The 57,671-nt window shown below is 30.1% G+C and carries 53 protein-coding genes and 1 tRNA gene (1 of these 54 running past the window's edge); 49 read left to right on the forward strand and 5 right to left on the reverse strand.

The window, feature by feature from the left end; genetic code table 11:
- Together HBE96_RS18100 and HBE96_RS18105 are read left to right on the forward strand one after the other, a co-directional pair.
- Nucleotides 1–914, forward strand: a 914-nt coding sequence (locus tag HBE96_RS18100; RefSeq protein WP_169299119.1) for a DDE-type integrase/transposase/recombinase, incomplete at its 5' end; no start/stop codon positions are given.
- An 828-nt stretch (nucleotides 915–1,742) separates the two neighbouring features.
- Nucleotides 1,743–2,180 carry an ACT domain-containing protein gene (locus HBE96_RS18105; protein ID WP_169299120.1) on the forward strand — a complete coding sequence of 146 codons (438 nt, stop codon included), beginning with the start codon at nucleotides 1,743–1,745 and terminating at the stop codon, nucleotides 2,178–2,180.
- Nucleotides 2,181–2,616: 436 nt separating this feature from the next.
- Here HBE96_RS18105 and HBE96_RS18110 read toward each other — a convergent pair whose 3' ends face one another.
- Entirely contained in the window at nucleotides 2,617–2,799 is a 183-nt protein-coding gene (locus HBE96_RS18110) for a GNAT family N-acetyltransferase (protein ID WP_206154994.1), read from the reverse strand.
- 25 nt (nucleotides 2,800–2,824) lie between these two features.
- Nucleotides 2,825–4,228 carry a leucyl aminopeptidase family protein gene (locus tag HBE96_RS18115; RefSeq protein WP_169299121.1) on the reverse strand — a complete coding sequence of 468 codons (1,404 nt, stop codon included), beginning with the start codon at nucleotides 4,226–4,228 and terminating at the stop codon, nucleotides 2,825–2,827.
- 152 nt (nucleotides 4,229–4,380) lie between these two features.
- On the opposite strand from HBE96_RS18115, the gene HBE96_RS18120 reads away from it, so the two are divergent.
- The 29 genes from HBE96_RS18120 to HBE96_RS18260 all read left to right on the forward strand — a co-directional run bounded on the left by HBE96_RS18120 (nucleotide 4,381) and on the right by HBE96_RS18260 (nucleotide 32,590).
- Complete coding sequence (locus tag HBE96_RS18120; protein WP_169299122.1) at nucleotides 4,381–4,887, forward strand: GNAT family N-acetyltransferase; 507 nt, start codon at nucleotides 4,381–4,383, stop codon at nucleotides 4,885–4,887.
- A 72-nt stretch (nucleotides 4,888–4,959) separates the two neighbouring features.
- Nucleotides 4,960–5,688 (forward strand): hypothetical protein, encoded by a 729-nt coding sequence (locus HBE96_RS18125; RefSeq protein ID WP_169299123.1) that lies wholly within the window; start codon nucleotides 4,960–4,962, stop codon nucleotides 5,686–5,688.
- A 321-nt stretch (nucleotides 5,689–6,009) separates the two neighbouring features.
- A complete protein-coding gene (locus tag HBE96_RS18130) occupies nucleotides 6,010–6,270 on the forward strand; it encodes a DUF4321 domain-containing protein (protein WP_169299124.1) in 261 nt (86 codons plus the stop codon).
- A gap of 11 nt (nucleotides 6,271–6,281) precedes the next feature.
- Nucleotides 6,282–6,857: a Maf-like protein gene (locus tag HBE96_RS18135; protein ID WP_169299125.1), complete on the forward strand. Its 576-nt coding sequence runs from the start codon at nucleotides 6,282–6,284 to the stop codon at nucleotides 6,855–6,857.
- Nucleotides 6,858–6,871: 14 nt separating this feature from the next.
- Nucleotides 6,872–7,558: a RadC family protein gene (radC, locus tag HBE96_RS18140; RefSeq protein WP_169299126.1), complete on the forward strand. Its 687-nt coding sequence runs from the start codon at nucleotides 6,872–6,874 to the stop codon at nucleotides 7,556–7,558.
- Nucleotides 7,559–7,593: 35 nt separating this feature from the next.
- Nucleotides 7,594–8,604, forward strand: coding sequence for a rod shape-determining protein (locus tag HBE96_RS18145; protein ID WP_169299127.1), 1,011 nt, complete (start codon nucleotides 7,594–7,596; stop codon nucleotides 8,602–8,604).
- A gap of 12 nt (nucleotides 8,605–8,616) precedes the next feature.
- The gene (gene mreC / locus HBE96_RS18150) at nucleotides 8,617–9,471 is read left to right on the forward strand and encodes a rod shape-determining protein MreC (RefSeq protein ID WP_169299128.1); all 855 of its coding nucleotides are present in this window, start codon (nucleotides 8,617–8,619) and stop codon (nucleotides 9,469–9,471) included.
- Nucleotides 9,472–9,481: 10 nt separating this feature from the next.
- Nucleotides 9,482–9,973: a rod shape-determining protein MreD gene (gene mreD / locus HBE96_RS18155; protein ID WP_169299129.1), complete on the forward strand. Its 492-nt coding sequence runs from the start codon at nucleotides 9,482–9,484 to the stop codon at nucleotides 9,971–9,973.
- A 15-nt stretch (nucleotides 9,974–9,988) separates the two neighbouring features.
- On the forward strand, nucleotides 9,989–12,676 hold the full coding sequence (locus HBE96_RS18160; RefSeq protein WP_169299130.1) for a penicillin-binding transpeptidase domain-containing protein: 2,688 nt from the start codon (nucleotides 9,989–9,991) through the stop codon (nucleotides 12,674–12,676).
- Nucleotides 12,677–12,865: 189 nt separating this feature from the next.
- The gene (locus tag HBE96_RS18165) at nucleotides 12,866–15,538 is read left to right on the forward strand and encodes a penicillin-binding transpeptidase domain-containing protein (protein ID WP_169299131.1); all 2,673 of its coding nucleotides are present in this window, start codon (nucleotides 12,866–12,868) and stop codon (nucleotides 15,536–15,538) included.
- A gap of 169 nt (nucleotides 15,539–15,707) precedes the next feature.
- Nucleotides 15,708–16,340, forward strand: coding sequence for a septum site-determining protein MinC (minC, locus tag HBE96_RS18170; protein ID WP_169299132.1), 633 nt, complete (start codon nucleotides 15,708–15,710; stop codon nucleotides 16,338–16,340).
- A 346-nt stretch (nucleotides 16,341–16,686) separates the two neighbouring features.
- Nucleotides 16,687–17,484, forward strand: a complete 798-nt coding sequence (minD, locus tag HBE96_RS18175; RefSeq protein ID WP_169299133.1) for a septum site-determining protein MinD — start codon at nucleotides 16,687–16,689, stop codon at nucleotides 17,482–17,484.
- Nucleotides 17,485–17,496: 12 nt separating this feature from the next.
- Entirely contained in the window at nucleotides 17,497–17,766 is a 270-nt protein-coding gene (gene minE / locus HBE96_RS18180) for a cell division topological specificity factor MinE (protein WP_169299134.1), read from the forward strand.
- An 87-nt stretch (nucleotides 17,767–17,853) separates the two neighbouring features.
- A complete protein-coding gene (rodA, locus tag HBE96_RS18185) occupies nucleotides 17,854–18,975 on the forward strand; it encodes a rod shape-determining protein RodA (protein ID WP_169299135.1) in 1,122 nt (373 codons plus the stop codon).
- Between the two features lie 12 nt (nucleotides 18,976–18,987).
- A complete protein-coding gene (mgsA, locus tag HBE96_RS18190) occupies nucleotides 18,988–19,362 on the forward strand; it encodes a methylglyoxal synthase (RefSeq protein ID WP_169299136.1) in 375 nt (124 codons plus the stop codon).
- Between the two features lie 447 nt (nucleotides 19,363–19,809).
- Nucleotides 19,810–20,598, forward strand: a complete 789-nt coding sequence (locus HBE96_RS18195) for a M23 family metallopeptidase (RefSeq protein WP_169299137.1) — start codon at nucleotides 19,810–19,812, stop codon at nucleotides 20,596–20,598.
- A gap of 17 nt (nucleotides 20,599–20,615) precedes the next feature.
- A complete protein-coding gene (locus tag HBE96_RS18200; RefSeq protein WP_169299138.1) occupies nucleotides 20,616–21,461 on the forward strand; it encodes a site-2 protease family protein in 846 nt (281 codons plus the stop codon).
- 221 nt (nucleotides 21,462–21,682) lie between these two features.
- Entirely contained in the window at nucleotides 21,683–23,542 is a 1,860-nt protein-coding gene (locus HBE96_RS18205; protein ID WP_169299139.1) for a TIGR03960 family B12-binding radical SAM protein, read from the forward strand.
- Nucleotides 23,517–24,227 (forward strand): TIGR03936 family radical SAM-associated protein, encoded by a 711-nt coding sequence (locus HBE96_RS18210; RefSeq protein WP_169299140.1) that lies wholly within the window; start codon nucleotides 23,517–23,519, stop codon nucleotides 24,225–24,227. Before HBE96_RS18205 ends, HBE96_RS18210 begins: the two co-directional genes overlap by 26 nt.
- Nucleotides 24,228–24,651: 424 nt before the next feature.
- Nucleotides 24,652–26,091: an Rne/Rng family ribonuclease gene (locus HBE96_RS18215; protein WP_169299141.1), complete on the forward strand. Its 1,440-nt coding sequence runs from the start codon at nucleotides 24,652–24,654 to the stop codon at nucleotides 26,089–26,091.
- Nucleotides 26,092–26,220: 129 nt separating this feature from the next.
- Entirely contained in the window at nucleotides 26,221–26,535 is a 315-nt protein-coding gene (gene rplU / locus HBE96_RS18220) for a 50S ribosomal protein L21 (protein WP_169299142.1), read from the forward strand.
- A 6-nt stretch (nucleotides 26,536–26,541) separates the two neighbouring features.
- Nucleotides 26,542–26,871, forward strand: coding sequence for a ribosomal-processing cysteine protease Prp (locus HBE96_RS18225; protein WP_169299143.1), 330 nt, complete (start codon nucleotides 26,542–26,544; stop codon nucleotides 26,869–26,871).
- A gap of 4 nt (nucleotides 26,872–26,875) precedes the next feature.
- Entirely contained in the window at nucleotides 26,876–27,178 is a 303-nt protein-coding gene (gene rpmA, locus HBE96_RS18230; protein ID WP_169299144.1) for a 50S ribosomal protein L27, read from the forward strand.
- Nucleotides 27,179–27,827: 649 nt separating this feature from the next.
- Nucleotides 27,828–29,102 carry a GTPase ObgE gene (gene obgE / locus HBE96_RS18235; RefSeq protein ID WP_169299145.1) on the forward strand — a complete coding sequence of 425 codons (1,275 nt, stop codon included), beginning with the start codon at nucleotides 27,828–27,830 and terminating at the stop codon, nucleotides 29,100–29,102.
- A 15-nt stretch (nucleotides 29,103–29,117) separates the two neighbouring features.
- Entirely contained in the window at nucleotides 29,118–29,408 is a 291-nt protein-coding gene (yhbY, locus tag HBE96_RS18240) for a ribosome assembly RNA-binding protein YhbY (RefSeq protein WP_169299146.1), read from the forward strand.
- 328 nt (nucleotides 29,409–29,736) lie between these two features.
- The gene (gene nadD / locus HBE96_RS18245; protein WP_169299147.1) at nucleotides 29,737–30,339 is read left to right on the forward strand and encodes a nicotinate-nucleotide adenylyltransferase; all 603 of its coding nucleotides are present in this window, start codon (nucleotides 29,737–29,739) and stop codon (nucleotides 30,337–30,339) included.
- A gap of 143 nt (nucleotides 30,340–30,482) precedes the next feature.
- Nucleotides 30,483–31,058, forward strand: a complete 576-nt coding sequence (yqeK, locus tag HBE96_RS18250) for a bis(5'-nucleosyl)-tetraphosphatase (symmetrical) YqeK (RefSeq protein WP_169299148.1) — start codon at nucleotides 30,483–30,485, stop codon at nucleotides 31,056–31,058.
- A 134-nt stretch (nucleotides 31,059–31,192) separates the two neighbouring features.
- The gene (locus HBE96_RS18255) at nucleotides 31,193–31,573 is read left to right on the forward strand and encodes a RidA family protein (protein ID WP_169299149.1); all 381 of its coding nucleotides are present in this window, start codon (nucleotides 31,193–31,195) and stop codon (nucleotides 31,571–31,573) included.
- A gap of 114 nt (nucleotides 31,574–31,687) precedes the next feature.
- Nucleotides 31,688–32,590, forward strand: a complete 903-nt coding sequence (locus tag HBE96_RS18260; protein WP_169299150.1) for an RluA family pseudouridine synthase — start codon at nucleotides 31,688–31,690, stop codon at nucleotides 32,588–32,590.
- Between the two features lie 30 nt (nucleotides 32,591–32,620).
- Here HBE96_RS18260 and HBE96_RS18265 read toward each other — a convergent pair whose 3' ends face one another.
- Complete coding sequence (locus HBE96_RS18265) at nucleotides 32,621–33,847, reverse strand: D-alanyl-D-alanine carboxypeptidase family protein (protein WP_169299151.1); 1,227 nt, start codon at nucleotides 33,845–33,847, stop codon at nucleotides 32,621–32,623.
- Nucleotides 33,848–33,973: 126 nt separating this feature from the next.
- Here HBE96_RS18265 and HBE96_RS18270 point away from each other — a divergent pair, with 126 nt between their 5' ends.
- From HBE96_RS18270 to HBE96_RS18350, 17 genes are all read left to right on the forward strand, one after another.
- Nucleotides 33,974–34,567: a helix-hairpin-helix domain-containing protein gene (locus tag HBE96_RS18270; protein ID WP_169299152.1), complete on the forward strand. Its 594-nt coding sequence runs from the start codon at nucleotides 33,974–33,976 to the stop codon at nucleotides 34,565–34,567.
- 626 nt (nucleotides 34,568–35,193) lie between these two features.
- Complete coding sequence (gene selD, locus HBE96_RS18275) at nucleotides 35,194–36,228, forward strand: selenide, water dikinase SelD (RefSeq protein ID WP_169299153.1); 1,035 nt, start codon at nucleotides 35,194–35,196, stop codon at nucleotides 36,226–36,228.
- Between the two features lie 26 nt (nucleotides 36,229–36,254).
- On the forward strand, nucleotides 36,255–37,637 hold the full coding sequence (selA, locus tag HBE96_RS18280; protein ID WP_169299154.1) for an L-seryl-tRNA(Sec) selenium transferase: 1,383 nt from the start codon (nucleotides 36,255–36,257) through the stop codon (nucleotides 37,635–37,637).
- Nucleotides 37,638–37,672: 35 nt separating this feature from the next.
- The gene (selB, locus tag HBE96_RS18285; RefSeq protein WP_169299155.1) at nucleotides 37,673–39,577 is read left to right on the forward strand and encodes a selenocysteine-specific translation elongation factor; all 1,905 of its coding nucleotides are present in this window, start codon (nucleotides 37,673–37,675) and stop codon (nucleotides 39,575–39,577) included.
- Between the two features lie 415 nt (nucleotides 39,578–39,992).
- Nucleotides 39,993–40,089: transfer RNA gene (locus tag HBE96_RS18290), tRNA-Sec, on the forward strand.
- Nucleotides 40,090–40,690: 601 nt separating this feature from the next.
- Nucleotides 40,691–42,736: a KUP/HAK/KT family potassium transporter gene (locus HBE96_RS18295; protein WP_169299156.1), complete on the forward strand. Its 2,046-nt coding sequence runs from the start codon at nucleotides 40,691–40,693 to the stop codon at nucleotides 42,734–42,736.
- 211 nt (nucleotides 42,737–42,947) lie between these two features.
- Nucleotides 42,948–43,556: an SMI1/KNR4 family protein gene (locus HBE96_RS18300; protein WP_169299157.1), complete on the forward strand. Its 609-nt coding sequence runs from the start codon at nucleotides 42,948–42,950 to the stop codon at nucleotides 43,554–43,556.
- A 93-nt stretch (nucleotides 43,557–43,649) separates the two neighbouring features.
- Entirely contained in the window at nucleotides 43,650–44,012 is a 363-nt protein-coding gene (locus HBE96_RS18305; protein ID WP_169299158.1) for a hypothetical protein, read from the forward strand.
- Between the two features lie 394 nt (nucleotides 44,013–44,406).
- Nucleotides 44,407–44,514: a 4Fe-4S dicluster domain-containing protein gene (locus tag HBE96_RS18310; RefSeq protein ID WP_425350765.1), complete on the forward strand. Its 108-nt coding sequence runs from the start codon at nucleotides 44,407–44,409 to the stop codon at nucleotides 44,512–44,514.
- Between the two features lie 59 nt (nucleotides 44,515–44,573).
- Complete coding sequence (locus HBE96_RS18315; protein ID WP_169299159.1) at nucleotides 44,574–45,179, forward strand: sugar O-acetyltransferase; 606 nt, start codon at nucleotides 44,574–44,576, stop codon at nucleotides 45,177–45,179.
- A gap of 164 nt (nucleotides 45,180–45,343) precedes the next feature.
- The gene (locus HBE96_RS18320) at nucleotides 45,344–45,832 is read left to right on the forward strand and encodes an immunity protein YezG family protein (RefSeq protein ID WP_169299160.1); all 489 of its coding nucleotides are present in this window, start codon (nucleotides 45,344–45,346) and stop codon (nucleotides 45,830–45,832) included.
- A gap of 161 nt (nucleotides 45,833–45,993) precedes the next feature.
- Nucleotides 45,994–46,851 carry an AAA family ATPase gene (locus tag HBE96_RS18325; protein WP_169299161.1) on the forward strand — a complete coding sequence of 286 codons (858 nt, stop codon included), beginning with the start codon at nucleotides 45,994–45,996 and terminating at the stop codon, nucleotides 46,849–46,851.
- A 141-nt stretch (nucleotides 46,852–46,992) separates the two neighbouring features.
- The gene (locus HBE96_RS18330; protein ID WP_169299162.1) at nucleotides 46,993–49,668 is read left to right on the forward strand and encodes a winged helix-turn-helix domain-containing protein; all 2,676 of its coding nucleotides are present in this window, start codon (nucleotides 46,993–46,995) and stop codon (nucleotides 49,666–49,668) included.
- A gap of 139 nt (nucleotides 49,669–49,807) precedes the next feature.
- Nucleotides 49,808–51,169, forward strand: a complete 1,362-nt coding sequence (locus tag HBE96_RS18335) for an MATE family efflux transporter (protein WP_169299163.1) — start codon at nucleotides 49,808–49,810, stop codon at nucleotides 51,167–51,169.
- Nucleotides 51,170–51,205: 36 nt separating this feature from the next.
- The gene (locus HBE96_RS18340; RefSeq protein ID WP_169299164.1) at nucleotides 51,206–51,967 is read left to right on the forward strand and encodes a MerR family transcriptional regulator; all 762 of its coding nucleotides are present in this window, start codon (nucleotides 51,206–51,208) and stop codon (nucleotides 51,965–51,967) included.
- A 106-nt stretch (nucleotides 51,968–52,073) separates the two neighbouring features.
- On the forward strand, nucleotides 52,074–53,252 hold the full coding sequence (locus HBE96_RS18345; protein ID WP_169299165.1) for a M28 family metallopeptidase: 1,179 nt from the start codon (nucleotides 52,074–52,076) through the stop codon (nucleotides 53,250–53,252).
- 139 nt (nucleotides 53,253–53,391) lie between these two features.
- Nucleotides 53,392–54,228: a MerR family transcriptional regulator gene (locus tag HBE96_RS18350; RefSeq protein WP_169299166.1), complete on the forward strand. Its 837-nt coding sequence runs from the start codon at nucleotides 53,392–53,394 to the stop codon at nucleotides 54,226–54,228.
- Between the two features lie 373 nt (nucleotides 54,229–54,601).
- Here HBE96_RS18350 and HBE96_RS18355 read toward each other — a convergent pair whose 3' ends face one another.
- Complete coding sequence (locus HBE96_RS18355) at nucleotides 54,602–55,300, reverse strand: FadR/GntR family transcriptional regulator (RefSeq protein WP_169299167.1); 699 nt, start codon at nucleotides 55,298–55,300, stop codon at nucleotides 54,602–54,604.
- A 124-nt stretch (nucleotides 55,301–55,424) separates the two neighbouring features.
- The gene (locus HBE96_RS18360; RefSeq protein WP_169299168.1) at nucleotides 55,425–56,627 is read right to left on the reverse strand and encodes an MFS transporter; all 1,203 of its coding nucleotides are present in this window, start codon (nucleotides 56,625–56,627) and stop codon (nucleotides 55,425–55,427) included.
- Between the two features lie 250 nt (nucleotides 56,628–56,877).
- On the opposite strand from HBE96_RS18360, the gene HBE96_RS18365 reads away from it, so the two are divergent.
- Nucleotides 56,878–57,671, forward strand: partial view of an MATE family efflux transporter gene (locus HBE96_RS18365; RefSeq protein WP_169299169.1) — the 5' portion only. The gene runs 592 nt beyond the window's last position; the window shows 794 of its 1,386 coding nt (coding positions 1–794); its start codon is at nucleotides 56,878–56,880; the stop codon falls past the right edge of the window.

A 57,671-nucleotide genomic window follows, 5' to 3' on the forward strand; every position in this document is an offset into this window, starting at 1 on the left:
CTAAAGATTTAGAAACTGTTGATAAATATAAATACAAACTCCACTACATCTATCGTGAATTTACTATAGATTTTTTTAAGATGGACTTACATGAACTTTCTTCTAGAGCGATTAACTTTAAGTATAGGAAGTTCAATGCTCACATTATGGGACTTTGCCTTACTTATCACGTAAATCTTAAATTATCTACTAGACAAACAGCTCATGCTATGGAAGAAGTACATGGAATAAAGATTTCACATACCATGGTAGCAAAGTATGCTATGACTGCTGCCGCAGTTATAAAGCCTTTTGTTGATACCTTTGACTATAAACCTTCTAATATTCTTTCTGCTGATGAAACATATATCAAAGTTAAAGGTATAAGACACTACGTTTGGATTATCATGGATGCTTGTAAAAAGTCCATATTAGGCTATCAAGTATCTGATACTAGAGCTGTAGGTCCTTGTATTCTAACTATGCGTATGGCTTTTGAAAAGTTCAAAACCTTTCCAGGTAAAGCCTTGAAGTTCATTGCAGATGGATATAGTGCATATCCTCTTGCCAGCCAACAATGTAAAATACAAAATGGCTGGGACTTTGATGTTACACAAGTTATAGGCCTTACTAATGATGATGCTGTATCTGAAGAGTTCCGCTGGGTAAAGCAAATAGTAGAGCGTCTTAATCGCACCTTCAAATCTTCTTACCGTGTTACATGTGGTTATGGAAGTGAAAATGGTGCTCTTTACGGCGTTTCTCTTTGGGTTGCCTATTATAATTTTCTACGTCCACATCCTTATAACTACTGGAGACCACTAAACGAGTTAGAGATTTTAAGCAATGCTGGCAATATGCCAGCCAAATGGCAATTACTTATTTATCTTGGTCAAGAAACCATTCTAAAAATGCAAGAAAATCCAGTGGCTTAAATGCTATTTGTTTTTAGATTTTGAGCCAGAGGCAAATACCCAGCCACCCTACGGGCTTGCCCTTGATGGCGTTACAAATAAATGCTAAAATGCTGTGAACAAGACGGTGAAATCTATCTGTTTTTGAGTTTCTTCGCCGTCGGTGATAACTTCAGTGCATTTATTTGTCATGCAGTCAAGGGTGGCGATTATAGCAACCTAATCTTATCTTTGAAAAAATAAGCAACCTCATGAGCTCTTACAAGCATATTTTTTGAGCGTTATTTTTTCATAGCAAACTTTACACTATCAAATCGAATATTACAATATTTAGTATAACATACATTTTGAGAAAATAGAATAATTGTAATTTCAAAATGATAAATATATTACTGATTTATCATTTTGAAACTACATCTTCATATCATTATGATAAAAGTGGAAAGAGAAAGTTGAGAATTATAGCTTTAAAGTGTTGGCATAAAAAATGCTCATATATTATGTGAATACAGATTTTAAATTTATTTTAATGTCCCTAAACCTAATTTAAACCCTATTAAAAAAAGCACTATAGAGAAAGTATATTTCTCTAGGTGTTTTTTTATAAAATTAGTTGCTTTAAATTATAAAATATTTTCAAATGTGTTATTATAAAAGTATGTTTCTATAGTATTTTGCAGGATAATGATGTTTTAATTAAAACTCAATAAAAAGTAATTTTAAAATAATTGATAATGATAAAATTTATAGATTGAAATTGCCCAATAATTATGATAGTATTAATAACAATATTTATTACGTTATAGGAACACAAATGTATTCTTTGTACAAACAGAAATGAGGGGTTTTATGAATAATAAGCATTTAATAATTGACACAAAAATTCTTCCAGAGGTATTTATAAAAGTTGTAAAATTAAAGGAATTATTAAGAAACGGAAGAGTAAAGGATATTTCTGAAGGGGTAAAGGAGGTAGGAATAAGTAGAAGTACTTACTATAAATACAAAGATTGTGTATTTACTTTGTCTGAGGGAATAACAGGACACAAAGTTACATTAGGACTGGTTCTTGCGCACGAAGCAGGTACTTTATCCAAAATACTTGATAAAATAGCTTTAAGAAGAGGAAATATACTTACAATCAATCAAGATATTCCTATAAATAATGTAGCAAGTGTTACTATAACTTTTGATGCATCTAAATTAGAAATTGAAGTTAATGATTTACTTGAAGAACTTAGATCAATTAATGGTGTTGTAAAAATAGATTTAGTAGCAGTAGAATAGATAGAAATTAAAAAATGTGGCACAACTGTGAGTAACCGAAGAAACGTTAAGCTGTATTTCAGCTGATATATGTTGTGCAGAAACACTCGCTTCATTTAAGAAGTTCTAATGCCTGAGATATTAAAAAATGCCTACCTCCTCAAATGTGACCTCCTGTCACTTTCGGAGCTTTTGCCGTCCTGGCAAAAATCACGTCATTTTTCAATATCTCAAGCATAAGAACTTCTAAAATTTGCTCGAATGTTCCTGCACAACATATATCAGCCTTCATACAGCTTAACGTTTCTTCTTACTTCAGTTTACATATATACTATTATCTTAAAAACGTAGCTTTCATAATAATTATTTTTTATTTAAGGTTTTAATATAATGTTGAAATATGACCTTAAAAAATTATAGGTGGAATTATAAACCCATAATTCGTGATATATGAATATTATGAATCAGTCCACTCTTCTCTTAAAATTGCCATAACAATCTTATCATGAAAATTTCCTTCCCTATAAAATGCTTGTTTCATAATTCCTTCTGTTTTAAATTTTGCTTTTTTATATGCCTTGATTGCGCCTATATTTTTTTCAGAAGCAGTAAGCATAATTCTATTTAATGCGGACTCCACCTAAAAAGTTGTGTCGCAATATGCTTTATTTATCATCTTTCATTATATACTCTATAAGAGTTCTTGCAGGTAAAGCATTAGAACCTTTGTCATAAGGGGCTGTAGCTTTTGAACTGTAAGCACAACCTGCTATATCAATATGAGCAAAGTTTATGTCCTCACAAAAACTTTGTAAAAACATACCACCTATTATAGCTCCACATTTGCCCGATGAATTTTTAATGTCTGCTGCTTCTGATTTTAATTCATTCATGTATTCTATATTGTTAGGTAGCCTCCAAAAATTCTCACCTACGCGTTTTCCGCAGTTTATGATATCGGAGGCAAGTTCATTAGAATTACTTAAAAGTCCTATATTAATATCTCCAAGGAAATTAGAACAAGAACCTGTAAGTGTAGCTATGTCTATTATAGTTGTAGATCCAAGTTCCTTTGCGTAGGATATAGCATCGCATAAAATAAGTCTTCCTTCAGCATCTGTACTTGTTACTTCAACAGTTTTCCCACTGTATGTAGTTATTACATCACCAGGTTTATACGCACAGCCTGAAGGCATATTTTCTACTACGGGAATTAAAGCTAGTATATTCTTTTTAGGTTTCAATGCAGATATACATTTCATTACAGCTAAAACTGATGCGGCACCTGCCATGTCTGATATCATATCTGCCATTCCTTTTGAAGATTTTAAGGAAATACCACCACTGTCAAAAGTAACACCTTTTCCAATTAAGGATAGAATTTTCTTATCTTTGGGGTTTCCAAAATACTGCATGACAATAAGCCGTGGATTAAGGACACTTCCTTTACCTACGCTGCATATGCAATTCATACCTAATTGCTTTAACATATATTTGTCCAGTATTTCAATGTCTAAATTTTCGTGCTTAGCAATATTTTCGGATTGCTGGGCAAGGTATTTTGGAGTTATATAGTTGCCTGGCATGTTAACCAGCTGACGTGAAAAGTTAATATTTCGACCTATCGTTAAACCTTTGTTTATAGAATCCGTGGATTTTGAAATTATATTTATGTTTTTAAGTTTAATTTTATTTTCTACCTTTTTTACTCCATTATATTTATATAAAGAAATTTCAAGACTTTCGGCTATAGTATAGTTAAAATCCGTTGTAAAGGTAGGTAATACATCTAATTCAGTTAATGAATTTTTTAATTTTAATATAGCATGACCTAAAGTTTTGAAAAGTTTTACTGAATTGAATTCTTCTGTAGTACCTAGTCCAAGCACAAAAATATTTTTATATTTACATTTCCCTAAAGTATTAATGCACTCCAGTTCTTTATCCTCCCCTGTGTTTTCAGAAAATTGTAATATAGATTTGATGTTTTCTGGATAGTTCATTTCAAAATTTTTAAATTTAAAAATCAGTAAATTAGAATAAGTCTTATTGTCCGATACACTTATCATAAAACATTCCCCCCTAGAAAAATATATAAATATGATATCATATTTTTATAGTAAATGTTTACATGTTTTATAAAATAAAAGGAATTTAAAATCTAATGTAGAATTTCTAAATTAAACAGAGTTTTTTAAATGTAAATTAAAGAGGTGAATTTATGTTAGATATTGAAGTGAAATTTCATGATATAGAAATATCCAATATAAATAAAGAAGATTTAGAACAGGTACAAAAGTGGATGGAACTTCAAAAAAGTTTTTTACGTGAAGAAACTGATGCAGATGATTTAAAGGAAAGATTTTTAGAAAGTTATATTAGCGAGTGTGAATTTTTCTTGAAGATAAATAAAAACTCCAAGTTAATAGGTATTTTAAAAGGAAGATTAGAATTTAAAAATCCAAGTGAAGCCTGGATATGGTTTTTCTACCTTGATGATAATTATAGAAATACAGAACTTACTAATGCAACTGCAAGAAATATTATGAAGTATTTTTATAGTGAGTATGGAGTTAATATATTTTTAACTAGAATAATAAAAGATGATATAGAGAGTATAAATTTTTGGAAAGGCTTAGAATTTAAAAGTATAAGAATTGTAAAAAACTTTTATAAAATTCATGATGAGTATAAGGATATGATAATTATGAAAAAAGTTGGAATATAGTTCTTTTATAGGAATAAATTTTCCTGCACCTAAATATTAATAATGTAGAACATTTAATTTAGGGGTGAGAAAATGAAATACACACGATATGATTTAAAAAAGAAAAAGGATAGTAAAACTTTCATTCTGCTTATATTTTTGATACTTGTTTTAGCTTTTTTATTTGCAACTATAATTTTTCAGGTTTTTACAACAGATTATAATAGTGGAAAAGATTCAAAGAATGAAATGAGTACTGTGCAAAACACTTCAAATCAAAAAAATCAGAAGAACACAATAGGTAAAGAAAATTCTCAGGAAATTAAGTTTATAGTTGTACAGGGAGGAATATACCAGAACAAGGATAATGTTGAAACAGAAAAAAACTTATTAAATCCTTATGGTACTCCGTTTACTGTAACTGAGGATAATAAAACTAGAGTATTACTTGGTATATATGCTGAGGATCAAGGTGAAAAAATTGTAAAATCGCTTAACGATCAGAAAGTTGATAATTCTAAAATGGTATTTACGATAAATAAAACAGATGTATGTGATGCAGAAATAGCTGAATTAGTAAGCGCGGACATACAAATACTAAACAAACTTTCAGAAAAGGATGTTAAAGCTATACAAACAGCAGATTTGAAAAAGTGGTGTTTAACCCTTAAAAATGTAAGCAACAGTAGTAAAAATGCAGATGTATTAAACCAATTTAAAAATTATGTAAATAAAATGCCAAAAGAAATTTCTAAAGATAAAGCAGGGGAAAATTACAGTTATTTATATGAAGTATTAAAAAAAGTAGGAAGCAAAAAATAATAATTTAGAAAAACAGATTTTAAAAAGTTATTTTTAGCTTATTGTAAAATATAAATGTATACAGATAAAAGCTATGAAACCAAGGTGCTAAAATGCATGGAGTTTCATAGCTTTTAAAATTGAAAGTAGGATTCCATCATTAAATATTATATATTGTTATTTTAAGACAACCTATTTGTATATTTGTGATAAAATTATAAAATCTATTATATTTTGATCTATTATATTAAAATTTTTTTAAACAATACTATGATGGACTTGTTTATGCTTTTATTAAATGATAAACTATACTAGATATGTGATTAAGGTAGGGGATTTATTTTGAGAGGGGCTGAAAAAAGTATAAGTTTTTTGTGGTTTATAATATTCCTAGGAGCGGTATGTGGAAGCCTTATAGGCGATATACTAGGGAATAATTTAAGCTTTTTGAGTTTTTTGAGAAATTCTTATACTATAGGAACGTCTACACCAATTTCATTAAATCTTAAAGTTATGATTGTAACTTTAGGACTAAACTTTAATATTAATATTATGACTATAATTGGCATAATTATGGCTATAATATTATATAAAAGACATTAGGAAGGTATATAATGGATATTATTTTAGCATCAGCTTCCATTAGAAGACAGGAACTGATAAAAAGATTAACAAATGATTTTACAGTACTCGTAAGCGATTTTGATGAAAGTACTGTTGAATTTAAAAATGATTGTGCGGCCTATGTTATGGACATAGCACAGGGAAAAGCCCAGTGGGTTAAAAATAAAGTTAAAAATCAAGCTTTAATTATAGGTTGTGATACCATTGTGTCTTTCAATGGAAAAGTACTAGGAAAACCTAAAAGCGATGAAGATGCTTTTAATACACTTAAGATGTTAAGCGGAAATATTCATGAAGTATATTCTGGATTAACATTACTAGATAGCTTCTCGGGAAACATAAAAAAAGACTTTGTCTGTACAAGAGTGAAATTTTCACCTTTATCAGATGAAGAAATTAAAAAGTACATAGAAACAGGAGAACATAAGGATAAAGCGGGTTCCTATGGCATTCAAGGTTATGGAGGAATTTTTGTTGAAGAAATTCACGGTTGCTATTATAATGTTGTAGGACTTCCTTTAAATAAATTGTCAAAAATGTTAAAAGGGATGGGGGTAAATCTATAGAGGGAGTTTAATTAATGGAACAAACATTGAAGATTATGGATTTACCTGAAAATGAAAGGCCTAGAGAAAGACTATTAAGATATGGTTCGCAAAGTCTATCAAATGCTGAACTTTTAGCTATAATATTAGGATCTGGTACTAGAAAAGAAAATGTACTAACTTTAAGCAGCAGAGTTATAAAAGAAACTGGAGGCTTAAATGGTCTTTTAAAATCAACAGTAGAGGATTTTATGAATCTTAGTGGGATTGGAGAAGCAAAAGCAGCACAACTTATGGCGTTATTAGAACTTTCTAAAAGATTTAAATCCTTTAGAGATGGAGAACAGTATAAGATATCTAAACCTAAAGATGCAGCAGAACTTGTTATGGAAGAAATGAAAAACTTTAAACAGGAGCATTTAAAGGTTATTATGTTAAATACAAAAAATGTTGTGATGTTTATTAAAGATGTGTCCGTTGGAAGCTTGAATTCATCTATAGTTCATCCAAGGGAAGTGTTTTGTGATGCTATAAGAAAAAATAGTGCTTTTATAATTGTGTGTCATAATCATCCATCAGGAGATCCACATCCTAGCAATGAGGATATAAGTGTAACAAATAGATTAAAGGAATGTGGTAAACTTTTGGGCATAGAGCTTTTAGACCATTTAATTATAGGTAATGGAAAGTACATTAGCTTAAAAGAAAAAGGAATAGTGTAAAGTTTGAAGTGTAAAGGTTGAAAGGAGAAAATAAAATGGGATTTTTTGGAATATCTAGAGATATGGGAATTGATTTAGGAACAGCTAATACTTTAATATATGTTAAGGGAAAAGGTATTGTACTTAGTGAGCCATCAGTTGTGGCAATAAATAGTGATGTTAAGAAGGTTCTTGCTGTTGGTGAAGAAGCAAAGCAAATGATAGGAAGAACTCCAGGAAATATAGTAGCAATAAGACCATTAAAAGATGGTGTAATAGCTGACTACGATGTTACTCAAACTATGCTTAAAAAGTTCATAGAAAAAGTAAGTCCTAAGTCTGCATTTACAAGCCCAAGAATAGTTATATGTTTTCCATCAGGAGTTACTGAAGTTGAAAAAAGAGCTATAGACGAAGCAACAAAGCAGGCAGGTGCTAGAGAAGTATTACTTATGGAAGAACCTATGGCAGCTGCTATAGGAGCAGGACTTCCAGTAAATGAACCAACAGGAAGCATGATAGTAGATATCGGAGGAGGTACTACTGAAGTTGCAATAATATCTCTTGGTGGTATTGTTACAAGCAAGTCTTTAAGAGTAGCTGGAGATGAATTAGATCACGCTATTATAAATTATATTAAGAAAGAATATAGTCTTATGATAGGAGAAAGAACAGCAGAAAATGTTAAGATAAACTTAGGTTCAGCTTTTGATATTGGAGAAGATGAAACTATGGAGATAAAAGGAAGAGATTTAATATCAGGTCTTCCTAAAGTTGTAAACATTACTGAAAGTGAAGTAAGAGAAGCTTTAAAAGAGCCAGTATCTCAAATAATAGATTCTATTAAAACTACTTTAGAAAAAACACCACCTGAACTTGCTTCCGATGTTATGGATAAAGGAATTATGCTTGCAGGAGGCGGTGCAATGCTTAAAGGATTGGATCAGCTTATAAATAAAGAAACCCATATGCCTGTTCATATAGCAGAATCTCCTCTTGATTGTGTTGCACTTGGTGCAGGAAAAGCATTAGATACTATTGACAAAATAATAGCTAGCAGAAAATAGTATATAAAGAATATGAAGATTTTTAGAAATAAACTGGCGGTAACTATTGTAGTACTGTCAGTTACATTTTTAGTTTTAATTTCACAAAGTATCAAGAGAGATAAAATGTTTTTCTTAGGCAATGGGATAGGCTTTACCTTTAATCCAATACAAGGTGGTATTTATGGTTTTAATAGTAAGATTAAACAATCCATAGGGTTTATTTTTAATTTTTCAAATGTAAAAAGAGAAAATGAAGATTTGAAAAAGAAAAATAGTGAGCTTGAAAAAAAGCTTATTGAGTATAATTCAATTAAAAGCGAGAATACAGAATTTAAAAAGATGCTTAATTTTAAAGAGCAGAATTCAGATTATAACTACATAGGTTGTGACATAATAGGAAAGAGCGGAAATGGAATATTAGATCAATTTATCATAAATAAAGGCAGTAAAGATGGTATAGAAAAGCAGCGTATAGCTATAACAGGTGAAGGATTAGTAGGTCAGGTAACTTCTGTAGGAAGCAACTGGGCTATAATTCAGACATTAGGTAATGAAAATCTTGCAGTAAGTGGAATACTAGAAAGTACCAACGATAATGGAATAGTTAGAGGATATAAGGATAACAATAATGAATTGTTTGCTAAATTATATTATCTTCCTCAGGCTTCTAAGGTAAAGGTTGGAGATGCAGTAGTAACATCTGGTTCTACAGCTGAAGATGTAGGTAATTATCCTAAAGGTATTAGAATAGGAACTGTAACAGAGGTAGAAGATGATAAGGGTAAAGTAATGAAAAATGCTGTTATTAAGCCATATGTGGATTTTAACAAAATTGAGAAGGTTTCTATAGTTATACCTAAAAACAAAATAGATGTGAAACAATAAGGTGATATAAATGAAAAAAATATTAGTGCTATTTCTTTTATCAATTTTATTTTTCATGTTAGATAATGTAGTTATGCCATTTTTAGCTATCAAAACCATATATCCCAGCTTACTTTTAGTGTTCTGTATATGTTATTCTATTGTAAACGGGAAATGGGAAGGTTTATGGCTGGGAGTTTTTTGTGGTATGCTCCAGGATGTATATTTTATAAATGCATTTGGAATAAATACATTACTTAATATGATTATGTGTTTAATAGCAGGAGTCATAGGAGAAAATATATTTAAGAAAAAAAGTATGATTCCTATAGGTTCATGTTTTCTTTTGAGTCTATTAAAGGGTTTAATAGTGTTTTTAACATTGTATTTAAACAAAATATATACTGGGGTTAGTGATGTACTTTTTATAAGTCTTTACAATATGGTTGTAAGTATTATAATGTACAAGAAAATTTATAGGCTCTGTGGAAAGGAATATATGCAGAGAAGATGGAGATTCTAGAGGAATGGTGATTTTATGGTAGGTAAAAAAGAAAAAAAGTTTACTCGTTATACTGTTTTAATAGTGATTATGGTGATTGTATTTACTGCTATTTCCTCAAAGTTAGTTATTCTTCAAATCCTTGATGGTGAAACCTACGCAGAAAAGGCAAACAACAAGTCCATAAGGGAAATACCTGAGGCAGCACCAAGAGGAAATATTTTAGATAAAAATGGTTCTGTATTAGCTTCAAGTAATATAGCTTATATTTTAGTTTACAATCAAACAGATGAAAGTGATAAACACTTTTTTGATACTATGAGTAAGGTATTTGATCTTCTTGATAAGAATGGTGAAACTCAAAAAGATGATTTTGAACTTAAAATAAATCCATTTAGTTTTCAATTCAGAGGTGATGATGAGGAAACTAAAAGAGCACTTGAAATAAAATTTAAAACCGATAGAGGATTTGCAGATGAAATAAAAAATAAGTTATATAAGGGCAAAAAAGGTGAGCTTACAAAGGCGGAAAAGGCAAAAGTTGATGAAGAGCTTCTTAAGATAACACCAGAAGAAACTTTTAAAAAGCTTGTTAAACAGTATAAAATTGATGATAAAAAATATACAATAGATCAGCAAAGAAGATTTATGATAATAAAAGATACATTAAAAATGAACAGTTTTTCAGGCTATAAGCCAGCTGTAGTCGCAAACAATATAAAGAAGGATACTGCATTCAAATTTTATCAATTGTTAAATGATTTTCCTGGAATAGATGTAACTACCCAACCTATGAGAAGTTATCCAAATGGAGAGGTAGCATCTTCTGTTTTAGGATATATATCCAAGATAGGTGCAGGGGATGATAAGTATGCAGAAAAAGGATATGATACTAGTACGGATTATGTAGGTCAATCTGGAATTGAAGCTGCTTTTGAGGATAGACTTAAGGGATCTAAAGGTGGAGAGATTGTAAAACTTAACAAGCAAGGAAGAATACTTGAACGACTTGGGAAAAGAGATCCTTATCCTGGTCAAACAGTTCAGCTTACAATAGATAAGGATGTACAGGCAGCTACAGAAAAGGCGTTAGATGACAGAATGAACTATTTAAGAGCAAATCCTTCTGAACAATTAGGTTCTTATACGGCGAATGCTACTAGAGGAGCAGCGGTGGCTATAGATGTAAATACAGGCGCCGTAATAGCACTAGCAAGCAGGCCAGGTTTTGATCCAAATGCTTTTGCAGCGCCAGGGGGACTATCTTCGGATCTATATAATAAATACTATCCAGATGTAACTGAAGAAGGAAAAGAATACATTGAAAGAATGGGTATTTCAGGAGAAAGTGAAGAAGATACATTAAATAAATTATTTCCTGTGGATAGGAGTGTAAAAGGTAAAACAGTAAGACAGGATGCTAAAGATATATTACCGAAACCATTATTTAATTATGCTACTCAATCAAGATCTATGCCGGGATCTACTTTCAAAATGATGACAGCAATTGCAGGTCTTGAAAGTGGAGTAATAACTCCGGATTTTGGTGTTGATGATGAAATGTACTTTGATAAAGGTGGCGGACTGTCTGGAAGAGTATATTTTAGAAATGATGGCCCAAATGGATGGGTAGATTTAGCAAAAGCTATAGAAAAATCAAGTAACCCATATTTCATGACTGTAGGTAAAATGCTTAGAAATCAATATGGTGATGATATTCTTGCTAAGTATGCATGGAAATTTGGTTTGGGAGCTGATCCTACTTCAGATTCTAAAAAATCTACAGGAATAGAAATACCAGAAGCATTTGGACAAGTATATAACCTCTGGTCTTTAAAGAATAGTTATTCTCAAACTTATTTATGGACAACTATGGAAAAGCTAAAAGCTGGCTCAGATGATAGAGGAAATAAGTTTACACCTATAGATTTATATGATAGAGATAGCGATTCAAGTAAGATTAAGAGCATAAAAGGTGATATAAAGAAGCAGATACAAAGTTCAATAAAAGATGGAGAGAAGGCTTTTAATAAGGATACTTATAAAAGTTTAATTAGCAGTTTAATACAGACAGATCCTCAATATAAGGATAAAAATATAAGTGAAAAAGAAATAAAGTCTATGATAAGTGCTATTTATTATGTAACAGTTTCTGATGCTAATAGTCAGATTAGAGCAGGATTCAGTATGTATGATGCTTCTATAGGACAAGGTATAGATGCATTTACTCCGGTTCAAATAGCAAACTATATTGCAACTATTGCTAATGGTGGAACAAGATATAGTGTACATCTTGTAGATAAATTTTTAGATGCAAATGGAAAGTTAATTGAACAAGTAAAGCCTGAAGTTGCAGAAAAAACAGGGGTTAAACCTGAAACTTTAGAAGCAGTTAAAGCTGGAATGAATGCAGTTAATGAAAAAGGTACTGCAGCACAAGCATTTCAAGGTTTCACTATACCAACAGCAGGAAAAACAGGTACAGCAACTATAGCTAATGATCAGGGGGATTTTGGAAGAACAGATACAGCAGTTTATGTTGGATTTGCACCTTCAGATAAACCTCAAATAGCTGTCTGTGTTATGTTGTATGATGGTGGTCACGGTAGTGGAGCAGCTTATGTTGCAAGAAGTATGTATGAATCATACTTTAAAATAAACACTAACACCAAGTCAAATACTAACAGTGACTCAAATAATACAGCTGCATCAGACAACAATTAAAATAATTATTGGATAATTAGATAAGATATATGTAAGTGGAAGTGCTTACGTATATCTTTTTTTATTATTTTAAATAGAAGGAATTTTTTAATTATTATTGAATTATTATACATATTATGTTATTTATTATATGTATACGTTTTTATATAAATATTATAGTTTTACAAAATTTAAAGGAAGGATGATTTAATGTCTGAGGGAAAAGAAAAAAGGTTTACTAGATATACTGCTTTAATAGTAATTATGTTAATTATATTTGCGTCTATTTCTGCAAGATTGTTTGTCCTTCAAATTCTTGATGGACCGGTGTATAAAGAAAAATCAAATAATAAGTCCATAATAGAAATACCTGATGCTGCACCGAGAGGAAAGATTTTAGATAAAAATGGTTCAGTACTAGCTTCAAATGATCAAACTTATATTTTAGTTTATAATCAAACAGATGAAAGTGATAAATACTTTTTTGATACTATGAGTAAAGTATTTGATCTTCTTGATAAAAATGGGGAAACTCAAAAAGATGATTTTGAACTTAAACTAAATCCATTTAGTTTTCAATTTAGAGGTGATGATGAGGAAACTAAAAGGACACTTGAAATAAAATTTAAAACCGATAGAGGACTTGCATATGAAATAAAAAAGAATTTGTATAAAGGTAAAAAGGGAGAGCTTACAAAGGCAGAAAAGGCAAAAATTGATGAAGAGCTTCTTAAAATAACGCCAGAAGAAACTTTTAAGAAGCTTGTTAAGCAATATGAAATTGATGATAAAAAATATTCTATAGATCAGCAGAGAAGGTTTATGATAATAAAAGATACATTAAAAATGAATAGTTTTTCAGGATATAAACCAGTAATAGTTGCAAACAATATAAAGAAGGAAACTGCATTTAAGTTTTTTGAACTTTTAAATGAGTTTCATGGGATATATGTAACTACACAACCTATGAGAACTTATCCTAATGGAGAAGTGGCATCTTCAATTTTGGGGTATGTATCAAAAATAGGTTCCAATAATGATAAGTATACAGAAAAAGATTATGATGTTAATACAGATTGCATAGGGAAATCTGGAATTGAAGCTGCTTTTGAAGATAGACTTAAGGGGTCTAAAGGTGGAAAAATTGCTAAACTTAACAAACAGGGAAGAATACTTGAAGAGCTTGGCAAAAGAGATCCTTATCCAGGCCAAACAGTTCAGCTTACTATAGATAAAGATGTGCAGGCAGCTACAGAAAAAGCATTAGATGATAGAATGAAATATTTAAGAGAACATCCTAATGCACAGGAAGGCTCTAATACATCTAATGCTACAAGAGGAGCAGCTGTGGCTATAGATGTAAATACTGGTGCTGTAATAGCTCTAGCAAGCAGACCAGGATTTGATCCTAATGCTTTTGCAGCTCCAGGTGGGTTATCTTCGGAGTTATATAAAAAATATTATCCTGATATAAATGAATTTGGAAGAGAATATATTCAAAGAATGGGTCTTATGAGTTATTTTTCAGAACAAAGTGAAGATGATGTATTAAATAAGTTATTTCCTATAGATAAAAGTGTAAAAGGTAAAACAGTAAGACAGGATATTCATGATGTGTGCCCTAAACCTCTATTCAATTATGCTACTCAATCAAGAGTACCTCCAGGATCTACTTTTAAACCTATGACAGCAATTGCAGGACTTGAAAGTAAAGTAATAACTCCAGATTTTGGTGTAGATGATCAAGGGTTCTATGATATAGGAGGAGGAAATATTATACCATTTAAGTTAGATGGAGCTAATCGTTGGGTTGATCTAACACGAGCTATAGAAAGATCCAGTAATCCATACTTTATGGAGGTAGGTAAACTTTTAAGAAAGTATTTCGATGATGATCAGTTAGCTAAATATGCATGGAAATTTGGTTTAGGGGCTGATCCTAAGTCTAATGTAAAGCCAGCTACAGGTATAGAAATATCTGAAGCCTTTGGCCAGGTATTTAATAGCTGGTCACAAAAAAATCAGTATGCTCAAACATATTTATGGAAAGCTATGCAGGAATTAAAATGTGGAGAAGATGATAAAGGAAGAAAATTCACATCTATAGATTTATATGATAGAAGTGGAGATTCAGATAAAGTTAAGAATTTAAAAAGTGATATAAAGAAACAAATACAAAGTGCAATAAAGGATGGAGATAAAGCTTTTAATAAAGAAAATTATAAGAGTTTAATTAACAGGTTAATACAGTTAGATACAGAGTATAATGGAAAAGAAATAAGTGAAAAAGAAATAAATTCTATAATAAACTATATTTATTATAGGACAGTTTCTGACGCTTATAGTCAAACTAAAGTAGGAGCACCATTGTATTTTGCATCTATTGGTCAGGGCATGGATGAATTTACTCCAGTTCAACTTGCAAATTATATTGCAACTATTGCAAATGGAGGAACAAGGTATAGTGTACATCTTGTAGATAAATTTTTAGATGCTGATGGAAAGTTAATTGAACAGGTTAAACCTGAAGTTATAGGAAAAACAGGAGTTAGCGCGGAAAATATAGAGGCAGTTAAAGCTGGAATGGCTGCAGTTAATGAAAGAGGTACTGCATCACAGGTTTTTAATGGATTTAGTATAAAAACAGCAGGAAAAACAGGTACAGCAAGTTTGAATGATCAAGAAACTTTTGGAAGAACTGACTTTGCTGTATATGTTGGATTTGCACCTTTACAAAATCCTAAAATTGCTGTATGCGTTATGATATTTGATGGCGGTCAGGGAGCCGGATCTGCTTATGCAGCAAGGGATATTTATGAGGCGTATTTTAATAAGTTAAATAATAGTAGTACGGTAGTAAGTAAAGCTAATGAAAATAATTAAAATGATTATTTTTAAGTTTTGAAAGTTGAATTTGTAATTAAAAGATATATATAAGCAAAAAATGCTTGTATATATCTTTTTTTTAAAATAAAATTGATTTAGAAGGATTTGAAATTTCAATGTTGAAATATTACATTAAGGTGACTTGGGAGAGTTGTGGAGGTCTAATATGGTGGAGAACAATGTTATAATTAAGGGTAATAGAGATGGAATAAATGCTATTATTAATATGAATAAGTTTAAAGATTTTGACGAAATGCTCGAAAATTTAACGGAGAGGTTGTCGAAAGGTAAAGTTTTTTATAAAGGAAGTACTTTGAAAATAACCACTGAACTTAAATATATAACTGAAAAAGATTTTAGAAAACTGAAAGATGTTTTATTTGAACAATTTTTAATAAAAGATTGTATTTTGGAAGACAAAGAAGAAAAGACCAATAAGGTTTTTTCGGGAATTTATGAAGGACGTACAAAATTCTTAAGAAGAACTATAAGAAGTGGTCAGATTATAAATTACCCGGGAAATGTAGTTATAATTGGAGATGTAAATGCAGGTTCTGAAATATATGCAGGCGGAAATATAATAGTTTTAGGTTCTCTAAAAGGATATGCTCATGCAGGTTTTGGAGGAAATGATAAAGCGGTTGTAGCAGCATTTTATCTTCAACCTGAAATACTTCAAATTGCAAACGTAATGACCAGGTCACCTGAAGATAGTACTAAACCTCAATATCCAGAGGTTGCTAAGGTAAAAGGAGGGACTATAATTGTAGAACCATATTTACCTAATAAGTTCATATAAGAATCTTATATTAAATTTTATTGAAGCAAAGCTTTAAAAAAGTTGAAAGTTTAAACATCAAAGAATTATAATCTTAATATTTTATATTTGTACTTTGTTATTTAATCATAATGCAACGTAGGTCTCAACTAGAAAGATGTCCACTGTCAGCTATGTTAAATGGTAAAATAAGCAAATCTTTAGTTTGGTATCTATATTTGAGTATTATAAATTACAGATGTTGTAATATATTGTGGATAATTGTAAAGATGTTTAGTATAATTAATTTGTCAGTGTTTTATTAAAAGTAATTGATAAATAAAAGTAAGTATTTGCCTAATAAATTTATTTAATGGAGGTAGTGTAAATGGGAGAAGCTATTGTAGTAACATCAGGCAAAGGTGGAGTAGGAAAAACCACCACTACAGCTAATATTGGAACTGGACTTGCATCACTAGGTAAAAGTGTTGTAGTAGTTGATGGAGATACAGGTCTTAGAAATCTTGATGTTTTGATGGGACTTGAAAATAGAATAGTTTTTACTTTATTAGATGTAGTAGAGGATAAATGTAGATTAAAGCAGGCTCTTATTAAAGACAAGAGACTACCTAACTTATATCTTTTGCCTACAGCTCAAACTAGAGATAAAGATGATATAAAAACAGAACAAATGGTGAAGTTAATATCTGAACTAAAAAAGGAATTTGATTATGTTATTATAGATTGCCCTGCTGGAATTGAACAGGGATTTGAAAATGCTATAGTTGGTGCTGATAGAGCGCTAATTGTGGTAAATCCAGAAGTTACGTCTGTAAGAGATTCAGATAGAGTTATTGGGAAATTAGATGCTAAAGGATTGGATAATCATCAACTAATAGTAAATAGAATAAATTTTGATATGGTTAAAAATGGCAACATGCTAGATGTAAATGATATACTAGATAGTTTAGCCATAGAACTTATTGGTATAGTTCCTGATGATAGACATATAACTGTCTGCACCAATAAAGGAGAACCTATTGTTTTAGATAATAAAGCTAATGCAGGACAAGCATTTAGAAATATAGCTAAAAGAATAGAAGGTGAAAAGGTACCCTTTATGGATTTAAGTGCTAATCAAGAAGGATTATTTTCAGGAATAAAAAAATTATTTGGTATTAAGTAGGAGGTAGGTTAGATGGATTTGTTTAAGTTTTTTTCCCAAAAATCCTCCTCAAAGGATGTAGCTAAAGAAAGATTGAAGCTTATTTTAATACATGATAGATCTAATATGTCACCAGAATTACTGAATTCAATTAAGGAAGATATACTTAAAGTATTGTCTAAATATGTTGAAATTGATGATGGTGATGTAGATGTAAAAATGACTAAAATGGATCAGGTAGAAGGTGATTCGCCTGCGCTAATTGCAAGTATACCAATAAAAAGAATGAAAATAGATAAATAAGTTACTTATATGTAAATTAATTAAAATGAGCGTAGCTTTTTTCCCCGCATGTGGTATAATCATATTGATATTGGAGGGATAAAAAATATGCTAGGAAAGATTACCATAGAGAAAAAGCTTTTAAAAGAATTAGATTTCATATCAATTATCACAGTAATACTTATATCGATATTTGGCTGCTTAAATATATATAGTGCTAGTCGTTTGACAGTTGGAAGTCATTATTTACAAAAACAACTAATGGGTTTAGTACTAGGATTAATATTAACTTATATAATTTTATTGTTTGATTATTCTATTCTTGAAAATTATGCTAGTATAATTTATTGGTTTGGAATATTTTTGTTGGTGTTAAATGTTATTCCTATGTTTAAATCAACTGTTAATGGAGCAGCGTCTTGGATACAAATTTTTGGATTTCAGTTTCAGCCTTCAGAATTTGCCAAAATAGGGCTGATTATAATGCTAGCAAAGCAACTTCAGGTTATGGAAGGAAACATAAATAATTTGAAAAACTTTTTCAAATTAACAGTTTATGCTGTAATTCCTATGCTTTTAATAGTAAAACAGCCTGATATGGGTATGACTATGTTATGTTTCTTTATTGTGCTTGGAATATATTTTGCAGCAGGATTAAATTTAAAAGTAATAGGTGGTGGACTTGCAGGCTTAGTAGTACTTATTGCAGGTATTTGGAATTCACCATTAATGCAAGAGTACTGGAAGGCTAGATTGACATCATTTATAAGTTCACAATCAGATGATTTAGGAATAGGATTTCAGGTTGGACAATCATTAGTAGGAATAGGTTCAGGTGGACTTTGGGGAAAAGGATTTTTAAAAGGAACTCAAGTAGCAGGAGGATATATTCCAGAACAGCATACAGATTTCATATTTTCAGCATTAGGTGAAGAATGGGGACTTATTGGTGCTTTAGTACTTTTACTTCTATATGGTATATTGATATATAAATTTATAAGTACGGGTAAAAATTCAAAGGATATATTTGGATCAATGCTCTGTGTGGGATTTGTATCTTCGTTAATGTTTTCTATATACCAAAATATAGGAATGACAATACAAATGGCACCTGTATCAGGTATTGCACTACAATTTATGAGCTATGGCTGTAGTTCCATGGTAACAAGTTTTATTGGGGTAGCAATTATTTTAAATGTAGGAATGAGAAGAAAGAAAATTAACTTTTAGGGGGATTTGACAATGAGAATTGCATTTATTGCACATGACAAAAAGAAAGATGATATAGTAGAATTTGTGAGAAGATATAAAGATGTATTTAAAGATCATGAATTATTTGCTACGGGAACAACAGGAAGAATTATAACTGAAATTGTAGGATTAAAGGTTCACAGATTTCTTTCTGGACCTTTAGGGGGAGACCAACAAATAGGAGCAAAAGTTGCTGAAGGAAATATGGATTTTATAATTTTTTTAAGAGATCCTCTTACAGCACAACCTCATGAACCTGATGTTTCAGCATTACTTAGAATATGTGATGTTCACTGTATTCCACTTGCTACAAATATAGGTTCAGCAGAAATTTTTGCAAAAGCTCTTAAAGCTCATGAATCTTAAAAGTAAAAATAGTAAAAACCTTAACTGTGTGAGTTAAGGTTTTTTATTTTTTGAGAGGACAAAGTCAGAGGACATTTGACAGAGGACATTTGACAGAGGACAGAGGACAATGAAGGTGAGTTTTCTTCCTTACGTCAGAAAACTAATTTATTTTTACGCTTGTTTTGCTAATGCAAACAAGCTCCAAATTTATATAGATCAGCAATATTTCGCTTTAGCGAAATGAGTCATCGGAAATTTAGTTAAAGATTTTTCGTAGTGAAGCGAAGAAAAATCCTCATTCACTGTCCTATGTCAATTGTCCTCTGTCCTCTAAAAAAGCTCGGTTATTTGTAAATATAGAAATTATGTTTATAGCTATCATAAAAGAATAAACATAAAAGTATATATATATTAAGTGCTTTAGTGTAGTGCTTAATATATTTAAAATTGGGGGACCGTTTTACTATGGGAAGTTATAACTCTGAATATGAAAATTATTATAATTCTTTAAGGAAGAAAAGCCGAGCTACATATTTACCTAGTTATAATAATAGCTTTACAGCTGATAAAAAGGAGAACAACTTAGAAAATTATTGGACAAGGAGGATCATTAGAGATCTAGTAGGAGTTTTTATACTTTTTGTTTTTGTTATAGTATGTAAAGCGGTACATAATACTAAAACAATGTCAGTATACAATTATTCTAAGGAAGTATTAAATGAAAATTACGACTATAAGGTTTTTTTTAGTAGAACTAAGAAGCTGGATTTGAGAAAACTTCAAGATGATATAATTAACAGCATTGGAGATGTTAGAAGTAAGGTTACAGGAACAGACAGTATACAGAGCAAGATAAAAAAGCAGTTTATTATGCCCATACAGGGAACAGAAACTTCTACTTTTGGATATAGAGAAGATCCTATAACTAAAAAAAATAAATTTCATTCAGGAATAGATTTAGATGCCAAACTAAATACGGATGTGAAAGCTTGTTATGATGGAAAGGTTAAGGAATGCGGTGAAGATGCTGAGAATGGGAAATACATTTTAATTGATCATGGAAATGGAGTAGAAACTAAATATTGTCACTTAAACGAATTACTTGTAAAGAAAGAAGATGTGGTCAAAAAAAGTAAGGTTATAGCCAAAACTGGAAATACAGGCAAATCTACTGGGCCACATCTTCATTTTGAGCTTTTATATATGGGACAAAATGAAAATCCTAATGAGTATTTTGGTAAAGTGGGGAATTAATGTGTAGGGGTAGTAGTGTGATTAGAGTAAGTAAGTATTTTATCCCTTATATTCTATTTTTAATTATTATAGGATATAAGGGAAAACTTATGTATGCCTTTTTTATTGTAATAATTCATGAGAGTGTTCATTATTTAACTGCGAAACATTATAAATTTACGGGTTTTGGTGTGGAATTAATAGCTTTTGGAGCTTCACTTAAGTTTAAGGAATTGGATGATGCAACTCCCAGAGAAGATTTGATTATATCTTTATCTGGACCGGTATCTAATTTGATATTAGCTGTGATTTTCTATTTTATAAACAAACAATTTAACTCCAATGAAACTTATATGTTGTTTGCAGGAAATCTAGCCATAGGACTTTTTAATCTAATACCAGCATTTCCGTTAGATGGAGGCAGAATATTAAGGGATATATTATATTTCAAACATTCTTATAGAAAAGCAAATAAACTCATGATAAATATAAGTATTGTTATAGGTGCTTTTCTTATGTTCATTTATATATTGTTGTTTTTAAAAGGAATTAATAATTTTAATATCGGTATTATAGGATTATTTATAATAATATCATCGTTTAAAGAAAAGGAAAGGATATCATATATAATTATGGGAGATATTATAAAAAAGAAGTATAAGTTTATAAATAAAGGTTATATAGAAAATAAGAATATATGTGTATACTATAAAAAGGACCTATTAGGCGTTATGGGGTTGTTTGACAAAAATAAATATAATATGTTCACTGTTTTGGATAATGATATGAAAGTTGTTGATATAATTTATGAGGAAGATATAATAGAAGGACTTAAATTATATGGCAATATAACTTTAGAAGAATTTATGAAAATTCATGAATAAGGCATATTTAGAAATATAACAAGTCAGTATATTAGAATATTTTGTGCAATTATACCCCTTTGATAGAACAACTATCAGTAGAATTCGTTTTTTATCAAGCGCAAAATAAACTAATATCTTGATTTGTTATTTTTTTCAAATGCCTAAATATAAATTTATGTTTTAAATTTATATTTTGTTATGTTAGAATATCAAGTGATAACACAAGAGGAGGATTATTAATGAATAGAATTTCTGATGATATATTATTTAAGGTTGAAAAGCCCGCTCGTTATATAGGAGGAGAACTTAATTCCTATAATAAAGATAAAAATGAAGTAGATATTAGATTTGCATTCTGCTTTCCTGATGTATATGAAGTTGGTATGTCTCATCTTGGTATGAGAATTCTTTACTATACACTTAATGAAAGAAAAGATACATTTTGTGAAAGAGTATTTGCACCTTGGGTAGACATGGAAAAACTTATGAGGGAAAATAATATACCTCTATATGCACTAGAGACTAAGGACCCTATAAAGGATTTTGATTTTATAGGATTTACTCTTCAATATGAAATGAGTTATACAAATATATTAAATATGATTGATTTAGCAGGTATTCCTATTAGAGCCTCAGAAAGAGGAGAAGAAGATCCTATAATTATGTGCGGAGGTCCATGTGCATACAATCCAGAACCCCTTTATGATATAGCAGATTTCTTTGCTATGGGCGAAGGTGAAGAACAAATGGATGAGATCATGGATTTGTATAAAAAGTATAAGGGTAAGAAGCAGAAAAAGGAATTTTTAAGAGAACTTTCACATATAGAAGGCATCTATGTACCATCCCTTTACAGTGTAGAATATAAAGAAGATGGAACTATTAAAGAATTTAAACCTTTGTATGATGATGTACCAGAAAAGGTAAAGAAGAGAATAATAAAGAATTTTAATGATGTTGAATATCCAGATAAATTTATTGTTCCATATACAGATATAGTTCATGATAGAATAATGCTTGAAACTTTCAGAGGATGCAGCAGGGGTTGTAGATTCTGTCAGGCTGGCATGATATATAGACCTATAAGAGAAAAAACAACAGATAAGTTAATGGAGCTTGCAGAAAAACTTATAAAATTTACAGGTTATTCAGAGCTTTCACTAACATCTTTAAGTATATGTGACTATTCGAACATACAAGGCTTAATACATAAGCTTGTAGAAAAATATGAAAAGGATAGAGTAGGAGTATCACTTCCATCTCTTAGAATAGATTCATTTTTTGTAGATATGATAAATCAAATACAAAAAGTTAGAAAAACAGGTTTAACTTTTGCACCAGAAGCTGGAACTCAGAGAATGAGGGATGTTATAAATAAGGGTGTAACAGAACAAAATCTAATGGAATCATCAAGAAGTGCTTTTGAATCAGGCTGGTCTACTATAAAACTATACTTTATGTTAGGACTTCCTTATGAAACTATGGAAGATGTAAAAGGTATTGCTGATTTATCACAAAAGGTAGTAGATCAATATTTTGGTGTACCAAAGGAAAAGAGAAAGAAAGGCTTAAGAGTAACAGTAAGTACTGCAATATTTGTACCTAAGCCATTTACTCCATTCCAATGGTCTCCGCAGATAACAATGGAAGATGTAAGAGAAGAAATAGGTGTTTTAAGATCGGAAATAAAGAGCAGAAACATTGTGTATAATTGGCATGAAAGCCCTGTTAGCTATTTAGAGGCTATATTCGCAAGAGGAGATAGAAGAGTTTGTGACGTGTTAATTAAAGCTTTTGAAAAGGGTGCTAAATTTGATGGATGGTCAGAATACTTTAACTTTGATACATGGATGGAAGCATTTGAAGAATGTAATGTAGATGGTGATTTTTATGCTTACAGACAGAGAGAATATGATGAAGTATTTCCTTGGGACTTTATAGATGTTGGAGTAAATAAGGAATTCTTAATAAGAGAAAATGAAAAGGCTAAAAAAGAAGAAGTAACTCCAGACTGCAGACAGGGATGCTATAATTGTGGAGTAAATGTTAATTTAGAAGGGAAGTGCTTTGATAATGCATTATTTAATAAAGTTCAGTAAGGAAAGTAATATAAAATTCATAGGACATTTGGATTTTATGAGAACTATTCAAAGAATGGTTAAAAGATCAGAGCTTTCTGCAGAATATTCTAAAGGATTTAATCCACATGTAAATATGTCTATAGCACAACCTTTAGCTGTTGGTGTGTATTCTTCTGGAGATTATATGGATTTGATGCTGGAAGAAACAGCTGAAAATGTAATAGTAGAAAAATTAAATGAAGTTGCTCCAAGTGGAATAAAGGTTTTTGAAGCTGTAAAAATAGAGGATATTGAAAACAAAAAAATATTTAAATCAATGGCAGTTATAGATGCAGCAAAATATACAATTCGTATAAAGTATAAAAATGTAGAGTCATTAAATGAACAAATGGAAAAATTATTAAATTCAAAAGAGTGGAATACTATAAAGAAAAGCAAAAGCGGAGAAGCAGAAGTAGATATAAAAACTATGATTAAAGAGTTTAATTATAAAGTAGAAGATAATGTTTTAATTATAGAAACTCTTATAGCCTGTGGAAGTAGACAAAATCTATCTGCAGAGCTTCTAGCAAAATATATTCAGCAAAATACTAAAGATGCTAATATGGAAGCTTTTGTAGATATAAAAAGAGAAGAAATGTATGCTGAATCAGAAGGAAAATTAGTACCATTGTATCAATTTGCAAAAGAAAGAGAAGCTTAATTTTTTGAGAGGACATTTGACAGAGGACAGAGGACAGTGAAGGTTAGTTTTCTTCCTTACGTCAGAAAACTAATTTATTTGATGATTACCTAGATTCTTTAGGCTTGTTTTGCTAATGCAAAATATCGTTTAAGTAGAAAAACTAAAGCTTAAGCAGGCATCTAAAATCTGTGATTTTAAGATGACTGCTTATACAGAGTGCTCATTTGGAGTGAATTGCTTACTCAGAGAGTACTCTTAAGAAACAAGAGAGCAGGAGTTTCTTTTAAATTAAAGATTTTTCGCAGCGAAGCGGAGAAAAATCATCCTTCACTGTCCTCTGTCAATTGTCCTCTGTCCTCTCAAAAAAGTTGCTTCGTATTATGCTTGTTGTATGTAAATATAATGATTAATTTTTTCACTCAAATGAAAAGGTGGTGTTAATTTGAAGGATATATTTATTGAGAGGCAGGACAATCTTTTAAGGATAGCTATAAAGCAGAATAATATTTTAAAGGAATGTTTTATAGAAGAGGAAAATGGAGAACCTTATCCAGGGGAAATATACAAAGGCGTTGTAAAGAATGTTGTACCTGCGATAAAGTGTGCTTTTATAGATATTGGTCATAAGAAAAATGTATATATATATTTAGATAATAAATTTAAAAATACAAAACTAAAAAAAGGCCAGGAACTTTTGGTTCAGGTACTGAAAGAGGACCTTGGAAATAAGGGTGCTAAAGTTACTAATGTTATAAGTATTCCAGGTAAGTATTGTGTATTAATGACCATGAATGATGAATTGACTTTTTCAAGAAAAATAGAAGATGAATCATTAAAAGAAAGTATAAGAAAGCAGTTAGAAAGACCTGATGATGTAGGGATAATGGTAAGAACAGAAGGGGCTAATGCTTCAGTAAGTCTTATAAATGAAGAAATAGCTAAACTTTATAGTATATATAATAATATAAAAAATAATGCAAGATATTTTAATAAGGTTGGGCTTTTGTTTGACAATGGAGGAATTTTAGGCAGAGTTTTAAGAGATAAATTAAATAGTAATAACTGCAAAATATATGTTAATACGGAAGAAGACTATAATTATATAAGTGGATTTTTAATGGATTCTTTGTATGGAAAGATATCGTTAAAACTTTATGAGGAAAATAGAACTCTATTTGATTACTATGGTATTGAAAGAGAAATATTAAGTCTTAGAAACAACAGAGTTTATTTAAACTGTGGAGGATATATTGTCATTGACAGAACAGAGGCTATGTACGTTATAGACGTGAATTCTGGAAAGAATGTAAAGGGAACTTCCATAGGAAAAACAGCATATATTACTAATTTCCAGGCAGCAGAAGAAATTGCAAGGCAAGTAGAGCTTAGAAATTTAAGCGGCATTATAGTTATAGATTTTATAGACATGGATAATGAAGAAAATAGGAAAAAAATAATGAATAAGCTTCATGAAGGCTTTAAAGATGATAAAAATAAGACAGTGATTTATCCATTTACTGAGCTTAATTTAGTACAGATAGCTAGAAAAAGATCAGGAAAATCTATATATGACTATATAGAGGAAAGCTGCAGCGCCTGTGGTGGAAGAGGAAAAAGAATAAGATTTTCACATATATGTATGCTTATAAGAAATGAAATTTTAAAAATAGAAGAGCAAAGAGATATAAAGGATATACATATAGAAATAGATGAAAATTACAGTGATGATATAAAAGGTGATGTAATAACATTTGTAAAAAATATAAATGCTCTAGATAAAAGTGTATATGTTACATATGTAAAAGATGAACACTTTAAAGTAGAACCATTAATTTTTGCAAATCAAATAGAAAATCTAGAGATGTTTAAAATTTATGAATAAAAAACTTTACAAATAGAAATACATGTGTTAGAATGGCATTTGTAGACCGCTCTGAGAAGGTTATTAAATCATAATATTAGTTTATTATGTACCTTAGATGGCGAGACTGGATTGAGGAGGTGTATTTTAATGTATGCAGTTGTAGTTACTGGAGGAAAACAGTATAAAGTTTCTGAAGGAGACGTTATATACGTTGAAAAATTAGATGCTGAAGTTGAATCAACAGTTGAACTTTACAACATTCTTGTTGTAAATAAAGAAAACGGAGAAACAGTTTTCGGAAAACCATCAGTTGATGGAGCTAAGGTTACAGCTAAAGTTGTAGCTCAAGGAAAAGCTAAAAAGGTTCTTGTTTTCAAGTATAAGAGAAAGAAAGATTACAGAAAGAAACAAGGACATAGACAGCCTTATACTAAGCTTCAAATTGAAAAAATTAATGCTTAATTAATCATGATTAGCATAAATTTTTTAAGAAAAGCAAATAACTTAGTTTCTATGAAAGCTAGTGGTCATGCAGGGTTTGACGAATATGGAAAAGACATAGTTTGCAGTGCAGTTTCTGCATTAAGTGTAGCCATACTAAATGGTATAACTGATGTAATGCATTTTGAACCTGCTTTTCATATAGATGAAGATGGATTTTTAAGCATAAGTATTGAAAATTTACATATAGAACAAATTGAAGCATGTCAGGTATTAATGGAAACTTTATTGTTAGGTTTGCAAAATATTGAAATTAACTATGGTAAATATATAAATGTAAAAGTAGAGGAGGTGTAGTAGAATGATACTAATAAACCTTCAGTTATTTGCTCATAAAAAAGGAGTAGGTAGCTCAAGAAACGGTAGAGACAGTGAATCTAAAAGACTTGGAACTAAATGTGCTGACGGACAGTTTGTTCTTGCAGGAAACATATTAGTTAGACAAAGAGGAACAAAGATTCATCCAGGAAATAACGTAGGCAAAGGCGGAGATGATACTCTTTTTGCTAAAGTTGACGGAGTTGTTAAATACGAAAGAGTTGGAAAAGACAAGAAAAAAGCTAGTGTATATCCTGTAGATGTTGAAGAAATAGTAGCAGAATAGTTTAAAAGTAAGGCACCCTTTGCTAGGGTGCTTTTTTAAAACTTTAATTGACTAATAAATGGTTAAAATTAAAATAAATAAAAGTAGTTTATTGACGAAAATACATAAAAACATAGTAATTAAAGTAATACTATGAATTTATCCCATCGCTACCATTGCTAACACCCATATCTTCTATCAAAGTGGGTGATAGCTACTTTACGCACCTGGATAAGTTCTTCTAAGTTTCATATGAAGAAAAGTCATTCTTATAAGAAAACTCCATTTGAAACTAAGAATCACTTGATACATAGTATATAATAATTTCTTATTGATGATTACAATAGTTATAGATATCTAACTTGAAAATGTTAATTTTGTTATAAAATCAAAATTAAATTTTAGTATTCATAGAAATAATATAAGGTTTAATTTTGATGTTGTATATCTATAATATAAATACAAAAATTTTGAAATAAAATTTTTAATATAGACATAATGAAAAGTGTAATTTAGTTAATAATATATTTAGTAAGTTTGATAACAATAGCATTAAAGATGTTTATATATATATTTAGTTATAGACTATAAAAAGTCTGTTAAAATTTGATGGAAAATGAGTTTTACAATGAAAAGTAGTTACACTTAATAGAAAAAGGAGATGAAGTTAATGTTTATAGATACAGCGAGAATATTTATTAAATCTGGAGATGGCGGCGACGGTGCAAACACTTTTAGAAGAGAAAAGTATATAGCTTTTGGAGGTCCAGACGGTGGTGATGGAGGTCGAGGAGGAGATGTAGTTTTAGTAGCAGATCCTAATATGACTACTCTTTTAGATTTTACATACAAAAAGAAGTATAAGGCTGAACCTGGAGGAAATGGAACTGGATCTAAATGTTTTGGTAAAGATGGAGAAACTCTATATATTAAGGTTCCTATAGGAACTGTAATAAGAGATTCAGAAACAAATAAAATAATGGCAGATTTATCACATAAAGAAGATAAATTTGTAATTGCTAAAGGCGGTAGAGGTGGCAGAGGAAATGTTAGATTTACTACCCCTACAAGACAGGCTCCTGATTTTGCTGAACCAGGAATGCCAGGAGAAGAAAGATGGATATTGCTAGAGCTTAAGGTTCTTGCAGATGTTGGTCTTTTGGGATTTCCTAATGTAGGAAAATCAACTTTACTTTCAGTAGTATCAAAGGCAAGACCTAAGATTGCAAATTATCATTTTACAACTTTAAACCCTAACCTTGGAGTAGTTAATATACCTGGCATAACTAGTTTTGTAATGGCAGATATTCCTGGTATAATAGAAGGTGCTTCAGAAGGAGTAGGCCTCGGAATAAAATTTTTAAGACATATAGAAAGAACAAGAGTTTTAATACATGTAGTAGATATATCTGGAATAGAAGGAAGAGATCCTTTTGAAGATTTTATGAAAATAAATGAGGAACTTAAGAAGTACAGCGTAAAACTTTGGGATAGACCTCAGATAATAGCTGCAAATAAAGTTGATATGCTATATGATGATGAAGTATTTGAAAACTTTGAGAAGAAAGTTAAAGAACTCGGTTTCGAAAAAGTATTTAAAATATCAGCTGCAACGAGTAAAGGTGTAGAAGAGCTTATGAAAGAAGCTGCAAGAGTATTAAGTACTATACCAGTTACAGATATTGAAATAAGCGAAGATGAAAAATTTGTACCAGAAGAGAAGAAATTTACTTACAATATAAGAAAAGAAGATAATGTATATATTGTTGAAGGAAGCTTCGTAGATAGATTGCTTGCCAGTGTAAATGTAAATGATCCTGATGAATTAAGATATTTCCATAAAGTATTAAACAATAAGGGAGTACTTCAGGAATTAAGAGAAATGGGTATAGAAGATGGAAATATGGTAAGACTTAATGATTTTGAATTTGAATATTTATTATAATTTTGGAGGTTAGGCATGATTACAAGTAAACAAAGAAGTTATTTAAGATCCTTAGCAAATAATATGGCTCCTATATTTCAGGTGGGAAAGGATGGTATAGAAGATAACTTCTTAAAACAGGTAAAAGATGCTTTAGAAGCAAGAGAACTTATAAAGATAGCTGTATTAAATAATAGCGGTTATGATGCTAGAGAAGCTTCAGATATAATTTGTGAAGAATTAGGCTGTGAAGGAATTCAATCTATAGGAAGTAAATTAGTATTATATAAAAGATCAAGTAAGAAACCTAAAATAGAACTTCCTTAAGTAATTAAAGTAAAGTTAATTGAAAAATTTGATTCAAGTGGAGTTTTAACTTCATTTGAATCTTAGGTATCTTCAAAAAAATAATAAGTCCATCTACTAGTCTATTTTGAGTCATGCGGCGTCGGCAGAACCCTTAGATAGTTCAACTATCTGCGGAACCTGCCTCCTTGCCTGACACAAAATATCCTTCGCATCTGGACTTATTATTTTCTTTCAGATGCCTTAAATAAAATTTATCCATGACTGATGTATTTTGTTGAAGTTAGAGTATGCGGTTACTGGATAATTTTTATTGCAATTTACACAATATGTTTAGGAGAAGGTAAATATGATAAAAAAGGCTATTTTCGGAGGAACTTTTGATCCTATTCATAATGGACATTTACATATAGCTTATGAAGCGTTATATAAGTTAAATTTAGATAAAATTATATTTATGCCCTCAGGTAATCCACCACATAAGTTAGAAAAAAGAGTAACAGATGCATTTCTGAGATATGAAATGGTGAAAACGGCTGTAAGGAATGAAGAAAAGTTTGAGGTAAGTAGCTATGAAGTAACAAAAGATAACTTAAGCTATACTTATAAAACTCTTGAGTATTTTACTAACTTAGAAAAAGAAACTAAGTGGTATTTTATAACTGGTGTTGATTGCCTTATGGATATTGAAAACTGGAGAAATTATCCTGAAATACTTAGACTATGTACTTTTGTAGTTTTTAATAGACCGGGTTATAGCATAGAAAAAGTATTAGAGAAGAAAATTTCGCTGGAAAATAGGTATAATAGTAAGATTGTTTTTTTAGACATACCTTTACTTGAGATTTCTTCAACAAGTATAAGAAAAGATGTAAAAGAAGGAAGAAAAGTAAGCCATTTAATGCCTGAAAATGTGTGTTGTATTATAGAGCAACTTAAATTATATCAATAAATCTTATTTAATGGGAGCTACATTAGGTAGCTGTACAATCAATGATTTAGTATATAATTTAATTTTCGTAGTTTAAAAATGTTAAGTCAAAATTTTGTATGTACGAAAGTTGAGTACATAATAGTTATTTGGAGTGATACGGGATGTGGAATGAACAGGAGATTAAAAATTACTTAAAGGATAACCTTAAAATTAAAAGATATGAACACAGCTTGAGTGTAAGAGATACTGCCGTAGAATTAGCAGAATTGTATAATGAAAATGTAGAAAAAGCAAGAATGGCAGGTCTTGTTCATGATTGTGCAAAAAATATGAGTAATGAAAAAATTTTAGATATAGCTAAAAATCATAATTTAGAGATTAATGAAGTATGCAAAGAAAGTCCTCAACTACTTCATGGAGCAGTTGGTGCTGTAATAGCTAGAGAAAAGATGGGAATTGAAGATAAAGATATATTAAATGCTGTTGCTTATCATACTACTGGAAGAAAAAACATGACTAAATTAGAAAAAATAATATATATAGCTGACTATGTAGAACCTTTAAGAGACTTTCCGGGAGTAGATTTATTAAGAAAAGCTGCTTACAAAGATTTAGATAATGCTTTACTAATGTCTTTTAATAATACTATAAAATTTATCCTTGAAAGAGGACAACTTATTCATTTAGATACAATAGAAGGCAGAAATTTTGTAATTTCACAATTAAAAAGTAGATAATTTATCAGATTATTAAATTACATAAATAAATAAGCAAAAAAACTACAAGTTTGATATAATAGTATTGTTTCAAGAAACTTAAAAAAATTGACAGTAATGGTTTACTGTCTAAATTACAGGAGGGTTTTAATATTATGGAAAAACAAATAATAAACACACCAAAGGCACCAGGAGCTGTAGGACCTTATTCACAAGCAGTTAAGGTTGGAAAATTATTATTTACATCAGGACAAATTCCACTAGATCCTGCAACTGGAAAATTAGTTGATGGAGATATTAAAAAAGCTACTGAAAGATCTTTAGAAAATATAAAAGCTTTACTTGAAGAAGCAGGCACATCTTTTGATAAAGTTGTAAAGACAACTGTATTTGTAAAGGATATGGGGGATTTTGGTGCTGTTAACGAAGTTTACGCAAAATACTTTACAAAAGACATGCCAGCAAGATCTTGTGTGCAAGTAGCACTTCCAAAAGATGCTTTAGTTGAAATAGAAGTAATTGCTTTAGTAGACTAATTAAATCTACATATTTAGTAATAAAAGAGTGAACTTTTAGGTTCACTCTTTGTGTATAGAAAAAAGTTTTATGATAACTATAAGATTAGATTTTAATATTAAAAGGAGCAGTATATGGAGAAAAATAAGCTTATTTTTATAGTAAAAGGGAATGAAGAGGGTATGAAGCTTAGAGCATATCTTAAAGATGTTCAAAAACTTTCAAGCAGGCTTATTAAAGGAGCCGCACTGGGAGGAAGAATAAGTGTAAATGATAATACAGTTAAACTTAACTATGTTATTAAGCTTGATGATAAAATATCCTTTGATGTGGAGAAAAAGGAAAGTCAAAATATAGAGCCGGAAAAAATAGATATAGATGTAGTTTATGAAGATAGTGATCTTATAGTAGTAAATAAACAGCCTGGAATAGTTGTACATCCAACAAAGAGTTACCCAAATGGAACGTTATCCAATGGGCTTTTATACTATTTTAGAGAAAAAGGTGAAAACTGCATAGTAAGATTAGTCAGCAGATTAGATATGGATACTTCAGGTCTTATTATAATAGCAAAAAATCAATTTGCACATATGTCTCTGGCCAGGGATATGCATGAAGAAGATTTTGAAAAGAGTTATTTAGCTGTCGTACATGGAAACTTAAAAGAAAAAGAAGGAGTAATAAATCTCCCTATTTATAGAACTGATGATGGAAATATAAGAAGAGTTGTAGATGAAAGAGGACAGGAGAGTATAACTTGCTTTAATGTTGTAGAAAGTTTTAATAAAGGAGATTTAGTGAAACTTACATTAAAGACTGGAAGAACACATCAAATAAGAGTTCATATGACTCATATAGGACATCCATTATATGGGGATAGCCTTTATGGAAAAAGCGATGATAAAGAATACATAGAAAGACAGGCATTACATGCCTATAAATTAAGCTTTCCTCATCCTAGAACCAGAGAGATTTTAAGATTGGAGATAGGACTTCCTAAAGATTTACAGGAATTAATAGAGAAAATAAAAAGTTGATGACCTTATCTTAATAAAGTCATCAACTTTTTATTGCTGTTTATTAAATAATTTATATTTTTTTAATGCATAAGCTATACCGCCGATTATTATCAATGCAGCAGGGATTAAGTATTCCATTTTTAAATTCATGCCTTTAAATGGTTTTGACTGAAGTACCTGTTTTAACTCATGGCTAGTACCACTTGTAAGTTTTAAAGTACCTAAGTTTTGGTTGTTCTTAATTACGGTTCCTTCTGCAATTACATCTCCTGTTTTAAAAAATTTAGTACTTAAATTTTCGTCTTTCATATTAAATTTTACTGGAGAAGTATCTTCTTTCAATTTAACATAATAAAAATCTGAAGCTGCTAAAAGAGGTATTGTTAAGCCATTGTTATTATATGTAGTAACAAGATCACCTTTTTTATACAAACGTACAGTTTCAAAAGTACTAAAACCATAATTGAACAAATTAACTGCATCAGGAAAAAAAGTTTTATTTTTATCATGTACCAATGCAACTATAAGTCTTTGTCCATTTCTTGTAGCATAAGATACATATGAATGTAATGATTGAGTAGTATAACCAGTTTTACCACCTTTACATCCATCATAATAAAGTTGTGAAGATTTTTGTATTAATTTGTTTTCATTCCATAAAGGTCTTTTTACAGCAGACTTGTTTGTAGGAGGTATCTCATAGAAGCTGGTACTGGCAATTTGCGTATACTCAGATTTGTTAGATAATTCCCTCATTATAAGAGCTAAATCTCTTGCAGAAGTTTTGTGCCTTTCATCATATAATCCACTGGGATTAACGAAATTTGTGTCTTTACAGCCTAATTCTAAAGCTCTTTTATTCATCTGTACTGCAAAGTTATCTATTGACCCACCTATATGTTCTGCTAGTGCTTCAGCACAATCATTTCCAGATTGAAGCATTAAACCATATAACAGATCTCTAACTTTTAATTCTTCACCTTCAAACAAATATATTTTACTTCCATCTACTGCAGGTGGATTTTTTCCGACCTTTACTACATCATCTAATTTACATTTTTCTAAAGTTAAAAGTGCAGTCATAAGTTTTGTTGTAGAAGCAGGTGGATAAGCGGCATCTTCATTTTTGCCGTATAAAACATATCCAGTTGTTGCATCCATAAGAACTACGCTATCAGCAGAAACAGTGGGAGGATCAGCTTTTGCTTGCACTTCGAACTGAGCATTTGAAAGTAAAAATATAAAACCCATCATAAAAATTAATAATTTTTTCATTTTAGCCTCCTCTAACATCGTTAATCATAATTATATCAAAAAAGTTCTATTTTTGCGACAGAATTTTTGAAACCTGTCAATAATCTAAATAATAGACAAGAAAACACGCTTTATTGGAGGTTTATAATGAATAAAAAAAAGAAAATTATAGGTTCTATAATTATTTTGATCATATTTGCAGTATTTTTAACAGCAGGATACGTTATTTCAAAGCCAGCTAAGGATTTAAATGCTAAAGAGGTTTTTAATGAAACAACAGTTGTAGAAAGTAAAGATACTAAAACTAAAGAAATTACTGTTTATATTAATGGAGAAGTTAAAAACCCAGGAGTTTATAAATTAAAAGATGGAAGTAGGGCACAGGATTTACTGAATAGTGCAGGAGGCTTTAGTGAGACTGCAGATAAATGCAAATTAAATCTTGCAAAAAAACTAAAGGATGAAGATTATATATATGTAGACAGGAAAAATGATAAAAATATATCAGCTTCAGGCAGCATAGGAAATTCTAGCATATCACAAGATGGAAAAGTAGATATAAACAGTGCATCAAAGGAACAATTAAAGACTGTACCTGGAATAGGGGATACAACAGCACAGAAGATAATAGATTATAGAGAAAAGAATGGTTCATTTAAGTCTATTGAGGATTTAAAAAAGGTTGGAAGAATAGGGGATAAGACTTTAGAAAAAATTAAGGACAAAATAGAGGTTAGGTAATGTTAAAGTGCAGTTGTAATATAAGCATAATGTGACGCAAAGGTGCAGTAGTAGTTTGGATTTTAACTTTTACTCCATGATATATGGTAATTGTTTCATCACTGCTAAATGTTTTAATTATTCTAAAGCTCGAAATTTTTGAACTAAGAATAATACTAAAACAATTTAGCTAATGTGATGAAACACTTACCATATATCACTACATAAAAGTTAAAATCCAAACTAGTAACTTCAAGCGTACGCACATAATTAAATTGTCATAAGTTATTTTCTATTTTGCATAAATATTTCGAAAGAGATTGATCATAATGTATTATAAGCAATTTTTAATATTAAAATTACAATAGTTACTACACAATTTTTTAGGTGGAGGGATCTTTGAATATATGGTGTATAAAAGCTTTTGAGTGAATTTTAGGCATTAGAGCTCCTTAATAAACGGTCAGCTTTTATACACCATATATTCAATGCGGACTCCACCTAAAAAGTTGCGTCGCAATATTTTTACATTGTGGATTGTAGATGTTAATGTAATAACTATACTTATAGCTAAAAGTGAAGTATTATATATATGTAGTTAAGATGTGTAACTATGATATGAAATTATGAGTTAGTGAGGTGGTAGCATGTCAGTGAAAAGGCTTACAGAATTATCAAAAACATCGGGATGAGCAGCTAAGATAGGACCGGAGGTCTTAAGTAATATTTTAGGAAAACTGCCCAAGATGGAAAATGAAAATTTGATAGTTGGTATAGAAACTTCTGATGATGCAGCAGTTTATAAATTAAATGATGAAATGGCAGTAATACAAACACTGGATTTTTTTACTCCTGTAGTAGATGATCCTTACACCTTTGGACAAATTGCCGCAGCTAATTCTTTAAGTGATATATATGCTATGGGGGGAAAACCAACAGTAGCTTTAAATATAGTATGTTTTCCTACCTGCTTATCTATAGATATTTTAGGAGAAATACTTAAAGGAGGAGCAGATAAAGTATTAGAAGCAGGAGCAGTAGTAATAGGTGGTCATACAGTGGAAGACAGCGAGCCTAAGTATGGTCTGTCTGTTATGGGGCTAGTTCACCCGGATAAAATTTTAAAAAATTATGGTTCAAAGGTAGGAGATGTAGTTATAATAACAAAACCTTTAGGGCTTGGTATTATAAATACTGCAATAAAAGGTGAAGTAGCATGTAAAGAAGCCTATAATAAGGCAGTTAAGGTTATGACAACTTTAAATAAATACGCAGGTGAAATTGTAGTTAAGTACAATTTAAGTGCATGTACAGATGTAACAGGCTTTGGTATTATGGGGCATGGTTATGAAATGGCTTCTGCTTCAAAGGTTACCTTAAAGATATATTCAGGTAAAGTACCTTATATAGAAGAAGCTAGGGAATATGCACAGATGGGTTTAGTGCCGGCTGGATCCTATAATAATAGAAATTACCTGGAGGGAAAATACCAATTTAAAAATATAGATGAATGGATGAAGGATATATTGTTTGATCCTCAAACTTCAGGGGGACTTTTAATTACATGCTCAAAGGTAGAAGGTGATAAAATTATGAAACAACTTCTTTCTTTGGAAATGCCGTCAGCTATAATTGGGGAAGTTATAGAGCAGCAGGGGGAAAACTATATAATAGTTGAATAGTAGAATATGCTAAGGGGTGATATTAATTGATAAAGAAAGACTTGCTAAGGAAATTACCTAAAATTGATGAGCTTTTAAAAGAAGATATAGTAAAAGATAGTTTAAAAGATACAATGAGGACATTAGTTATAGATTCTTTGAGAGCTTCTATAGATCAATATAGAGAATACATATTAGAAGATGAAATACAGGATTTCAAAAAGGAAGATATACTATCAAGATTTCAGGAAATTTTGGAGACTAAAAAGGAACCTAATCTTAAAGGTGTAATAAATGCGGTAGGAGTAGTTATTCATACTAATTTAGGAAGATCAATACTTCCTGAAGAAGCTGTGAAAAATGTTATAGAAGTTACACAAAACTATAATAATTTAGAATATGACTTAAAAAAAGGTGAAAGAGGTTCTAGATATAGTCATATAGAAGAACTTATTAAAAAAGTAACTGGTGCAGAGGCTGCATTAGTTGTAAATAATAATGCAGCAGCTGTAATGCTGGTTTTAAACACATTGTGTAAGGATAAGGAGGCTATAGTTTCTCGTGGTCAACTTGTAGAAATAGGAGGATCTTTTAGAGTACCAGATGTAATGGTTTTTAGTGGAGCTGAACTTGTGGAGGTAGGAACTACAAATAGAACCCATTTATATGATTATGAGAACAATATAAATGAAAATACAGGGGTTCTGCTTAAGGTTCATACATCAAACTTTAAAATTCTTGGATTTACGGATGATGTTCCTTTAGAGGAGCTAGTAGCACTTGGAAAAGAGAAATCTATACCTGTAATTGAAGATATAGGTAGTGGAAGTTTAATTGATTTTTCAAAGTACAATTTTACATATGAACCTACAGTACAGGAAAGCATAAAAAAAGGCGTAGATGTAGTTACATTTAGCGGAGATAAAATGCTTGGAGGTCCTCAAGTTGGAATAATTGTGGGTAAAAAAGAATTTGTAGATAAAATGAAAAAAAACCAGCTTACCAGGGCGCTTAGAATAGACAAAATGATCTTAGCTGCTCTGGAGGGTACTATGAAGTATTATTTAGATGAAAAAGAAGCAGTAAAAAAAATACCTACACTTCATATGATGTTAAGTAGTAAAGATGAGCACAAGAAAAGAGCATATAAGTTAAAAAGAAAGCTTAAAAACAAAGTCGGAGATTTTAATTTTGTTGTGGGAGAGGATTATTCTATGGTAGGTGGAGGTTCTATGCCTATAGAAAGAATTCCAACCTATGTTATAAAAGTTAAGAGCAATAAATATAAACCGGAAGAGTTAGAAGTAAAATTGAGAAAAAACAAAATTCCAATAATAGTAAGAGTGGCTAATGATGAAGTTATTATGGATGTAAGAACTATGTTTGATAGGGATTTTGATATGGTTGCTGAAACTTTTGCTGGGCTTTAAAACGTTGATATGTAAATGAGAAAGGATGTGAGGTTATGAAGCATATTATAATAGGAACATCAGGACATATAGATCATGGTAAAACTACACTTATAAAGGCTTTAACAGGAAGAGAAACAGATACTTTAAGGGAAGAAAAAGAAAGAGGCATATCCATAAATCTAGGATTTACGTTTTTTGATTTGCCTTCAGGTAGAAGAGCTGGAATTGTAGATGTTCCAGGTCATGAAAAGTTTATAAAAAATATGTTAGCTGGTGCAAGCGGTATAGATATAGTAATGATGGTAATTGCAGCAGACGAAGGTATAATGCCTCAAACCAGAGAACATTTTGAAATACTGCAGCTTCTTAATATAAAAAAAGGATTAATTGTACTTACAAAATCAGATTTAGTAGATGATGAATGGCTTTCAATGATTAAAGAGGATATAAGAAGTGAATTTAAAGGCACATTTTTAGAAAATGCACCTATACACTCAGTTTCTTCAAAAACAGGAATGGGATTAGATGCATTAATAAAGGATATAGATAAACTTACAGAAGAAATCGATGCTAGGGATATTCAGGGGCATTTCAGACTTCCTGTGGATAGAGTATTTTCAGTAAGTGGTTTTGGTACTATAGTAACGGGAACTATAATTAGTGGAATAATTAAAGAAGGAGAAAATATAGAAATTTATCCGTCTAAAGAAGTATGCAAAATAAGGGGAATTCAGGTACATGATAAACCTGTGAATGAGGCAGAAGCAGGACAAAGATGTGCTTTAAACATAGCTAATATTAAGACTATTGATATTAAAAGGGGAGATGTAGTTGCAGCTCACAACTTAATGGAACCAGCTCTTATGATAGATTGTAAACTTCATTATTTAAAGAGTGCATTAAAACCTCTGGAAAATAGGCAGAGAGTAAGAGTTTATCATGGTACCAGTGAGGTAATATGCAGAGTTGTAATATTAGATAAAGAAGAGGTAAAACCAGGGGAAGAAGCCTATGTTCAATTGAGATTAGAAAAGCCTTTAACAGTTCAAAGAAATGATAGGTTTGTAATAAGAAGTTATTCTCCTATGTATACTATAGGGGGAGGTTCTATAATAGAGCCTTTAGCTAAAAAGGCAAAAAGATTTGATGAAAAATATATAGAAGAGTTAAAGGTAAAAGAAAGCGGTAAAACTGAGAATATAATTGAAAACAAGGTTAAAGAGTTAAGTGATCAGTATCCTAAAGCTTCGGATATACTTAAAGCTTTAGGAAAAAATGAAGAAAAAATCCAGGAAAAGCTTAAGTTACTTGTGGATGAAAATAAAATAGTAAAATTTGATACAGGTGATAAATCTGTATACGTGCATAAAGAATATATAGATAAAAAAGTAAACATAATGTGTGATTTGTTAGAAAGGTTTCATAAAGAAAATCCTTTAAAATGGGGAATATCCAGGGAAGAAATAAAAAATAAAGTGTTTAAAGGTATAAAACAGAAAATATATGATGAAATGCTGAATTTGTTTGAAAAAGATGAGAAGATTAATATACATGGAAGCTTTATTTCTTTAGAAGGTTTCATTATAAAATATACTAAAGAACAGAAGAATATAAGAGAAAATATTATAAAAGTATTTAAGGACTCTAAATTTTCTCCTCCTAAGTACAGTGAAATAGAAGAGAAACAACAGGATAAGAAAAACTTCAAAATGATATTTAGTTCTTTACTAGAGGAAGGTGTTATAGTTAAAGTATCTGAAGACTGCATATTCTTGCAGGAAGATTATAATAAAGTTAAAGAGTTTACAGTTAATTTTATAAATAAAAATGGAAGTTTAACTTTGGCTCAGCTTAGAGATGAGCTTAATACCAGTAGGAAATATGCTGTGGCTTTAATAGAACATTTTGATAGTATAAAATTAACTAAAAGGGTAGAAGATAAAAGGGTATTATATTAAAACTTATATATCTATAAGGCACATTCAATAAAATAACTAGTCAGTATGTTAGCCTATTTTGCATCATACTGCGTCAGCAGAACCCTTTGATAGAACAACTATCAGCGGAACCTGCTTCCTTGTCTGATACAAAATAGACTAACATCTTTGACTAGTTATTTTATTGAATGTGCCTAAGTTAAATTGTTAATTTGAAGTTTAATTATTAAATTAAGTATATTCTGAAAAAATGTATTTACAAAAGTTGACATAGAGTGATTATTATTTTATAATAAGTAAGAGTAATAGATTGCAGCGATGTGTATTACATTTTGTAATACATTATAATGTTAGCTAAACTCATCAATAGTGCATCAGTTTTTATCCGTAACTTATAATATAGTTATGAGAGATGCTGTTATATTGGATAAATTAAGGGAGTAGATAGGTTCTGGTGTTCCTGGCGGTCTTCAAAACCGTTCCGTCGTGCTAAGACCACGATAGGTGGGTTCGATTCCCACATATTCCCGCCAATGAATGTTACAGGCTTTGAGAGGATTTTAAAAGTCCTTTCAAGGCTTTTTTATTATATATGAATTTTCTATTTTTGGCTTTTGCTTAAATCAGTTTTATTCTCCTCAGGAGATTATGGTACCTTACCTAGTCTATATTCTGATTTTATAAATTGTGGGTTAGCGGGTGAAAAACAATTTACTGAATCTTTGTTGTAGTAATGTTACAAATATACTATAATTTTATGTATGCAGTTGAAATTTGTAAGATAAGGTGTAATAAAATGTAAAATAGGAGAGATACAAATGAAAACAATATGTACTTAACTAATATCAAATCTTTTTAAAAAGTATTTTAAGGCATCTGAAAGAAAATAATAAGTCCAGATGCGAAGGATATTTTGCGTCAGGCAAGGAGGCAGGTTCCGCAGATAGTTGAACTATCTAAGGGTTCTGCCGACGCCGCATGACATAAAATAGACTAGTAGATGGACTTATTATTGTTTTGAAGATGCCTAAGCAATCATACAACAAAAAACTTGAAAAATCATAGTAACTGTATAGTTGCAAAAAGTGGCGCAAGCCGTAAGTATTGATAAACTGATTTATATTGGAGGAGATTATGAAAAACTTTATAAAAGATAAACAGAAACAGATACCTTTACGCTTTGAATATGTTTTGATAGCACTGGGTATTGTGTATGGTGATATTGGTACATCACCAATATATGTAATGAAAGCAATTGTCTCTGGAAATGGTGGACTTGCCACACTAGATAATAATTTTATTATTGGTGCGCTTTCTTTAATTATTTGGACAGTGACTCTATTAACAACTGTGAAATATGTTATGGTTGCTATGCAGGCAGATAACCATGGAGAAGGTGGTATATTTTCCTTATATTCACTGGTAATGAAACGTGCAAAATGGCTTGTAATTCCTGCAATCATTGGAGGTGCAGCATTATTAGCAGATGGCGTTCTTACTCCTGCTGTTACAGTTACTTCAGCAATTGAAGGCTTGCGTGGTATTCCATTGCTTTCAAATTTTATAGGAGAAGGACAAGGAACAATTATATTAATCACTGTTTTTATTATTAGTTCTTTATTTCTTTTACAACGTGCAGGAACCAGTTTGATTGGAAAAGCATTTGGACCTATAATGGCTCTTTGGTTTGCATTCCTTGGAGTTATTGGTATATTATCGATTAGATTTAATCCACATGTACTTTTAGCCCTAAATCCTTTCCGAGGTATCCAATTGCTTTTTAGTTCCTATAATAAAGCTGGTTTTATGATATTAGGTAGTGTTTTTCTAGCAACTACAGGAGCAGAAGCTTTGTATTCTGATATGGGTCACGTTGGTAAGCTAAACATCTACGGTAGTTGGCCTTATGTTAAAATCTGTTTAATTCTTAATTATTTAGGACAAGGGGCTTGGTTGATGCAAGCGCGATTACATCCACAGGGTTACCCTGTAACTGACTTAAATCCATTTTTTGCCGTGATGCCAGGCTCTTTACAACTTTTTGCAGTGATTTTAAGTACATTGGCTGCGATTATTGCTTCACAAGCACTTATTACTGGTTCCTTTACTCTCGTTTCAGAAGCAATACATTTAGGTTTGATGCCTCACTTGCAAATTCAATATCCCTCTAAAATGAAAGGGCAAATATATATTCCAAAGGTCAATAATATCCTTTGGATCTCATGCATTGGTGTAATATTGTTCTTTAAATCCTCAGGAAGAATGGAATCTGCTTATGGATTAGCAATTACAGCAACAATGCTCATGACCACACTTTTGCTTTTCCAATATTTACGTAGTAAAAGTGTACCAAGTATTTTTTCTGTTCCTTTTCTTGTATTTTTTGGTGCATTAGAGACTTCTTTTTTATTGTCCAGTGCAACAAAATTTATGCATGGTGGGTATGTAGCTGTTCTACTGGCTCTAGCTTTATTTACTGTAATGATTACTTGGCATAAAGGATACCAAATTGAGCAAAGGCAATCTAAACTTTTCCCAGCCAAGCGTTTTGTGGAGCAATTAAGGCAATTAAGAGGAGATATTACTCTTCCTTATACTGCCTGCAATCTCGTATATTTAACAAGCAACGGAAATATGAATCATCTTGAAAGAGATGTGTTGTATTCCATTTTAGACAAACGTCCAAAACGAGCACAAATTTATTGGTTCATTCATATAGAAGTTGCAGATAAACCTTACACAAGGGAATATAGGATTCAAAATTTTGGCACAGATTTCTGCTTCAAAGTTCAACTAAAATTGGGATTTAAAGTGGATCAGCAAATTAACGTCTATATGAGACAGATTATTCATGATCTCATGAAAAGTGGCGAAATAAAGCCACAATCTCAAGTCTACTCTTTGTATGATGAAAAAAATGTAGGTGATTTTAAGTTTGTTCTCATCCGAAAAACTTTAGCTCCTGACAGTGACATTTCAGGAATTGACCGTGCATTTATGAGATTAAAATACAATATTAATAATTATACAGGATCACCAGTTCGTTGGTTTGGACTAGAAAACTCAAGTACCATTGAAGAATCTGTTCCTTTGTTCATGAAACGTAAAGAAACACATATGTTAACACGAATGGACAGTAAAGTCATATACCATGATATTAGAGAGAAAAAAAATGCCTAGGATTTCATTGGTGTTGAATAAACAAGGTAGCATGTACTTTGATTTTTTAAAAAATATAAGGAACTTATTTAGTGTTTTAGAATAACATTGTCCCCATGAGACGTAAACAAATTGTTAACAATTTATTTGGGTAACAGAGATTGAAAGCCAGTTGATAATTTCTGTTGCTAATATTATAATATTAAAAAAAATAGATATTAGAGGTAATATTATGATAAAAAAAGAACATAAAGACTTTATAGAAAATTGTTTTAAAACATTAGAGAAGAATAATACCGAGAAATTTTATATATCTTCAAATTTCTATAGAGAAATTCCAGAAGAGATGATAGATGATGATAAAAATAAATGGAAGTTAATAGAATCAAATGTTTCAGAAGAAGATATAGCTAGATTAGAAGAATATTTTCAAGTAAAGTTACCAGAACTATATAAAGCATTCATATCTTCATATTTCTATTTATTTGACAAGTTAGAAGGCCTAGTTGATAATTTTAATGGTTATGATGACTATGATATGGAAGTAGATATTATTAATCAAACACCTGATGAACCATTAGATGAAATATATCATGTATTTAATGAATGTAAGGAACTTTTAAAATTTGGATATATTCCAATAGGGGATTTAGATGATATTGGACCTATATGTTTTGATGTATTGAATAATTATAGGTTAGTACTACTTGATCATGAAGAATATTATCAATGTGAGAGTAGAGACGAACTTGAAGAAATAGCTATGGTGGTATTTAGTAATTTTAAAAATTTCTTAGAATGTTTCTTCTGTGGATTAAAATATGTATGTGAAGATATTTAAATAAAAGAAGACTATTGTATAATTCATAGTATATAGCTGAAAATTGTAATTTAAAGAGAAACAAGAATAATTCCGTTCATAAGAGGTGTAAACATGAAATTCATATGTAAACAATGTAATATTGAATTAACGAAGCATTTGATAAAACTACAGAATCTAAACTTGTTAAATGAGAATGATGGTGAGGATTATATTCCTTCTGGATTTTATATTATTGGAGATGGAAGCTATGATAGTAATTCTAAAGGTAAAATAATTATTAATTTAAATGACTTAATTAATTCAAAACATCATTCAGATATATCTCGGTTAAATGGATGTTGTGGTCTTGATGGGGTAGATGGCATAAACACTGTTTGTGTTAATAATCACGAAATTGGTACTGAAAACTCAGATTGTTGGATGGCTCATTATATTTTACTTGAACCAGATATGGTAGGATGGATTGAAGATTAGCAACAAAAACTGTGCTAGTTTTTGTAAGATGGTTGATCATTTACGGAGATTGGAAGTTAGCTGATAATCTCTGTTGTTAATTTTTAAAACCATAGTATTATAAATTAATTTATATATATAACATTCTGTATTGATTGTGTTATAAAATGTATTATAATTAAGTTAATAAATGAGCAAAATAAAAACAGGGTGTTGGTAGCACCTTGTAGTATACAATTCTAGTTGCTTAGGCAACTGATAAAGCTTAAACTTATAAAAAAGTAGCCATTACCGTTTGCGCAGGTGGGCTACTTTTTTATATTACTATAGTAACAAATGTTGTTATATATATACATTAATTAAAAAAGTTGTATAATTAAAATGGATAGGGTAGGGATATATTAAAGGAAGTAATTTGAATAGGGCAGCTGCCTGTATTGTATGTGGTCAGTGTGAGAGTGTTTGTCCACAGCACATCAAGATTATTGATGAGTTGAAGAAGGCTGCCGAAGTATTTGAATAAACTGTAATTTTAATATAGAAATATCAGTACCTAAATCTAATATTTTAAGGAAGTGAACTATGATGGAAGAAGAAAAAATTTTTGCAGGTAAGTTGTTTGATGCTCGTACAAAAGAACTGAGAGATATTAAGCATAAGGCACATGTTCTTTGCCAAAAATTTAATACACTTGATGAGTATGATGAAAACCGCTTATCAATAATTAAAGAGTTTATTGGGAAAATAGGTGAAAAGTACTATTTTCAAGGTCCCATACGGTTTAATTATGGAAGTCATACTTTTATTGGTGAAAGTTTCTTTGCTAATTTTAATCTTACGGTTATGGATGATGCAAGAATTTATATAGGTGATAATGTAATGTTTGGTCCAAATGTATCGTTAATGGCTACCAATCATCCACTTATAGCTGAAGAACGAATAGCTATGAAATATCCAGATGGTCATGTTTCAGTATCTGAATATGCCGAAGAGATTCATATAGGAAATAATGTTTGGATTGCTGCAAATGTTGTAGTTACCGGTGGTGTTCATATTGGTGATAATGCTGTTATTGGGGCAGGCAGTGTAGTAACAAAGGATATTCCTGCTAACTATGTTGCGTATGGTGTTCCTTGTAAACCTGTGCGAATGATTACTGAAAAAGATTCAAAGTTAGATTTACTGTAATTATTAAAGTAAAATTATTATAAACTCAGGTGATTTTTAGAAAAGTAATATAGCTTTAAATCAGTCCGTTGAAGAATTGATAAATTTTCTTTCTTATGGGATACTTATGAGATAAAATAAGTATCCTTTTTAAATTCCTTAGACATAGCAAAGGAGATAGATAAATGATTCTTAAAAATAATGATATAAATAAAATATATAATATGATTGAAAATAAGTTAGAGGAAATAATACCAGTAGAGTGGGAAAAAATTATTCTTTATGCAGAGGTAACAGAAGATTTAGTAATATCATATTTTTATTTTTATGAAAGTAATAAAAGGGAGCCAGTTTATAGTTTAGATATAGATGAGGAATATAATTTAGATGATGAAGAAGTAGAAGAGCTATCAGATGAATTGGATGAATGTTTAAGAGAATTGTGGAAAGTTTTTTTATTAGAAAAGCAGAAACAATGGACTAATATTACTATGTATATCAATAATAAAAGAGAATTTAATATTGATTATGACTACAATGACATAAGAAATGAGGACCCTTATAAACAGCATATAATATGGAGATATGAAAAACTAGGATTATATCCAGTAAAAGAGAGAGAAAGAGATGTTAGAATAATAGAAGACTACATAAACGTTAAAAGGTCAAATTAATTTTATCAACAAAAAAATGTGACAGTTGAGTTAATTAATAAAAAAACTTTTACCTGTATTTAAACTTCAGTGGTTGTGAAACTTTAAAAAAAGTAATTTATTGTATATAATATAAATAATAAAACGCATTGAATTTAATGAAATGATGGAGAGTATCTTATATGGTTTATTTGAATGTTTTTACATTTCCAAGTGATGATATGGAATTTGACTTTTTAATAGAGGAAAGAAGAACGTGCTATGACTCCTTTTATCCATTTAAGATATTATCGAGACATGGTTTTGAAAGAATTGATTTTGAACCAATTACTATTTTATATGGTGGAAATGGTTCAGGAAAATCTACAGCATTAAATGTAATAGCAGAAAAAACAGGAATAAGTAGAGATTCCATCTATAATAAATCTAACTTTTATTCTCACTATGTGAATATGTGTGAGATGCAGCTTGAAGATGATTATATTCCTGAAAACAGCAGAATTATAACAAGTGATGATGTATTTGATTATATGTTGAATATTCGTAATCTTAACGAAGGAATTGACCAAAAACGTGAAAAACTTTTTGAAGAGTATTTGGAGGCAAAATATTCTCATTTTCAAATAAGATCTATTGAAGATTATGATCAGCTAAAAAAAGTAAATACGACTAGAAGCGTAACTCAGTCATGTTTTGTGAGAAATGAATTGATGGATAATGTAAGGGAATATTCAAATGGAGAAAGTGCATTTAAATACTTTATTGAAAAAATAGATGAAAATGGATTATATATATTGGATGAGCCTGAAAATAGTCTTTCTCCAAAACGTCAGCTGGAATTAGTGAGACTTATTGAGGATTCTGCACGATATTTAGGATGTCAGTTTATTATATCAACACATTCACCATTTCTGCTTGCAATTGGTGGAGCAAAAATATATGATCTTGATGAAAATCCAGTTGATGTGAAAAAATGGACAGAGTTAGAAAATGTGCGTACATATTACGAGTTTTTTAAAAGACATGAAAATGAGTTTTAATGTTATTTAAAGTTGAGATATATGAGCATCAATAGTTTGACAAATAACTATTGATGCTATTTTGATGGAATAAATAAAAAATAGTATAGAGTTTTAAATACAAACCCTATAGAATGAAACTTTTAAAGGATGTTATGAATAATGGATAAAGTTTTTATTAAAAGTAAGATAAATATACCAAAAGTAAAGGACAAAATAGTAAAAAGAGAAGATTTATTTAACAGGCTAAATGAAGCCATAAACTATAAGCTTATATTAATTACTGCTCCAGCTGGTTTTGGTAAGAGCACATTGATAGCTTCATGGTTAAATTTTAACATTAAGAAAAAATATTCTACTGCATGGTTATCTCTTTCTAAAAGGGATAGTGAGCCTATAGTGTTTTGGAAATACATTGTTTATGCACTTGATAAAATAAAAGAAGGAATTATGAAAAATTCTGTTTTAACATTTAATTCTTTTCAATTTAAAAGCGGTTTTGACACAGAAATATTAGCAGTAATATTAAATGATCTTGATGAATTAAAAGAAGATTTGTTTTTAGTTATAGATGATTTATATTTGATTAGTAATAAGGCAATATATGATCAGTTGAAATTTTTTATAAGAAATATGCCGCCGAATATTCATATAGTAATTATAAGCAGAGTAGTTCCTGACATAGGCATAAGTAAGCTTCGAGCTACAGATAACATGCTTCAGCTATCTCAGGAAGATTTAAGCTTTACTAAAAAAGAAACAGAAACCTTTTTTAAAGAAGTTATGAGTGTAGATATATCTGATAACGCTGTAAATATTTTAGAAGAACGTACTGAAGGATGGGCAGCGGGACTTCAAATGGCTGGCCTTTCCTTGAAAAATACTAAAAATGAAAAAAATTTCTTGAATAGTTTTAAGGGTGATCATAGATATGTGCTGGATTATTTAATGGAAGAAGTATTTTCACTTTTGGATAAAGAAACTCAAGACTTTCTTATGAAGACTTCAATATTAGAAGAAATGAGTTATGATTTGTGTAATAGAGTTGCACAGATAAAAAATAGTCAGGAACTTTTAGAAAAAATAGATACAGAAAATTTATTTATGATACCTTTAGATGAAAATAAGGAATGGTATAGATATCATCATTTGTTTAAAGATTTTTTAAGAAATAGAAGGTCTATGAAAGTGGAGGACATTTTACCTGAAGCTTATAATGCTGCAGCACAGTGGTATAAGGAAAATGGTTTCTATGATGAAGCAATTAATTTTTATATTGAAGCGGAAAACTATGATGAAGCAAGAATTATAATAGAAAAAATTGATATGGATTTAATGTTTAGTGGTGATATGAAAAAAGTTTATGATTGGTGTATGGCAATTCCTAAAGAAATGTTTTATGCTATACCTCGTCTTTGCATGAATGCAGCATGGTTTACATGCACTAATGGCGATTACAAGGCTACGGATAATTACTTAAAGTATGCAGAGCAGGCTTTAAAGTTACAGGGGAATGAAGTAGATGTAAAGTACTTTTTCACGGAAATAATGATCATTAAAGGAATGCTTGCAACATTAGAAAAAGATAGTAATAAAATTATGGAATATGCAAATAAAGCTAAGGATTATGGAAATAAACATAATATCCTAAAAGCAACAAATGCTTTGTTAAAGGGAACTGCATGTATTTATGAAGGTGATGTAAGAACAGCCATAGTATTTTTTGAGGAATGTCTTGAGATTAGTAAAAATATTAATAATTACTATACAGCTGTTATGGCTAACAAAAGCTTAATCATATCAAAAATACTAAGAGGCAATATTTTTGAAGCAGAAAAGCTGTGTATAGACTTAATGGAATATTTAACTGAAAGACATGCTGCAAACATTCCTATAGCAGCTGCCATATATAATGATTTAGCTGACATATATTATGAGTGGAATGAGCTTGATAAATCAATAGAATATGTAAAAAAAGCTTTAAAGCTTGCTAAAAAAGGAGAAGTAGGCTGGATTTTATGCACAAGTTATATGACTTTAGCAAAAATATTTTTTGCAACGTTTAATATTGAAGATGCTTTAAAGTACTTGGATAAAGCTGAAAAGTTCAGATTAAATGATAAACTATTTGATGTAAAATTAGAGTTTCTTATGGTGAAAGCTAATATATTTTTAAGAAGTGGCAATTTTGAAGGAGTAGAAAAATTAATAAATGATGATATTTTTAACTGTTTAATAAAATGCAATATAGCCTATCCCTATTATTACTTAACAAAGATTAGATATCTTATATTTAAAAATACATTAGATGAAGCAGAAACTTTAATAATTGGTCTCTGTGAAACCTTTGAAAGAAGAAAGGTTAATAAGGTACTTGCAGAAGCCTTAATCTTAAAAAGTATTATTTATGAGAAAAAAGGTAATAAAAAGGAAGCCATAGAGGCTTTAATAAAGGCAATAAATATTTCCTATAAAGAAAAATATCTTAGAATCTTTTTAAATGAAGAGAAGTATTTAAAGGAGCTTATTATTAATGAAGGTACAAAGCTTCAAGCTTTGATTAAGAAAGAAGCTAAAAGTTTTTTAAATCAAATAATTGAAGGCTTTAATAATAAAATTAATATTATGAAAAAGCCTGCCTACTTAGAGATATTAAGCGTAAGAGAATTAGAGGTCCTTAAATATTTACAAAAAGGATTTACCAACTTAGAAATAGCAGATGCTTTATTTGTATCTGTGAACACTGTAAAAACACATCTTTTAAATATATATACTAAGTTGGATGTACACAGTAGAGCGGAAGCATTAACTAAAGCCAATGAATTTGGAATTTTTTAATTAGAAGAGGGGTGATTGAAAAAATCACCCATTTTAATCATACCTGTGGGTGATAAAAATACATTTTTAAACTAGTAAAATATAATCAAGAAATGCTTTCATGATATTTTATTGTTTTAAGAAAGGAATTGATATAAAAATGAAAAAACACGCAGGGAATGATTTTACTACAGGAGATATTAAAAGTCATATATTAAAATTTGCTGTACCAATGGTTATAGGACTTTTTTTAACTATGGGATACACCATAATAAATACTATTTGGATTGGGAATTTACTGGGGAAGGAAGCTATGGCAGCTACTTCAGTAAGTTTTCCTATTACTTTTATACTCATTGCTATAGCCACAGGCTCAACTACAGCTATTTCTATATTAATATCTAGAAATTATGGAGCAAAAAACTTCAACACTATTAACAAAATAATAGAGACTTCTTTTTCATTATTTTCTATACTAGCTGTAGTTCTTATATCTTTAGTATTTATTTTCAAAAATGAATTATTGAATTTAATGGGAACTCCAAAGGAAATATTTAATATGGCATCAAGTTATTTAGGGGTATTGCTTTTTGCCACATTTATTAATTATATATATTCTGTTATTAATTCAATTCTCTCAGGAATTGGAGATACTAAAACCTCAGTAAAGTTTCTAATTTTATCAACAATCGTAAATGCTATATTAGATCCATTTCTTATAATGAAATTTAAGCTTAATGGAGCAGCGGGAGCATCTCTTGTTTCAGGGAGCATTGCAATTATATCTGCAATAATATGCTTAAAAAGAAAAAAACTTCAGATTGATATTATTCCTAAAAGATTTGGCTTTAATAAGAAAATAGTTTTAGAAATATTAAAAATGGGAATGCCATCCACAATACAACAGTGTTTAATGCCAATTAGCCTTATATTTATTACATCTTTTATAAGTAGATTTGGTGCAGATGCCATTGCAGCTTACGGGGCAGCAAGTAAAGTAGATTATTTAGCTATAATGCCTGGTATGGCTATAGGAACAGCAGCATCAGTTATAACAGGGCAGAATATTGGAGCTAATAAGCTAGAAAGAGTAAAGGATGTTCTTAAATGGGGAATAATTATAAATTTTACTACACTTGCTTTAGTGGCTATATTGGTAACAATTTTCCCAAATCAAATTCTAATGGCCTTTGCAAGAGATTCCAAAATTTTAGTTATAGGATCAACATACTTAAGAATTAATGCTGTAGGTTATTTAATATTCAGTGTAACCTATGTAACCAATGGTATTATAACAGGTTCAGGAAAAACTATGGTAACTATGACAATTTCAGCAGTAACACTTTTATTATTTAGAGTACCACTAGCTAATTTTATGTCACAAACCAGCATAGGAATTAAAGGAATTTGGTATGCTATTTTAATTACTTCTGTATTTTCTACTATTTGCAGTATGCTTTACTATTTATCAGGAAGATATAAGAAAAAGTTAGTTGTTTATAGAGAAGAAGCTTATAATTAGATATATGTGAGTTTTGATTTGGTATGGTGAGATATTATGGAGAAAAATAAAAAAATATATAAAATTAATGATTTAGCTAAAATTTATGGTGTTCATTCCAATACCATAAGACTATATGAAAAGTTAGGATTTATATCTAAAGCAAAAAGAAATGTGAATAACTATCGCATATTTGAAGAATTACATGTATTACAAATAAAGGTTTGTCGATGTATTTTTGGCTATCCTTTTACAAACAAATGTATAAGGAATGCCGGGAATGAAATCATGTGGTCAATAGCAAGAAAACAGTGGCCTGAAGCAGGACAAAATACAGATTGTTATATACAGATAATTGAACAGGAAATTAAGAAGGCGCAAAGGGCCTGCGAAATGCTACAGAATTGGGCAAACTCAACTAGAGATAACGAAATCTTATTAGAAAAGAAAATGCTGTCACGTAAAGACAGTGCTGATTATCTTGGAGTTACTAGTGAAGCCATACGAAACTGGGAAAGGAATGGATTAATTCTTGCAGAAGAAGTAGGTACAAAAGGTGAAAAACTTTATTCAAGTACGGATTTAGGAAGAATGCACATTATATATATGTTATTACAGTCCGGATATAGTATGGCTTCCATCCGCCGTAGTATTTTAATGTATGATAAAGGACATGCTGAGCTGGTGACATCAGCACTGGATTGTAAAGAGTATGATGATTTTATTTCAGTTGGAGATCGCTGGCTTTATGAATTAAATAAACTATTAGAAGCATCTCAAAAAATACCTCCAATTATTGAAGAGATGAAAAATTTATAAACCTTACACTTGCACACCACCCTATATTTTCTATGCTATTTTTTAATAGAAGGATGGTGTGTTGTTTTTTTTATCCTAAATTATTAAAAAAACTGGAGGTAAAACAATGATAAGTAAGGTTTTTGAAGTGATTACAAAAGAGCGTGCAGTAGGAACAGCTGCAAATGATGAAATAATAAATTTTTTAGAAAATAAGTTTAAGCATATGAACTATTCAATAAAGTCTCTGCCATTTGAATGTGCTATTTGGGAAAAGGGAAAATCAACTCTTATGAGTGATAATTACTTGTTTGAGGTTGAACCAAGCCCTTTTTCTGAGCCATTTAAGGGAAGTGGAAAATTGATTATGGTTAAAACTGTGGAGGAATTAGAGAAGATTACCTGTAATGATGTTATCTTAGTATTGGCAGGAAAGCTTACAGAAAGTCCTTTGCAGCCCAAAGACTATCCATTTTATTATCCCAAGGAGCATAAATGTCTTATTTCTTTACTTGAAAGGAAAAAGCCAAGAGCAATTATTGCTGTAACAGGTTACAATCCATTAAGTGGTCAAAATCCATTTCCACTTTTTGAAGATGGAAATTTTTTAATACCATCAGGAAATATTAATGATCAAACCTTATCAAAAATTGAGGCCGCAGGACTTTTAGGGGAGGTTGTAAATTTGACAATAGACTCCCATAAGAGGTTATCTAAAAGCCGACAGATTGTAGCATTAAAGAAAGCTAAAAAATCAATAGGCAAAATTGTTATAGGAGCTCATATGGACACAAAATATAATACACCTGGAGCTTTAGATAACGCAGCTGGAGTTGCAGTATTGCTGCAGGTGGCTGAAGTATTGAAATCTGCAGCATACGATATAGAGATTGTACCATTTAATAGTGAAGAATTTTATGGTGCGTGTGGTGAAATGGAATATTTAAAATTAATTGATAATGAAAAAGATAGAATTAAGCTTATGATTAATATAGATTCACCATGTCATAAGGGTGCTAAAACGGCTGTTTCCTTTCACAATCTAAGTGATAATATAAGTGAAATTATAAACTGTACTATGGGTAGGAGTGAAAAAATTGTTAAAGGTAAGGAATGGTATGCTGGAGATCATGTTCCGTTTATATTTCGTGGTATACCTTGTTTGGTAGTAACATCATCAGATCTTTTTAGTGGTGCCTTAGAATACACCCATACCTCAGAAGATACGTTGGATACCATTGATTTTGACATGATTGATCATATAGTCAGGTATATAGTTGAAATTATCTTAGCTTTTTCTGTTTAAGCATTTCTAGAATGAATGTATTTGGATTCTAAATTTGAACCGCAATAAATAAGCAGCTTAATCTTAGAATCTTTTTTAGCATCTGTCTGTTATGGTAAAATGTAGTTAATTGCGTTTATATGAGGAGTTGATTAATATAATGGACGAAAGTAAAAAACTTTATCAAATAGGAGAAGTATCTAAAATATGCAATATTCCAATAAAAACACTCAGATATTATGATGAAATAGAACTGCTGATACCAAGAAAGATTGATCCAGACAGTAATTATAGATATTATTCAAATGATCAATTGGCTTTGGTACTTGTAATCAAGCATTTTAAAGAAGCAGGTTTTTCATTAAAGGAAATAAAGGTGCTTTTAGGCAGAGAAGATCTAGAGTATAACATAAGAAAAATTAATGAAAAATGTATAGAAATTGATAATAAAATTAATGATTTAAAAATGCTAAAAACAAAATTGCAGTTTTTTATAAAAGAAAGTAAGAAGAAAAAGAAGGAACATGAAGAATTTAAAATTAAGGTAAAAGAAATACCTATATCTTATGTTGCTTACCTTAGAAGCAAAGGACCTTGTACTATTGAAGAATTTACAGTTAGGTACTGTAAGCTGATCTCATTAGTTGAAAGAAACAATTTTCACATTATAAAAAATGCTATGGCAGTGTATTATGATAACTGCATCGATTTTGAAGAAAAAGAAAAGGAAGATTATGATATTGAAGTTTGTATAGCTGTATCTGAAGAAAGAGAAATAGATGGTTTAGTTAGAAAATTTGGAGGCTTTAAGGCTGTTACTGCTGTTCATTATGGAAGTTATGATAATATGATAGATACTTATAGGAAGTTATATAAATACATTTATGAAAATGGCTATGAAATTTATGGTGAGCCTATAGATAATTATCTTGTAGATATAATGAACACAATAGATGAAGAAAATTATGTGACTGAATTAATAATTCCAATAAAATAATTAAACTACATTTGTAGATAAACACATCAAATACTTAACTTATAAAAAAGTGCTTATTGGTAATAGTTAATACAAGTTAAAAGTTTTTAGAGGAAGGTGAAGAAGAATTTTTTTGCTGTATTACGAAAAATCTTTAATTTAAAAGAAACTCATTTTCTTTTGTTTCTCAGGAGTACTCTCCGATTAAGGGATGCTTTGCATTAGCAAAACAAGCCTAAAAATCAAAGAAGAAAACTCACCTTCACTGTCCTCTAGAAACATATTTTCATTTTTTAAATATTATCAATAATTTTCGTAGTATAAGTCTATTGACCGACATTAATATGAAAAAATACTACGGTTCTTTTCATATTTTCCTCTATTAAGCTATGCTTTAAGTTTGTTTTGTATCTAATAATTGAATTACATCCTCTAAATGATTATACATAGAGCTATATGCGGAATTACTGTCTCTTTGTTCTATTGCGCTCATTATTTTGTTATGATCTTCTATCATATTTTTTAGTGAGGTTCTATATTTAAATCCAAAATATTGATTTGAAAAAATTGTTTTTGAAATTAATTTATAGTATTGAATAAATAGTGGTGAATGAGATGCTTTAATGATCTCTTGATGAAACTGTAAATCAGCATTATTACATTCCTTTAATAATCCCATATATAATTTATGTAATTCATCTATAGATTTTAAATAAGCATTTCTTATTAATTTTATTTCATTTCTTGATGCATTTATAGCTGCTGATTTAGCTGCTTCACTTTCAATTAATTGTCTAGTTCTTAAAGCTTCAACATAAAGTTCTTGTATATCTTCTTTATCAAATGGTGAATTATGGTCAAATAAATTTACTTTTTTAAATCCTTGAACAATTGGACTTGAGTAGGTGACAGCTTTAAGTATTCCTTCTTCACAAAGTTTTTCTATAGCTTGTCGTACTGGAATACGGCTTATATTAAATTCCTCTGCAATTTTTCTTTCGCTAGGTAATTTGCTGTTAATCTCAAAGTTTCCATTTAAAATATTCTCTTTAATATAATCAATAATTTGTTCAGTAGCAGTTAAATTGGACATAGTACATTTCACCTCCAATTTTATATTCTATTCTATCATAATGAAAAATCAAGAAAATAATAAATTAAGTATACTTGTCTGTTATTTTTTTATTTGTCATAAATTGAATTAATTACGTAAGGATTTAGCTTTCATTTGATTCAATGCAATCATTTTGATTTAAGATATTTGTATTAAAGTTTTTATAATATATTACTGATGCTGCTGCTCCAAATATTGATAGTAAAGCTAATAGAAAATATCCATTTTTTATTGATGTTGATGAAGCTATTTTTCCCACAAACATTGGGAAAATTGACATACCTATAGCATAAATAGCCTGAAAAAATCCCATTGCTGTAGATTTTTGATATTGTGGTACTTCTTTCATTGCTTCACTAGTTAAATATGAGCAAAGAATTCCTGTAGACATGCCCGGAAGAATCTGTAGCAAAAAAATAACAGGAATGCTATCTAGTGTGGAAACAAGTATACAATAAACTGAAATTAAAGAAAAAACAGATGGAATCCACAATTTAGGTCCACTTTTGGCACAAAATTTTGAAGATGCAAATCCTGCTGATAGCACTGCAGATATCATATATAATATAGATGATAAGCCTACAATTAATGAAGTAGCTCCTAAATCTTTTAGTATCTGTGTTGTAAATGACATTGTTGTAGACATTTGAATGCCTTGCTGAATTAATGCCAAAATGGAAAAAAATATGAGGCGTTTATTTGTACATATTAATAAATATTTAGAAAAGGGAACATTTGAATTAATTTTTTGGTTTTGATGTTCTTTAATGTTAAGTGCTAAAACTGCACCAATCATACCAGATGCAGCACTCATAACACATAAAGCTTTCATGCCTAATTTATCATAAAATAATGTACTTACTATAAATCCAGCTAATATTCCTATATTGTTAACAAGAATAATATTGCTTGTTCCTTTTTGTTGATCATCATATGAAAAATATCCAGTATAGTGAATCATATAAGAAATCCAGGTTGATGAAGCTATTCCAGATAAAATGTTTGCAATAAGAAATCCTTCACTGTTTGGCATAATAACACGTATAAACGAAGCTAAGCCAGCAAAAGCAATTCCAATTAATATAAAACATTTATGTTTTCCAATAGAATCTGCCAAAACTCCAACTGGAAGCCTTAATAGACATTGAGAAATTCCATAAGAACCTATAATTGTTCCGATCATATTTGCTGAAACATTAATCATAGATAAATATGGATTTTGGAATGGTATATAAACATATTGTGCAAACCAAAATAAGGCAACAATAATACGCAAGAGTATTTTTTGATTAATTATCTTTTTCATAATACATTTCTCCTAAATGGTATATTTATGTTATAAATAATATACCATTTTCTATTATAATGCAAGTTTTAGTATTATAAGTAAAAGAATTTAATACAGATATTTATAAAACAAGAGTTGACTCTCCAGTTACTGTATGCAGTATTCTTTCAATTGTAGATATTCGCACTAGAAAGTAGACATATATGTATAGATAAGTTTACTAATTTTAGTGGATACCTATATGAAATTTGAAAGAGGTGTATATTAGTTGAGCGAAAAGAGTATAAAAATTAATGAAAGCTATATTGAAAATGAAAAGCTTAGCAAGCTTATTATGAAGTTTTCAATTCCCTGCGTACTTGCAATGGTGGTGAATGCTCTTTATAGTATTGTAGACCAGATTTTCATTGGTCAGGGAGTAGGCTATATTGGTAATGCAGCTACAAATATAACTTTTCCACTTGTAGTTTTAGCATTAGGTTTTTCACTACTTTTAGGAGATGGAGCAGCAGCTTTTTATAGCATAAAGTTAGGAGAAAAAAACAAAGAAGAGGGCGCTAAGGCAATAGGCAATGCAATTGTTTTGATGGTATTTTTAGGTTTTATATTTTTAGCAGCTGGATATATTTTTATGGAAAAGCTGCTGTGGGGCTTTGGAGCTACAAGCACTAACATTTCTATAGCACTGGATTATATGAGAATAATTTTAATAGGATTTCCTTTCATGATTTTGGCAGCAGGCCTAAATTCAATAATACGTGCAGATGGCAGCCCAGAATATTCAATGCTTGCCATGATAGTGGGTGCAGTTATAAATATTGTTTTGAATCCTATACTTATATTTCATTTTGGTATGGGGGTTAAAGGTTCTGCCATAGCAACAATAATAGGACAAATCTTGTCCTGTACAATTTCACTAAGTTATATTAATAAATTTAAAAATATAAAGTTTAAAAGAGAATATTTGAAGCTTGATGTAAAGGTGAGTAAGACAGTAGTGCTCTTAGGAATATCCAGTTTAATTACCCAGGTAGCAGTAACAGTAATAATAATAGTAAGTAA

It is taken from the genome of Clostridium muellerianum (assembly GCF_012926525.1).
GTDB classification, from domain to species: domain Bacteria; phylum Bacillota; class Clostridia; order Clostridiales; family Clostridiaceae; genus Clostridium_AM; species Clostridium_AM muellerianum.

What these genes read in the sequence shown, in the direction of transcription:
- HBE96_RS18255 (WP_169299149.1), top strand. Translation starts at nt 31,193, where the DNA reads ATGGAAAAACAAATAATAAACACACCAAAGGCACCAGGAGCTGTAGGA.
- obgE (WP_169299145.1), top strand. Translation starts at nt 27,828, where the DNA reads ATGTTTATAGATACAGCGAGAATATTTATTAAATCTGGAGATGGCGGC.
- HBE96_RS18315 (WP_169299159.1), top strand. Translation starts at nt 44,574, where the DNA reads ATGATGGAAGAAGAAAAAATTTTTGCAGGTAAGTTGTTTGATGCTCGT.
- HBE96_RS18260 (WP_169299150.1), top strand. Translation starts at nt 31,688, where the DNA reads ATGGAGAAAAATAAGCTTATTTTTATAGTAAAAGGGAATGAAGAGGGT.
- rpmA (WP_169299144.1), top strand. Translation starts at nt 26,876, where the DNA reads ATGATACTAATAAACCTTCAGTTATTTGCTCATAAAAAAGGAGTAGGT.
- mreC (WP_169299128.1), top strand. Translation starts at nt 8,617, where the DNA reads ATGAAGATTTTTAGAAATAAACTGGCGGTAACTATTGTAGTACTGTCA.
- minC (WP_169299132.1), top strand. Translation starts at nt 15,708, where the DNA reads ATGGTGGAGAACAATGTTATAATTAAGGGTAATAGAGATGGAATAAAT.
- mreD (WP_169299129.1), top strand. Translation starts at nt 9,482, where the DNA reads ATGAAAAAAATATTAGTGCTATTTCTTTTATCAATTTTATTTTTCATG.
- selB (WP_169299155.1), top strand. Translation starts at nt 37,673, where the DNA reads ATGAAGCATATTATAATAGGAACATCAGGACATATAGATCATGGTAAA.
- rodA (WP_169299135.1), top strand. Translation starts at nt 17,854, where the DNA reads ATGCTAGGAAAGATTACCATAGAGAAAAAGCTTTTAAAAGAATTAGAT.
- HBE96_RS18160 (WP_169299130.1), top strand. Translation starts at nt 9,989, where the DNA reads ATGGTAGGTAAAAAAGAAAAAAAGTTTACTCGTTATACTGTTTTAATA.
- HBE96_RS18350 (WP_169299166.1), top strand. Translation starts at nt 53,392, where the DNA reads ATGGACGAAAGTAAAAAACTTTATCAAATAGGAGAAGTATCTAAAATA.
- HBE96_RS18340 (WP_169299164.1), top strand. Translation starts at nt 51,206, where the DNA reads ATGGAGAAAAATAAAAAAATATATAAAATTAATGATTTAGCTAAAATT.
- HBE96_RS18105 (WP_169299120.1), top strand. Translation starts at nt 1,743, where the DNA reads ATGAATAATAAGCATTTAATAATTGACACAAAAATTCTTCCAGAGGTA.
- HBE96_RS18305 (WP_169299158.1), top strand. Translation starts at nt 43,650, where the DNA reads ATGAAATTCATATGTAAACAATGTAATATTGAATTAACGAAGCATTTG.
- yqeK (WP_169299148.1), top strand. Translation starts at nt 30,483, where the DNA reads ATGTGGAATGAACAGGAGATTAAAAATTACTTAAAGGATAACCTTAAA.
- HBE96_RS18300 (WP_169299157.1), top strand. Translation starts at nt 42,948, where the DNA reads ATGATAAAAAAAGAACATAAAGACTTTATAGAAAATTGTTTTAAAACA.
- minE (WP_169299134.1), top strand. Translation starts at nt 17,497, where the DNA reads ATGGATTTGTTTAAGTTTTTTTCCCAAAAATCCTCCTCAAAGGATGTA.
- mgsA (WP_169299136.1), top strand. Translation starts at nt 18,988, where the DNA reads ATGAGAATTGCATTTATTGCACATGACAAAAAGAAAGATGATATAGTA.
- minD (WP_169299133.1), top strand. Translation starts at nt 16,687, where the DNA reads ATGGGAGAAGCTATTGTAGTAACATCAGGCAAAGGTGGAGTAGGAAAA.
- HBE96_RS18125 (WP_169299123.1), top strand. Translation starts at nt 4,960, where the DNA reads ATGAAATACACACGATATGATTTAAAAAAGAAAAAGGATAGTAAAACT.
- HBE96_RS18120 (WP_169299122.1), top strand. Translation starts at nt 4,381, where the DNA reads ATGTTAGATATTGAAGTGAAATTTCATGATATAGAAATATCCAATATA.
- HBE96_RS18325 (WP_169299161.1), top strand. Translation starts at nt 45,994, where the DNA reads ATGGTTTATTTGAATGTTTTTACATTTCCAAGTGATGATATGGAATTT.
- HBE96_RS18345 (WP_169299165.1), top strand. Translation starts at nt 52,074, where the DNA reads ATGATAAGTAAGGTTTTTGAAGTGATTACAAAAGAGCGTGCAGTAGGA.
- HBE96_RS18295 (WP_169299156.1), top strand. Translation starts at nt 40,691, where the DNA reads ATGAAAAACTTTATAAAAGATAAACAGAAACAGATACCTTTACGCTTT.
- HBE96_RS18330 (WP_169299162.1), top strand. Translation starts at nt 46,993, where the DNA reads ATGGATAAAGTTTTTATTAAAAGTAAGATAAATATACCAAAAGTAAAG.
- HBE96_RS18145 (WP_169299127.1), top strand. Translation starts at nt 7,594, where the DNA reads ATGGGATTTTTTGGAATATCTAGAGATATGGGAATTGATTTAGGAACA.
- HBE96_RS18265 (WP_169299151.1), bottom strand. Translation starts at nt 33,847, where the DNA reads ATGAAAAAATTATTAATTTTTATGATGGGTTTTATATTTTTACTTTCA.
- HBE96_RS18195 (WP_169299137.1), top strand. Translation starts at nt 19,810, where the DNA reads ATGGGAAGTTATAACTCTGAATATGAAAATTATTATAATTCTTTAAGG.
- HBE96_RS18355 (WP_169299167.1), bottom strand. Translation starts at nt 55,300, where the DNA reads ATGTCCAATTTAACTGCTACTGAACAAATTATTGATTATATTAAAGAG.
- HBE96_RS18225 (WP_169299143.1), top strand. Translation starts at nt 26,542, where the DNA reads ATGATTAGCATAAATTTTTTAAGAAAAGCAAATAACTTAGTTTCTATG.
- rplU (WP_169299142.1), top strand. Translation starts at nt 26,221, where the DNA reads ATGTATGCAGTTGTAGTTACTGGAGGAAAACAGTATAAAGTTTCTGAA.
- yhbY (WP_169299146.1), top strand. Translation starts at nt 29,118, where the DNA reads ATGATTACAAGTAAACAAAGAAGTTATTTAAGATCCTTAGCAAATAAT.
- HBE96_RS18270 (WP_169299152.1), top strand. Translation starts at nt 33,974, where the DNA reads ATGAATAAAAAAAAGAAAATTATAGGTTCTATAATTATTTTGATCATA.
- HBE96_RS18335 (WP_169299163.1), top strand. Translation starts at nt 49,808, where the DNA reads ATGAAAAAACACGCAGGGAATGATTTTACTACAGGAGATATTAAAAGT.
- HBE96_RS18115 (WP_169299121.1), bottom strand. Translation starts at nt 4,228, where the DNA reads ATGATAAGTGTATCGGACAATAAGACTTATTCTAATTTACTGATTTTT.
- HBE96_RS18205 (WP_169299139.1), top strand. Translation starts at nt 21,683, where the DNA reads ATGAATAGAATTTCTGATGATATATTATTTAAGGTTGAAAAGCCCGCT.
- HBE96_RS18165 (WP_169299131.1), top strand. Translation starts at nt 12,866, where the DNA reads ATGTCTGAGGGAAAAGAAAAAAGGTTTACTAGATATACTGCTTTAATA.
- HBE96_RS18360 (WP_169299168.1), bottom strand. Translation starts at nt 56,627, where the DNA reads ATGAAAAAGATAATTAATCAAAAAATACTCTTGCGTATTATTGTTGCC.
- HBE96_RS18210 (WP_169299140.1), top strand. Translation starts at nt 23,517, where the DNA reads ATGCATTATTTAATAAAGTTCAGTAAGGAAAGTAATATAAAATTCATA.
- radC (WP_169299126.1), top strand. Translation starts at nt 6,872, where the DNA reads ATGGAACAAACATTGAAGATTATGGATTTACCTGAAAATGAAAGGCCT.
- HBE96_RS18320 (WP_169299160.1), top strand. Translation starts at nt 45,344, where the DNA reads ATGATTCTTAAAAATAATGATATAAATAAAATATATAATATGATTGAA.
- nadD (WP_169299147.1), top strand. Translation starts at nt 29,737, where the DNA reads ATGATAAAAAAGGCTATTTTCGGAGGAACTTTTGATCCTATTCATAAT.
- HBE96_RS18135 (WP_169299125.1), top strand. Translation starts at nt 6,282, where the DNA reads ATGGATATTATTTTAGCATCAGCTTCCATTAGAAGACAGGAACTGATA.